The organism is Mycobacterium sp. NGS16 (assembly GCF_059813225.1).
This window is the reverse complement of sequence record NZ_JCALEE010000001.1, coordinates 338215-394093: the sequence shown is the minus strand read 5'-3', so window position 1 is coordinate 394093 and position 55879 is coordinate 338215. Positions and strand designations below refer to the sequence as shown.

The following is a 55879-nucleotide window of genomic DNA, read 5'->3' as shown; positions in this document are numbered from 1 at the left end:
GGCCACGCTGAAAGCCCTCGAAACCGATGTCGACGGCAGCGATCCGCTGGCCATCGTCTACACCTCCGGGTCGTCCGGCGCGCCCAAGGGGGTGATACATACCCATGCCGGTCTGCTCGGCCACCAACGCAACCTCAACGAGCTCCGCCGGCTCACCGCATCCGACATCTTGTTCTGCAATTCACCGTTCTTCTGGATCGGGGGCTTCGCCTTCGCACTGCTGGCCACCATGCTGGCCGGATCGACGCTGCTGTGCTCCAACGCCACCGACCCCGGCGCCACGCTGGATCTGCTGGAGGTTGAAAAGCCCACCGTGACCAATGGTTTCGTCAGCGGGATTTCTGCGTTGGCGCAGCATCCCAGTATGGCCCGTCGGGACCTGTCGTCACTGCGCCGCGGCAACCTGTACCCGCTCATGGCACCCGAGACCCGTCCCACCGACCCGGAGCTGCGGCACAACATGCTGGGGTCGACCGAGACCGGCGGCCCGGTGCTGCTCAGCGAGGACGACACCGACCAGCCCGAGCACCGGCGCGGCAGCTACGGCCGACCGGCGCCCGGGTTCGAGTGCCGCGTCGAGGCCGGTGAGTTGTTGGTGCGCGGGCGCTACCTGATGCAGCGCTACCACAAGCGCAGCCAGGAGGAGTCCTTCGACGCCGACGGCTGGTTACACACCGGGGACCTGGTCCGCGTGGACGCAGACGGCTTCTACTACTACCTGGGCCGGCGGGACGCGCTGATCAAGACCGCCGGTGCCACTGTGTCACCGGCCGAGGTGGAACGCGCCATCGCGAAGGTGACCGGCGGCACCGTCGCCCACGTGGTCGCTATCCCCGACGCCGACCGCGGACAGCTGGTGGCCGCCGTCCTCGAGTGCGACACCGAGATCGACGAACAATCGCTGCGCGAACGGCTGAAAGCGCAGCTGTCGGTGTACAAGATCCCCCGCCTGTTCGCCACGATGCCGGCCGCCGAGGTCCCGCTGTTGTCCAGCGGCAAGGTTGACCGGCACCGGCTGGCGCAGCTGTTTTCGCGGAGCTCCGATGTCTGACACCGTCGACGCCCTGGTCCGCGCCCGCGCGGCCGCCTTCCGGGACAAGCCTGCGGTGATCGATCCCGTCGACCGGATCGGCTACGCCGACCTCGACGCGTCCTCACGCGACCTGGCGGCGGTCTTGGTGGCGGCCGGCGTCGGCAAGGGCACCCGGGTCGGGCTGATCATGCCCAACGGCGTCGACTGGGTGCGGACCGCCATCGCGCTGACCCGCATCGGAGCGGTGCTGGTTCCGCTGAGCACGCTGTTGACCGCACCCGAGCTGACCGCGCAGCTTCGCGTCGCCGCGGTGCAATTCCTGGTCAGTGTGGAGGAATTCCGCCGGCGCCGTTACCTCGACGGCCTCGAGGCAGCGCAAGCCGAACTGCCTGCGCTGCAACGCCTCTGGACCGCTGACCGGTTGGCGTCGACCACGCCCGAGGCCGATCCGGCACGGATCGTCGACGCACTGGCCGCAGCCGTCACGCCCAGCGACCCGCTGGTGATCATGTTCACCTCCGGCAGCAGCGGCCCGCCGAAGGGCGTACTGCATTCGCACGGCAGCGCCTTGGGCGCCGTCCGCGCCGGGCTGGCGGCCCGTTGCATCAACGCCGACACCCGGCTGTATCTGCCGATGCCGTTCTTCTGGGTCGGCGGTTTCGGCGGCGGTGTGCTGTCGGCGCTGCTGGCCGGGGCGACGCTGGTCACCGAACCGATCCCAAAACCGGACACCACGTTGCGGCTGCTGGAAACCGAACGGGTGACGCTGTTTCGGGGCTGGCCCGATCAGGCTGAGGCACTGGCCCGCCACCGCGGCGGCGCCGATCTGTCGGCGCTGCGGCCCGGAAGCCTGGAGGCACTGCTTGCTCCGGAGTTGCGCTCCGCACCCGGGGCGCGGGCCAACCTGTTCGGGATGACCGAGTCGTTCGGCCCGTACTGCGGCTACCCGGCCGACACCGACATGCCACCATCGGCCTGGGGTAGCTGCGGAAAGCCGTTCGCCGGCATGGAGGTTCGGATTGTCGACCCCGAGACCGGTGTGCCGGTGCCGCCCGGGGCGATCGGGACGATCCAACTGCGCGGACCGCACATCCTGCGCGGCATCTGCCGCCGCAGCCGCGAAGACACCTTCACCGTCGACGGCTTCTACCCCACCGGCGATCTGGGCCGCCTCGACGACGACGGATTCCTGTTCTACCACGGCCGATCCGACGACATGTTCAAGGTCAGCGGCGCCACCGTGTACCCGAGTGAGGTGGAGAAGGCACTACGGGCCATCGACGGTGTCGAGGCCGCCTTCGTGACCAACGTGTCCGACGGCGACCGGGACCGGGTGGGGGCGGCCGTGGCCTGCGATGCGCTGACCGTCGAGCAGTTGCGCGCGAAGGCCAGTGAACTCCTGAGCCCGTTCAAGGTGCCATCGGTGTGGCTGTTGGTCTCGGGTCCCGAGGACGTTCCGCGCGGGCCGACCGGCAAGATCGACAAGGCCCGCCTGCGGGAGATGCTGACCGAATCAACTGCCGAAACGCCCAGGTGAGCGCGAGCCCCCATCGGGCACCGGCCCGGTTCGCGGTTATCCCCAATTGCCGGTCTATCCACAATTGACCCGCGGATGGAGGTCCTATCGCTCATCTGTTCGATAGCGTGACGTCATGTCGATCAGCGATGAGGTCTTGCTCCCGCAGGAGGCCGCGCGTGCCGCTGTCCGCGCTGATCTGGACCTCGTCGATGCCGCTTACGCGCGGATGCGGGCCGCCGACACCGACATGGTGGGCAATGCGTTTCGTATCGAGGTCGCCGAACGGCTGGAAACCCAGCACCGGGTCAACCGCGGCTTGTCCTACCGCATGTTCGGAGAGATCGAGCAACCTATCGACAGCTTGGGCGAAGCCGAACTGCCACCGCACACCAGCGCCCGTGATGCCCTTCGGCAGCGGTTACGGATCACGCGCGGCGAAGTCCGGCGCCGCTTCGCCCTCGCCGCGCGCATTCGGCGCCGCCGCAGCCTCACCGGCCCCACTCTGCCACCCGCCCTACCCGAACTGGCCGCCGCCATCGAGAACGGTGAGCTCGGTGAAGACCACATCACCACCATCACCAAAGCCCTCGACCACCTACCTGCCAAGGCCACCAGCGCGGACCACGAACAGGCCGAACACCTCTTGGTCGCCAACGCCCGCCGCCAGGACTCCCCGTTCGTGGCCGCCGTCGGGCGCAGCATCGCCGACACCATCGCCGAACGCCTCGGCCACTACAGCGACGTCGACCGCGCACGGCGGCGCACCCTGAGTCTGGGTCCCCAACAGCACGATGGCATGAGTCGCGTTTCGGGCTGCATCGACCCCGAAACCCGGGCCTACCTCGAAGCCGTCATTGCCGCTGTGCGGCCGGGGCACCACCTACCCGACGCCGACACACCGGACCTGCGCAACGAAGGCCAGCGCGCTCACGACGCCCTCAAGATCGCACTGCGCCACGCCATCGAATCCGAAAAGCTGGGCACCCACCGCGGTACCCCCGTCACCGTCATCGTCTCCACCACCCTGACCGAACTCGACCAAGCGGTCCACGCCACCAAGGACCTCTCCGTCGCCATGCCGGCGGCGGCACGTACCGGCGGCGGCTCTCGGCTGCCCATGCGTGACCTCATCCGTATGGCCGCCAACTCGATTCACTACCTTGCGGTGTTCGATGACCACTCCAACCGCCCGCTGTACCTGGGACGCAGCAAACGTATCGCCACCGCCGACCACCGCATCATCTGCCACGCACGAGATCGGGGCTGCACGAGACCGAACTGCACCCAACCGGGGTACCGCTGCGAGGTACACCATTGTCCCGGCTGGGCCGGTGGTGGACGCACCGATGCCGACGCCCTCTGGTTCGCGTGCCCTCACGATCACGCCGGCGAAACCAACGGCCGCTATACCACCACGCCCCATAACGGACGCCTCGCATGGAGCGACGGTAGTGGCCCACCTGAGATCAACCACGCCCACCACCCCGAGGAACTCCTCAACGACCCCGACGGAGTTCCCTAGCGGCGCCGAGATGGTCAGCCGTTCCGCGGATCTCGCGTACGGACTGTCACTGCGAGGCTACGGTGCGGTGCATTGTGCGTCGGCCGCCCGACTGGCCGATGACACCGTCGTCGCCGCATCCGGTCACCAATACCTACTGTCGGCATGACCGAGCTGGGCATAGCAACTTACGACACCGGGCGGTCTTGATCCACCACACCGCGTTCGACGAGGTGATCGATCATCGGCGCCGCCCCGGCGGCCAGGTGGTCAGCCATCGCGGCGCGCGCCAGCTGCTCATCCCGCTTGGCCAGTGCCGCCAACACCGCGCGGTGGTGCCGGATCGACTTCGCCGGCCACCCCGCGACCGTGGGAAACACCGATTCTGGTGCGTAGCGGGTGATCTGGTACATCAGCTGAGCGAGTTTGGGTGAGTCGGCCGCGACGTTGATGGCGCGATGGAACTCGTGGTTGAGCCGGACCGCGGCCGCTTCGTCATCACCGGCGTAGGCGGACTCGAGTTGGTCCTGGATCTCTTCGAGCTCGCGCAACTGGTCATCGGTGATATTGGCCGCCGCCCGCGCCGCGAGCTCACCGCCGATGTGCGCCTGGACATCGGAGACATCGGTGATATCGCGCCGGGTCACCGGAAGCACCACGAAGCCGCGGTGCGGCTGCTGGTCGAGCAACCCTTCGGCGCGCAGCCCGAACAGCGCCTCACGCACCGGCGTCACGCTGACACCCAGCTCGGCCGCCAGTTGGTCCAGCCGCACGTACTCCCCGGCGGCATAGTCCCCGTTGAAGATCCGCTTGCGGACGAAACGGGCCACCTCCTCGGAGAGCTGTGACCGCGCCGGGAAGTCGGGGGCACTCACTTGTCAGACCCGGTAGTCGGCAAGCAGCCGCTTGCTGATGATCTGCTTCTGGATCTCACTGGTGCCCTCACCGATGAGCAGGAACGGGGCGTCGCGCATCAGCCGTTCGATCTCGTACTCCTTGGAGTAGCCGTAGCCGCCGTGAATCCGGAAACTCTGCTGGGTGACCTCCGCGCAGAATTCGCTGGCGAGGTACTTGGCCATCCCGGCGGCGACGTCGTTGCGCTCCCCGGAATCCTTGAGCCGGGCCGCATTGACCATCATCAGGTGTGCCGCTTCGACTTTGGTGGCCATCTCGGCGAGCTCGAAGGCGATCGCCTGGTGCTCGGCGATCGGCTTACCGAAGGTCTCGCGCTGCTGGGCGTAGCGCACCGCAAGCTCGAACGCCCGGATGCCCACCCCGCACGCCCGCGCCGACACATTGACCCGGCCGACTTCGATGCCATCCATCATCTGGAAAAAACCCTGCCCCGGCACCCCACCCAGGACGTCGTCGGCGGCGGCAGCGTACCCGTCGAAGATCAGCTCGGTGGTGTCGATGCCCTTGTAGCCGAGTTTGTCGATCTTTCCCGGGATCACAAGTCCCGGCAGGACTTCGCCGAAGCCGACCGGCTTTTCCACCAGGAAGGCGGTCAGGTTCCGATGTGCTCGCTCGGCTCCCTCTTCGGTGCGCACCAGCACCGCGATCAGGGTGGAGCTACCGCCGTTGGTCAGCCACATCTTCTGGCCGTTGATGGTGTATCCGCCGTCGGCCTCCCGGGTGGCACGGGTGCGGATCGCCGCGACATCCGAACCCAATTCGGGCTCGGACATGGAGAACGCGCCCCGGGTCTCGCCGGTGGCCATCCGCGGCAGGAAGCGCTGTTTCTGCTCGACGGTGCCGTGCTGGCGCAGCATGTAGGCGACGATGAAATGGGTGTTCAGCACGCCGGAGACACTCATCCAGCCGCGAGCCAGCTCCTCGACGCAGAGCGCGTAGGTGAGCAGTGATTCGCCGAGTCCGCCGTATTCCTCGGGGATCATCAGCCCGAACAGGCCCATCTCGCGCATCGCGTCGACGATGGCCTGCGGATAGGTGTCGGTGCGCTCCAACTCGGCCGCCGCCGGAATGACTTCCTTGTCGACGAATCGGCGGACAGTGGCCAGGATTTCGGTCTGGAACTCGGTGAGGCCCAGGGTTTGGGCGAGTCGTGTCATGGGCCGACCCTTTCGAAGATTGCGGCCAGCCCCTGACCGCCGCCGATGCACATCGTTTCCAGCCCGTAGCGGGCACCGCGCCGGTTGAGCTCGCGGGCCAGCGTGGCCAGCATCCGCCCGCCGGTGGCGCCGACCGGATGCCCCAGCGAGATCCCGGAACCATGCACGTTGGTCCGGTCCCGGTCGGCGTCGCCGAATTTCCACTCGGCCATCACGGCCAGCGCCTGGGCGGCGAACGCCTCGTTGAGTTCGATGAGGTCGATGTCGGCCAGACGAAGCCCGGCCTTCTGTAGAGCGACGTCGGTGGCCGGCACCGGACCGATACCCATGATGTTCGGCGGGACTCCGGCAACGCCCCACGACACCAGCCGCACCAACGGTGTCAGGCCCAGCTGCTCGGCCTTCTCCCGCGTGGTCACCACGCACATCGACGCGGCGTCGTTCTGGCCGCTGGAGTTGCCGGCCGTGACAGTGGCCTCTGGATCCTCCTTGCCGAGAACGGGTTTGAGCTTGCTCAGCGACTCCACCGAGGTGTCGGCCCGCGGGTGCTCATCGGTGTCGATGCGTTCCTGGCCGGCGCGGGTGCGCACGGTGACAGCGATGATCTCCTCGGCGAGCACGCCGGCCCGCTGAGCGGCCACGGCGCGCCGGTGCGAGGTCACCGCCAACTCGTCTTGGTCCTCGCGAGAGATGCCGTACTCCCGGCGCAGGTTCTCGGCGGTCTCGAGCATGCCGCCCGGCACCGGGTGGTGCCGGCCGCCCGCGGTCGTGCGGCCGCGAGCAAGCCCGTCGTGCACCCGGATACCGCCGCGGGCCCCGCCCCAGCGCATGTCGGTGGAGTAGAACGGCACGTTGCTCATGCTCTCGGCGCCGCCGGCAATCACCACCTCGCAGTCGCCGCTGCGGACCTGGAGGCAAGCCTGCAGCACCGCTTGCAATCCCGAACCGCAGCGGCGGTCGACCTGCATACCCGGAACCGTTACCGGCAGACCGGAATCCAACGCGACGACCCGTCCGATGGCCGGCGCCTCACTGCTGGGATAGCAGTGCCCCAGCACTACGTCGTCGATGTCGTCGGCGGGCAGCCCGGTACGGTCCAGGAGACCCTTCAGCGCGGCGACCCCGAGCTCGACGGCGGTCAGCGAGGCGAACATCCCGCCGTAGCGACCGATCGGAGTACGGACCGGTTCGCAGATCACCGCTTCCCGGGCACTCACAGGTGCCTGCCGCCGGTCACTTCCAGCACCGTTCCGGTCATATACGACGACAGGTCCGAGGCCAAAAACAGCGCGACGCTGGCGACCTCCTCGGGCTCACCGGCCCGGCCCAAGGGCACCTCGGCCACCTTGGAATCCCAGATGCGTTGCGGCATCGCCTCGGTCATCGCCGAGCGGATCAGGCCGGGCTGGATCGCGTTCACCCGCACGCCCAGGTACGCCAGCTCCTTGCTGGCGGCCTTGGTCATGCCGACGATGCCGGCTTTGGCCGCCGAGTAATTCGTCTGGCCCACCATGCCGACCTTGCCGGAGATCGAGGACATGTTGACGATCGCGCCGCGCTTCTGCTCGCGCATGATCGCCGCCGCCGCACGCAGCCCGTTCCAGGCGCCCTTGAGGTGTACGGAGATGACCTGATCGAACTGCTCTTCGGTCATTTTGCGCATGGTGGCGTCGCGGGTGATGCCCGCGTTGTTCACCATGATGTCCAACCCGCCGAACGTCTCCACCGCGGCGGCCACCAACGCGTCGACCTCGGCGGAGCTGGTGACATCGCAGCGCACCGCCCGGGCCACATCGGATCCACCCAACTGGGCGACGGCCTCCTCGGTGGCCGCCAGGTTCACGTCACCGAGCACCACCCGGGCGCCTTCGGCGATGAATCGCTGCGCGATGGCGAAACCCAGCCCCTGGGCGCCGCCGGTGACGACCGCCGTTTGACCGGTCAGCAAGGACACTGACATCACCCGCCTTCTCTGAGATGTTTCGAGCATCATATTTCATATATGATCGTCGGCGGCAACCGGTCGTTCCGTGTCGGAGGTAGAGGAGAAGCGGCGTCGATGAGTGAAGTCAGCGACGAGGATTTCGCCGAAATCCTGGCCCAGACCCGCCATTTCGTCCGCACGTCCGTGGTACCGCGCGAGGCCGAGATCCTCGCCGACGACCGGGTCCCCGACGACCTGCGCGAGCGGGCCAAGACCATGGGCCTGTTCGGCTACGCCATCCCGCAGCAGTGGGGCGGGCTGGGGCTGGATCTGCGTCAGGACGTCGAGCTGGCCATGGAGTTGGGCTACACCTCGCTGGCGGTGCGCTCGATGTTCGGCACCAATAACGGCATCGCCGGTCAGGTCTTGGTCGGGTTCGGCACCGAGGAACAGAAATCGCGGTGGCTGGCACCGATCGCCACCGGTGACGTCGTCGCCTCCTTCGCGCTCACCGAGCCCGGTGCCGGCTCCAACCCGGCCGGGCTGCTCACCAAGGCGGTCCGCGACGGTTCGCACTGGGTGATCACCGGCCAGAAGCGGTTCATCACCAACGCGCCGACAGCCAATCTGTTCATCGTCTTCGCGCGCACCCGGCCGGCCGACGACCAGGGCGCCGGTATCGCGGTCTTCCTGGTTCCCGCCGACGCCGCCGGCGTCGAAGTCGGGGCCAAGGACGCCAAGATGGGTCAAGAGGGCGCCTGGACTGCCGATGTCGGTTTCACCGGGGTGCGCGTTTCCGACGCGGCGCTGGTCGGGGGCAGTGAAGACCTCGGCTACCGGGCGGCACTGACCTCGCTGGCGCGTGGCCGGGTACATATCGCCGCCCTGGCGGTGGGCGCCGCGCAGCGTGCCCTCGACGAGTCGGTGGCCTACGCCGCCGCGGCCACCCAGGGCGGTACCCCGATCGGGAATTTTCAACTGGTGCAAGCAATGCTTGCCGATCAGCAGACCGGGGTGCTGGCCGGCCGGGCCATGGTGCGCGACGCGGCGCGCATGTGGGTCACCGAAGAGGATCGGCGGATCGCCCCGTCGGCGGCCAAACTGTTCTGCACCGAGATGGCCGGCAAGGTCGCCGATCTGGCGGTGCAGATCCACGGCGGCACCGGCTATATGCGCGGGGTGCCGGTCGAGCGCATCTACCGCGATGTCCGGCTGCTGCGCCTGTATGAGGGCACCAGCGAGATCCAGCGGCTGATCATCGGCTCGGGGCTGGTCAAAGCGGCGCAACGCCAAGCGTGAAACATCTACGGAGGGAACAGGAATGACGGGACGACTGACCGGCAAGGTCGCGTTCATCACCGGCGCGGCGCGTGGCCAGGGTCGCGCGCACGCGGTGCGGATGGCTGCCGAGGGCGCCGACATCATCGCGATCGACGTCGCCGGCAAACTCCCGGGCTGCGTGCCGTACAACCCGGCGACGCCTGAGGACCTGGCCGAAACGGTGCGGCTGGTCCAGGGCAGCGGCCGGCGCATCGTGTCCGCCGTCGTCGACACCCGCGACTATGACGGCTTGCGGGAGGCCGTCGCCGACGCGGTGAACACGCTGGGGCGGCTGGACATCATCGTCGCCAACGCCGGGGTCGCTGCCCCGCAGGCCTGGGATGCGATCACCCCGGCGGACTTTCGCGATGTCCTGGACATCAATGTGACAGGCACCTGGAACACCGTGATGGCCGGCGCGCAGCAGATCATCGACGGGGGCCGCGGCGGCTCGATCATCTTGATCAGCTCCGCGGCCGGCATCAAGATGCAGCCGTTCATGGTGCACTACACGGCCAGCAAGCATGCCGTCACCGGGATGGCCCGCGCGTTCGCCGCCGAACTGGGCAAGCACGGGATCCGGGTCAACAGCGTGCATCCCGGCCCGGTCAACACCGACATGGGCACCGGCGACATGGTCAGCGCGCTGGGTCAGGCCATGGAGACCAATCCGCAGTTGTCAAACATGCTCACGCCGTTCCTGCCCATCTGGGTGGCCGAACCCGAGGACATCGCCGGGACGGTGTGCTGGCTGGCCAGCGATGACTCGCGCAATGTCACCGCCGCCGCGGTTCCGGTCGATCAGGGCTGCACCCAGTACTGAGGCCTATTTCGCGTCGCGGGCAAGCCGCTCGTCGTGAATGCGCACCAGTTCACGGAAACCCAGCCGGTGGTACTTGGGCACCGGCTGAATCCCCCACTCGTCCTGCGCGGTGTCCTTGCCCTCGGCGCCTTCGGGCGGACCCAACGGCGGGTAGGGGAACTTGCACTCCAGGGTGTCATCGGAGAAGCGGGTCTTGAGCAGTTCACTGCAGATCTGGGTGAGGCTCAACGTCGGGTAGCCGTAGTAGACCGCCATGAACGGCAGGGTGAAGGCCCCCTCGATGACCAATGCCACCAGGCACACCAGCGTGGCGCGCTTGATCCACTTGTGCATCCGCGCGTAGTACGGCGTGGTGCCCGGGGGCAGCTGATCGGTGACGGCACTGTCCATCGTTGTGCTCCTTAGTCAGTCGGAGAAGATTTCGCGGTTGACGGTGTGCAGATACGGGATGGCCAAAAACGGTGTGATGTAGAAGATGTCGTAGATCCACCAGCCGATCACCGGGAACACCACGCCGGCATAGCGCACATCGGCGTACATCGTCATGTTGAACACGTAGCCGATCCAGATCACCACGCCCATCCAGCAGGTCACCACCATCCACTGATGACCCCACCGCTTCATCTGCAAAAAGCCGATCGCCGCGGCGCAGCGCATCGCGAACACGGTCAGGATCAGGCCGGCCACCCAGGCCTTCTCGCCGGGGCCCGCGGAGCCGCCGATCCACAGTTCGTTGTAGTGCCAGAAGTATCCGGCGTCGAACATCGCGCCCCAGCCGACCATCAACACCCGGTTGATCAGGGTGTGGTTGGCAACCAGATCCAGTGCCCAGCCGAGGCTGTTGAGCGCACCGTCGATGAGCACCAGGTAGCCGATCAAGGTGACGATCATCGGCCGGACGGCCAAGCCGGCGTGCAGTGCGTGCCGCTGTAGCCAGACGCCACGCAGGAAGATCGGCAGCCCGATGATGCCGGGCACCCACATGCCCATCAGCGCGGCACCGGCGATCATCCAGCGGTCGGCGCGCCACTGGGCGGCCCGGGATTGCTCCTGATGCTCCTCGAGGCCGAGGAACTCCGCGGTGGAACCGCTCGCAGTCACAACAGCCACCAACCGCGAGCGAAGGACATGTACAGCTGAATGCCGAACATGATGAGCAGATAGCCGTAGATGAAGACCTGGAAGGCGATCAGCGCTCTCTTGCGTTTCTGCTCTTGTGAGTCCATGGACGACTTCCCTTCCTAGAGCGGATTTTTCGGCGGAGCGAACAGGCTGGCCGCGACCTCACGCAGCCCGTCGTGGATCCCGCCGTCGGTGCTCAGCGGCGCCAGGATGCACGCTTCGGCGGCCTCCATCTCGCCGGCTCCGTCGGCGACCAGCTGCGCCGCAGTGACCAGCGCGCGGGTGGACGGCGGCTCGAAGTGGAAAGCGTGGTCGGCGGTGCGCAGTGATGTGGCGCAAGCGACGAGCCGGTCGGCGACCGCTGCGTCGACGCCGGTCTCGGCGACGATCACCTGAGCTTCGCGCTGAGCCGGCAAGTAGTCCATCGCGAGCGTGACGAAGCGCTGCCGAAAGGACGGCTTGAGGTCCTTGAGCGAACTCCGGTAGGCCGGGTTGTAGGAACAGACCAGCATGAAGCTGTCGGGGGCGGTGACCACTTCGCCCGCGCGGTCCAGGTACAGACAGCGCCGGTGATCGGTCAGCGAATGCAGGATGGCCAACGAGTCGTGCCGCGCCTCGACGACTTCGTCGAGGTAGCAGATCGCGCCCGTCTTGACCGCTTTGGTCAGCGGTCCATCGGTCCACACCACGTCACCGCCGGCGACCATGAAACGGCCGACCAGGTCCGAGCTGGTCAGGTCGTCGTGGCAGCTGATGGTGACCACCGGACGCCCCAACAACACACCCATGTGCTCGACCAGCCGGGTCTTGCCGCACCCCGTCGGCCCGGTGAGCATCACCGGCATGCGCCTGCGGTAGGCCCGCTCGAACAGCTGCACTTCGTTGCCGTTGGCCAGATAGATATCGCTTGTCATCGGTGCCTCCGTCCGGTCATGCGGCGACCAGCTCGCGGTGTACGTGGGCCAGCACTCGGGGAAGGTCCTCGATGCGCCGGATGCGCTGGGAGCAGCGCGCTCCGAACACCTCCGGCAGGGGATCGACGCGGACCGGCCCGACGCCGACGTAGTAGACGTGGACGCCGGCCTCGTTGGCCTCTTCGACCGCGTGCGCCACATCCGCCCAGGCGTAGCGGCCTTCGTAGCCTTCGTCGGACATCAGTCCGTCGCCGATCACGATCAGCAGCCGCCGCCCGGACGGTTGCGCGACCAGCCGGCTGGTCAGGTGACGCAGCGGCGCGCCCAGGCGGGTGTAGCCGCCGGTCGGCAGACCGAGGTCGCTGGGGGCCACGAACCGTCGGTCGGGGAAGTCCTTGAGGCAGTGCACGGCCACGTGGTGGCGGGTGTTGCCGGTGAACGCGAAGACCCCGTGCCGCTGACGTGCGCGCGTCATCGCCGCCGACAAAGCGTCCGCGCAGGCCAGTTCCAGGCGGAAGAGCCGACCACCGTGCACGCCCAGCGATGAGCTCGCGTCGAGCAGCAGCGCGGTCGTGACGTCGCGGCCCGCGGGAAGCAATTCGCGGAAGATCCGCGGTTCGTCGGCTTCGCCGGTCAGCGCGTCGAGGTGATAGCTGACGTAGGCGTCGACGTCGAGGGCGGATCCGTCCGGCAGGCCGTTGGTCATCGCCCGAAGGGTGTGCTGTTCGAACCACTTCCGCAGATCCGGCCGGGCGGCGGCGGGTTCGCGGCGGCGCGCGACCCAGGCGTGCTCGACGACGGCGACGTGCCCGGGCAGGAAGCTGCCGCTGTGCATATTCCATTCCGGGTACGGGATGCCCGGCCGCCGCTCGGCGCTGGTGTGGCGATCGTCGTCGTCCGGTCGGCTCGGCGGCGGCAGATTGGGGTTGCGCACCCCGCCGTCACCGCCGACCGGAACGGAATAGGCTCGCGGCCGGCGCTTCTGGGTGCTCGACCACGGCATCCGCCCCAGTCGGCGCACCGAGTCGGCGAGAGTTTCCGGCGCCGTCCAACCCCGCGGCAACGTTCCCACCAAGGGGTGCCAGTCCAGCTTCCGCCGGGACCGCGCCAATTCGATAGCGCGATCGAACATCTCGGACGCCGCCAGGTCGGGGTCCGCCGGATCAAGATCCCCCAGCACCCGCTGCATCTCGGTCATCAGACCGGGCCACCGGTCGGCCACCCACCCCAGTGCCACCTGGGCCTCTACGTAGGTCAGGGCCCGCAGTTCGCGGGCCGACAGGTCGGCCAGCCGGTAGCCGGCGAGGCGCTCCTTGGAGGGTGAGCATTGCAGTGCCACACCGCAAGTCAGCGTCCGGCGGGTCCAGCCCGCTTCTCCCGGGTGCGGCACCTCGACGGTGGACAACGTCGCGCTCACGCCGAATCCGCGTTCGGCCCCGGTGATCAGCCGTGCGCCCTCGCGGCGCCGATCGCTCAATGCGATCGCCGTCAGTGCGCAGCTGCTCTCCAGCTCCAACGGGTGCATGGCGCCTTGAGCCCGCTCAGAACGTTCCGATGCTGGAGAACATCCAGTACCAGAACGCGATGATCAAACAGGTGCCGCCCCACGCGGCGACGTAGCGCAGAATCTCCCAGAGCCAAGTCATCCGATCGTCCTATCGTTGGTCAATCCGAGAAGATTTCGCGGTTGACGGTGTGCAGATACGGGATGGCCAAAAACGGTGTGATGTAGAAGATGTCGTAGATCCACCAGCCGATCACCGGGAACACCACGCCGGCATAGCGCACATCGGCGTACATCGTCATGTTGAACACGTAGCCGATCCAGATCACCACGCCCATCCAGCAGGTCACCACCATCCACTGATGACCCCACCGCTTCATCTGCAAGAAACCGATCGCCGCCGCGATCCGCATGGTGAACACGGTGAAGATGAGGCCCACCTCCCAGCCCTTCTCACCGGGGCCGGCCGCACCGCCGACCCATAGCTCGTTGAAGTGCCAGAAGTATCCGGCGTCGAACATCGCGCCCCACCCGTTGAGCAGCACTCGCGCCAGCAGGGTGTGATGGCCCACCAGATCCAGCGCCCAGCCCACGGCATTGATCGCGGCATCGATGATGACCAGATAGCCCAGCAGGGTGACCAGCATCGGCCGTACCGTCAGCCCGTCATGCTGTGCCCGCCGCAGCAGCCAGATCCCGCGCAGGAATAGCGGCAGGCCGAACACCCCGGCGGCCGCCGTGCCGATGAGCATGCCGCCGGAGATGAGCCACCGGTCGGCGCGACGCTGGGCGGCCCGAGACAGTTCCAGATGCTCGTCGAGGCCGAGCCCGTCGTGCGGATGCTGCGCTGCGATAGCCAATCGCCATCTCCCTTATCGTGCCGAGAACCGCCTATGACGGTAGGCACCTCACTGACTGAAGTCAATGACTTTTTGGGATCAGCGTGCGGCCCGCAAGCCCCGCATCGTCCGGGTCAGGTAGTCGTTGACCAGCTCCGGCCGGGTCGGCCAGTCGTGGGTGGTGATCAACAGTGCGTACAGGCCGAGCAGGAAGAACACCGCACTGTTCATGGCGACGACGTCGTCGTCGACCTCGCCGCGCTCCCGCGCGCCCTCGATCCGCTCGGCGACCAGCACGATCAGCGGGTGGTGTTCCCCGCCCTCCGCTGAGGGTCGGGTCGGCGAGAAATGCAAGGCCAGAAAATCCCGGAACAACGCCTCACCCAGGCGGGTTTCCAAGTCCATCACCATGCGCGCCGCTTCGGCCAGATCCTCCGAGAGCTCGTGACGCGTGGTGAGATACCTGCGGAACTGCTTGGCTATCCGTTCTTCTTCACGGCGCTCGAGCTCGAGCAGCACATGCTCCTTGGTGGGAAAGTGGAAGAAGAATGTGCCGTGCGCCACGCCGGCGGCGGCGACGATCGCACCGACGTCGGCCTGAGCCATCCCGGTTCGCTTGAACTCAGCGGTTGCCGCGCCCAACAGGCGCTCGCGCGTCTGCAGGCGCTTGGCTTCGCGCGCCGTCATCTTGCCCGACTTGCTCGCTACCGCCATGCCTGATCCCTCTTGCTGCCTGCCGTGACCATCCGCCGGCCATGACAGTACCGCCTGTGCGCAGGCATCCGGACTGCGATGACTTAAGTCAGTAACGAGGACCGGTCGGTGTCCGCGTGATCAGCGCGCGAATGTTGTTCTTGCAGCGTCCGCAGACGGTGCCCGCACCGGTGCGTTCGCCGACCAGCTTGGTGCTCGAGGCGCCGTCCTCGACGGCGTCGATCACCTGCTGACTGGTCACCCCGGCACACAGGCAGACGTACATGACGCCTCACGCCCCGGGCGCGGTCCCCAGTCGGGCCTTGTCCACCTTGCCGGTGGCGTTCAGCGGCAAGCGGTCCACGAACGACACGAACCGCGGGGCCTTGAAGCCGGCCATCCGGTCTCGGCACCAAGCGATCAGCTCCGATTCGGACGTGTGCGCGTGGGCGGGGTCTTTGACCACGAACGCCTTGCCCACCTGGCCGAGGCGCTCATCGGGCACGCCGATCACCGCGACCTGTGCCACGGCGGGATGTTCCAGCAAGAAGCCCTCGATCTCGGCGGGATAGGCGTTGAAGCCGCCGACGATGAACATGTCCTTCTTGCGTCCGACGATCCGCAGCCGACCGGCGCAGTCCAGTGTGCCGACGTCCCCGGTGTGCAGCCATCCCTGCGCGTCGATCGCCTCGGCGGTCGCCTGCGGGTCATCGAGGTAGCCGGCCATCACGTTGTAACCGCGCACCAAGACCTCGCCATCATCGGCGATTTGCAACTCGATGTCCTGGCAGGCCAGACCGGCCGTGGTCGCGATGTCCTCGAATGAGTCACCGCGGCGCGAGGCCGTCACCGTGCCGGCTTCGGTGAGCCCGTAGCCGGTCATGATGGACTGGAACGGCAATTCGCTGCGGATCCGGCGCACCAGATCCACCGGGATGTCCGCGGCGCCGGTGACCGCCGCGCGCAACGATGACAGGTCACGCTCCGACGGCGCGTCCAACAGCGACTGATACAGCGTCGGCGGTCCCGGAAGCATGGTGATGCGTTCGGTTTCAATGAGTTCCAGCACGGCATCGACGTCGAAGACGCGGACCGGAAACATCGTGGCTCCCCGGATGCACGCGGCGATGCAGCCGGCCTTGTAGCCGAAGGTGTGGAAGAACGGATTGACCATGAGATAGCGGTCGCCCTCCCGCAGATCGGCTAGGTCGCACCATTCGGCGTAGAGCCGCAGATTCTGCCGATGGCTCATCATCACGCCCTTGGGCCGGCCGGTCGTACCCGAGGTGAAGATGATGTCGGCGATATCATCACCGTCGACCGTGCGCTGCATGGGCGAACCGGAACCCAGGAAGCCTGATTTGAGGTCGATCACCGGAATGCCGGGCGGCGCAGTGAAATCCAGTCCCAGGAAACCCTTTTCGACCAGCACTAGCTTGGCTCCACTGCGCCGGATGACGTCGTCTGCCTCGGCCGCCTTGAATCGGGTGTTGACCGGGACCAGTACTCCCCCGGCGGTCAGCAGCCCGAAAGCCGCGATGATCCACTCCGCCGAGTTGGGCGCCCAGATCGCCGCCCGGTCACCTCTGCCGATACCGGCATCGGCGAAGGCTCCTGCGGCGCACAAGATCCGGTCAGCCAGCTGCGCGAAGGTGAGCCGTAACGGACCGTCGGCGATCGCTTCGGCATCTCCGAAGCGATCGCCGACGCTCAAGACCATCTCGGGAATGGTCTGCCAGCGGGTCACCCTAAACGGTGACGAGGCGACCGAGGTTGCCGCCCATGATCTTGGCCTGGTCTTCGACCGGAAGGTGCTGCAGCGCCGTCACATAGTGGGTCGGTTCGGCAAGACCCTCCGGGTGCGGCCAGTCGGAGCCGTAGAGCACCTGGTCCACACCGATCAGGTTGATCAGGTCGTCGATGCCCTCTTCGTAGAACGGGCTGACGTAGATGCGGTTCTTGATCTCCTCCATGGGGTTGCCCACGAAGGCTTCCGGCGCCTTCTTGTACACCTCGGCCATGGAGTCCAACAGCGGGAACATCCACTTCGAGCCGGCCTCGACGATGCCCACCTTGAGCTTCGGGTGCCGGAACAGCGCACCGTGAATCACCCAGGAGGCCACCGCGTCCTGGATCGGGCGCCACTCGTTGAGGATCGCCATGGCGTTGGTCTGGAACGGCAGCATCTCCTGGGCGGCACCGTCCCACTCGGAGGTGTAACGCGAGTAGCCGCTGTCGGACGAGTGCATGCCCACGAAGACGTCGTACTCGACGCACTTCTCCCAGAACGGGTCGAACTCGGGCAGCGCGAAGGACCGCGGCCCACGGAAACCGGGCACCGGCGCCGGGCGGATCAAGATCGCGCGAGCGCCGCGCTTGACCACCCAGTCCAGCTCCTCGATGGCCTTCTCGACGATGGGCAGGGTGATCACCGGCGTGGTGAAGATCCGGTTCTTGTAGTTGAAGCCCCAGACCTCGTCCAGCCACTGGTTGAGCGAGTGGATGATGACGTGGATCGCGACCGGGTCGTCGCGCAACCGCTCCTCGATCAGGCTGGCCAGGGTCGGGAACATCAGCGAGCGGTCGACGCCGAGCTCATCCATCAGCTCCAGGCGCGGCCCCGGCTCGAAGAACGCCGGAATCGACTTCATCGGCTCGCCGAACAGCTCACGCTTGCTCTTGCCCTCGGGGTTGCCGAATTTGAAGTACTCCTCCCAGGCGCCCGGCTTGGCCACCACCGAGAAGGTGGGATTGGGGATGTACTCGCTGATCTGGCCGCGGATGGCGATTTTGGTGCGCCCGTTGATCTCCACGTACTGGACGATGTCCTTGTACTCCTTGGGCAAGTACTTGGTCATCGCCTCCGGCGGCTCATACAGGTGGTTGTCGGCGTCGAACAACGGGAAAGGAATCTCGACGCGGTGTGACAGTTGACCCATGAAATGCTCCTTTTCAGCTTGTGAGAATCATATTCTCACAAGCGTGTCGGTGCAACCTTGTCGGCCAGGTGCTGGCGCACCACGTACTTCTGCACCTTGCCGCTGGCGGTGCGCGGGAAATCGCCGACCTCGTGCAGCTCCTCGGGCCATTTCTGCGGCGCCACGCCGGTGCGCTCGAAATGGGCCCGCAGCTCCGGCATGGTCGGCAATGCGCACCCGGGTCTGAGGCGAACGACCGCCGCAGCCCGCTCTCCCAGTCGGGCGTCGGGCACCGCGACCACTACCGCCTCGGCGACGGCCGGCAGTGCCAACAGCACCTCTTCGACCTCGACGGCGCTGATGTTCTCGCCGCCGCGGATGATCACGTCGGCCTTGCGGTCGGTGATGGTCAGATAGCCGTCGGCATCGAGCACACCGACGTCGCCGGTGTGATACCAGCCGTCGGCGTCGAACGCCGCCTCGGTCAAGGCGTCGTCGGTGTAGCCAAGGCACAGGTCCGGGCCGCGGCTCAGGATCTCGCCGTCGGCGGCCAACCGGATCTCCACACCGGGCCGCGCGTCGCCGTCGGTGAACAGTCGCTTGTCCTCCGGGGCGTCCGGCCGTGAACCGGTGATCGACGGGTGTTCGGTGCTGCCGTAGGACCGGAAGACGAAGATCCCCAGATCCGCCAACCGGCGGGTGACCGCGGCGGGCACCGTCGATCCGCCCAAGCCGACGTGGCGGATATGGCGCAGGTGTTCGGCGGTGAAATCCGGATGGTCGAGCAGGCTGGTGACGAAATACGGTGGCCCGCCGCCGATCGACACGCCCTCATCGGCCATCAAGGCCAGCACCGCCGCAGGATCCCACGTATCGGCGAGGTCGATCGGCGCGCCCTCCAGTACCGGGATCAGAAACGCTCCCAGCATGCCGATGAAGTGCCCGACCGGGGTTGCGGTCAGCTGCCGGCCCCGGTCTTTGGGGTAATTGGCGAGCAGCTGGCGCGTCTCGAAGCACAGCGTCTGGTGAGAATGGATGACTCCCTTGGGGTTTCGCGTCGTTCCGGAGGTGTAGGCGATCAGCGCCGGTGCGCCCGGATCGGTGGCGAGCGTCCCGGCCATCGGCTCGGCGGCCAGCAGATCCTCGAAGTTCGGTCCGGTGACGGGCGCGCCCACTATCCCCACTATCGGAACATCGCCCACGAGTTCGGGCGCAAACCTCATCCGCCCGAACTCATCGGCGCTGATGAACACCTGCGGCTTGCTGGCAGCCAGGATGTAGCCCACTTCCTTGGGCCCGTAGAAGTGCACGATCGGCACCACCACCGCCCCCAGGAAAGCCGCCGCCCAGAAGGTCGCGGCGGCCTCCATCCAGTTGGGCAGCTGAAACGCCACCACGTCACCGGGGCCGACGCCGCGGGCAGATAGCCCGGCCGCCAAGCGGCGCGCGGTGCGCTCCACCTCACCGAAGGTGCCGAGCCATGGGCGGACCGCCGAGTGCACCTCGAATCGGCCGTCCGGCGTTGCGGCGAGACACGAAGTGAGCAGGTCACCGAGGGTCTCTTGGGTCCACCAGCCGTTGGCCTCGTAGCGCCGCGCCAAGTCGTCCGGAATCTTTCGCATGACGCCCGTGATGTTATTCTCCTAATCCGAGAATGCCAATATCTTCATTGGAGAGTCATGGTTGATGTCGAGCTGGATGAAGGATTGGCGGTCATCACGATCGATCGTCCCCAGGCACGCAACGCGATCGCGCCGGAGACGATGGATCAGCTGGATCGTGCGCTTGACGCAGTAGCCGCGGCACGGGCGCTGGTCATCACCGGCGGCGGCGACCGCGCCTTCGTCTCCGGCGGTGATCTCAAGCAACTCGCGGCCATCCGAACCGAGCCCGAGGCGCAAGTCATGGCGTGGCGGATGCGCTTGTTGTGCGACCGGATCGCGGCTTTCCCGGCACCGGTGATCGCGGCGCTGAACGGCCACGCACTCGGCGGCGGGGCCGAGGTGGCGGTTGCCGCCGATATCCGGATCGCCGCCGCCGACGTCAAGATCGCCTTCAACCAGGTTTCGCTGGCGATCATGCCGGCCTGGGGCGGCGCCGAGCGGCTTGCCGCACTGGTCGGCCACAGTCAGGCGCTGTTGCTGGCCGGCACCGGAACCATGCTCGACGCCGCAGCGGCCGAACGGATCGGGCTGGTGAACCGGGTGGTGCCCCGGGAGTCGTTTGAGGCCGAATGGCGCGGGCTGGCACGGTCGTTGGCCAATCCGTCGGCCGGTGAGATCAAGCGGGTGCTCGCCGGAGCGTCGGCCGACGAGGCGGTGGCGGCGTTCGCTCGGCTGTGGGTCGCCGACGAGCACTGGGCGGCCGCCGATCGGCTGCAGCAGAACCGGGCGCAACGCTAGTGCGGCGCGTGCCCCGACGACACCGCGACGCCGGTCCGCGGGGCTCCCGGTTCGCCCTCGAGACGGTGCAGCCAGCGCTCGACGAACTCCACCGTCTCGGCGTGGCCGAGGGTCATGCCCAGCGCCTCGTGCTCGATGATCAGCATCCGCGACGCGCTGGTCATCAGCACCATCAGCACCGTCGCGGGAAACTCCTCGGCGTCGATGCCGTAGCGCGCCAGCAGCCCGGCCACCGCGTCGATCTGTTCGGCGCGAAGCCGCTCGGCGTAGGTCGCGATCTCCGCCCGCAGGGCCTCACGCTGGTTGGCCAGCGCGATGAACTGCATCGTCAGCGCCGTCCATGCCGAGTCGGTGTTGAATCGCCACAGCGCCCACAACGGCTGCGGCGACGCGAGTGCCGCGGCCTGTTCGATCAGCCCCTGGTCGCCACGTCGGCGGAACATCGACAGGAACAGGTCGTCCATGGTCCGGAAGTAGTAGTGCACGAGTTGGTGTTTGAGGCCGGCCTGCTCGGCCACCCGGCGGGAGCTCACCGCGCCGTGACCGGCGGTCAGCAACAGCTGTTCTGCGGCATCGAGCAGCAGGGTCCGGTTCTTCGCATCCGGGGCGCCAATTCTGCGCTGCCCCTTAGCCGATTCGGCCATACCGTGCGCTCCGCATCGTCGTCATCCACCTTTACATGTCCGGCGGCCATAGTAATGCCGCGCCAACCCTTGACCCCCGGTCCCACCCATGCTAAGCAGATGCTCAGCACCTGTCAGCCCATTCTGCAGAGAGGTCCACGTTGACCGACTTCGACACCATCGACTTCTTCACCGACCAGTCTTTGATTCCCGACCCGCACCCGTACTTCGATTACTTGCGGGCCCAGAGCCCGGTCACCCCGCTGAACGTCTACGGCGTGGTCGCGGTGACCGGTCATGAAGAAGCGAACGAGATCTACCGCGACTCCGACACCTACTCCAACCTGGTCGCGGTCGGCGGACCGTTCCCGCCGCTGCCGTTCACCCCCGAGGGCGACGACATCAGCGAGCAGATCGAGGCGCACCGCCACCTGATGCCGATGTGCGAGCACATGGTCACCATGGACCCGCCGACGCACACCAAGGCCCGGTCGTTGCTGAGCCGGCTGCTCACCCCCAAGCGGCTCAAGGAGAACCAGGACTTCATGTGGCAGTTGGCCGATCGCCAGCTGGACTACTTCATCGACAGCGGCAGCTGCGAATTCCTGACCTCCTACGCCAGGCCTTTTGCGCTGCTGGTGATCGCCGACCTGCTCGGTGTCCCCGACGAAGATCGGCCGGTGTTCCAAGAGGTGCTGGGCGCGCCGCAGCCTGGTGCGCGCATCGGCGCGCTCGATCACGAAGAACTGGCCCACGACCCGCTGGCTTGGCTGGACGACAAGTTCAGCCGTTACCTGTCCGACCGCCGCGAGACGCCGCGCGGTGACGTGCTGACCGACCTGGCCACCGCCACCTACGAGGACGGGTCGATCCCCGAGATCGCCGACGTGGTCAAAAGCGCCACCTTCCTGTTCGCCGCCGGGCAGGAGACCACCACCAAGCTCCTCAGCGCGGCGTTGCGGTTCCTGGCCGAGGACCCCGCCCTGGTGGACCAGTTGCGCGCGGACCGCAGCAAGATCCCGAACTTCCTCGAAGAGACCCTGCGGATGGAAAGCCCGGTCAAGACCGACCCCCGACTGGTGCGCAAGACCACCACCCTGGGCGGGGTCGAGCTGAAGGCCGGCACCGTCGTGGTGGTGTTCCCCGGGGCGATCAACCGCGATCCCCGCAAGTTCGACAACCCGCACGAGTTCCGCATCGACCGGCCCAATGTGCGTGAGCACCTGGCGTTCGCCCGCGGCAGCCACACCTGTCCGGGCTCTCCCCTGGCCCGCGCCGAGAGCCGGATCTCGCTGGAACGCATCTTGGACCGGATGACTGACATCCGGCTCGACGAGTCGCAGCACGGCCCGGCCGGTGATCGCCGATTCACCTTCGAGCCGACGTTCATCCTGCGCGGCCTGACCGAACTGCACCTGGAATTCACCCCGGTAACGGCTCCCGTCCCCGCCGGCCTCTGACCGCAGCGACCAAGGACGGATAACCATGACGGTGACAACCACCAGCGCAGCGCACTACGACCCGTACAACGTCGAACTCAACAACGATCCGTACCCGATGTTTCGCCGGCTGCGCGAAGAGGCGCCGCTGTACTACAACGAAGAGCACGACTTCTACGCGTTGAGCCGGTTCGATGACGTGCACGCCGCGTTCGCCGACTACCAGACGTTCAGCTCGGCCAAGGGCGCCGTTCTGGAGATCATCAAGTCCGGCATGCAGATTCCGCCGGGGATCCTGATATTCGAGGACCCGCCGATCCACGACATCCACCGCAACCTGATGTCGGGGATGTTCAGCCCACGCCGGATGAACGCGCTGGAATCGCAGATCCGGGAGTACTGTGCGCGCTGCCTGGACCCGCTGGTGGGCACCGGGCGGTTCGACTTCGTCAACGACCTCGGGGCCCAGATGCCGATGCGGGTGATCGGGATGCTGCTGGGTATCCCCGAAGACGACCAGAAGCGCGTCACCGAGCACGGCGATGCCACCATTCGCACCGCGCCCGGTCAGAAGATGACCGACAACCCCGACGGGCCGATCGCCACCGGCGACGTGTTCGCCGACTACATCGACTGGCGGGCGAAGCATCCCTCCGACGACCTGATCACCGAGCTGATGAACGCTGAGTTCGAGGACGAGACCGGCACCCGGCGGAAGATGGGTCGGGAGGAACTGCACCTGTTTCTCACCGTGCTGGCGACCGCGGGCAGTGAGACCACCACCCGGTTGATCGGCTGGAGCGGCAAGGTGCTGGCCGAGCACCCCGACCAGCGGGCGGAGATGGCGGCCAACCCGGCCCTGATCCCGCGGGCGGTCGAGGAGCTGGTCCGCTTCGAGCCGCCGGCACCACACGCAGCCCGTTACGTCACCCGCGACGTGGAGTACTACGGCCAGACCGTGCCGGAAGGCTCGGCGATGCTGCTGCTGATCGGTGCCGCCAATCGGGACCACCGCCGGTTCCCGCCGGACGGCGACGTGTTCGACATCCACCGGGAACGCCGGCCGCACCTGGGCTTCGGCCACGGCACCCATTTCTGTGTCGGCAACGCGCTGGCCCGGTTGGAGGCGCGGATCGCCCTCGAGGAGATCCTGAAGCGCTTCCCCGAGTGGGAGGTCGATCTGTCGGCGACGCAGATCTCCCCGACGTCGACGGTGCGGGGCTGGGTCTCCATGCCGGCGATCATTCCGTGAGTTGATCCCCCTATGTACCCCAAGGTTTTCCGGTAATTGAAAGAAGTGAGGTTTCCATGGCTGGACGTGTTGAAGGCAAGGTCGCATTCATCACCGGGGCGGCTCACGGTCAGGGCCGCAGCCACGCGGTCCGGTTGGCCGAGGAGGGCGCCGACATCATCGCGATCGATGTCTGTAAGCCGATCGTCGAGAACTCGCCCATTCCCCCGGCCACCCCGGAGGAACTGGCCGAGACCGCCGATCTGGTCAAGGCGCGCAACCGCCGGATTTTCACCGCGCAAGTCGACGTGCGCGACTTCGATGGGCTCAAGGCGGCAGTGGACGCCGGAGTCGAGGAGCTGGGCGGCCTGGACATCATCGTCGCCAACGCCGGCATCGGCAACGGTGGCGACACCCTGGACCAGTGCAGCGAACACGACTGGCAGGAGATGATCGACATCAACCTGTCGGGCGTGTGGAAGACGGTCAAAGCCGGTGTGCCGCACCTGATTTCTGGAGGCAAGGGTGGTTCGATCATCCTGACCAGCTCGGTCGGCGGGTTGAAGGCCTATCCGCACTGCGGCAACTACGTCGCCGCCAAGCACGGCGTGGTGGGCCTGATGCGCTCGTTCGCCGTCGAGTTGGGCCAGCACATGATCCGGGTCAACACGGTGCACCCCACCCATGTCAGCACCGGAATGATCATGAACGAGGGCACCTGGAAGATGTTCCGCCCCGACCTGGAGAACCCGGGTCCCGACGACATGGCCCCGATCTGCCAGATGTTCCACACCCTGCCGATTCCGTGGGTGGATGCGGTGGACATCAGCAACGCTGTGCTGTTCCTGGCCTCTGACGAGGCGCGGTACGTCACCGGCGTCACGCTGCCGGTCGATGCCGGAAGCTGCCTGAAGTAGCGCGAGCAGGCCCGCCCTGGGCGCTGACTCAACGAGTAGGTGCGCTGCCGATCACGCCGTGCGCCTCCAGCGCCGCGATCTCGGCGTCGGACAGGCCCAGCTCGCACAGCAATTCGTGGTTGTGCTCGCCGAGCAACGGAGCCGGCCGGCGATGGAATCGATTGGGCCCGTGTGTCGACCGCACTGGCAGGGTGCTGTGCCGCACCGCCGGGTTGACCGGATGAGTGACCACTTCGAAGAAACCCCGGTAGCACAGCTGCGGCAACTCGGCCTGCCGGTGCGGCTGCACCGCCTTGGCCACCGGGACCCCTAGGGGCCACAGCAGTTCGACGATCTCGTCACCCCCGCGTTCGGCGCACCAGGCACCGAGGTGGACGTCGATGAGGTCGTGCTGGGCGCGGCGCCCGGCGACACTCGCCAGCTCCGGCTGCATCGCCCAGCCCGGTCGGCCCAGCGCGTCGCGGAGCGCCTCCCACTGTCCGTCGGTCGCGATCGCAATCGCCACCCAGCAGTCCAGCCGGCCGAATTCGTCGATATCGGCGGTGCGGTAGAGGTTTTGCGGGGCGGCAGTCGGCCCGCGGTTGCCGTCGCGTTGCAGCAGCGCTCCGTAGGCCGAATATTCGATCACCTGCTCGGCGGCGATGTTGAGTGCGGCATCGACCATCGCCGCTTCCACCAACACACCCTGCCCGGTGCGGTTGCGGTGTTCCAGGGCCAGCAGCAGCGCGTTGAGCGCGTGGACTCCGGCGTTCGGGTCACCGATCGAGTACGGCTCGTAGGGGTTGCGTTCGGGGAAACCGGTCAGCCAGCTCACCCCGGATGCGGCCTCGATGACATAGGCGAACGCCGGGTTGTCTCGCCAGGGACCGTCCAGCCCGAAACCGGGCATTCGCAGCATGATTGCAGTGGGTTGCACCGCACGGACGGTGTCGAAGTCCAACCCGATCTGCTCGAGGACCCGCGGGGTGAAGTTCTCCACGATCACGTCGGCGGTCGCGATCAGCTTCCGCAGCACCTCGCGGCCCGCCTCGTGCTGCAGGTCGACGGTGAGGCCCCTTTTGTTGGTGTTCAGCGCCGAAAAGATCGGCGAGCGTTCCCACCATTGCGGTTCGCTGACCGGGATCCCGGCGATCAAGCGGGTTCCATCCGGTCTGCGGGTCGACTCCACATGGATGACGTCGGCGCCGAGCATCCCCAGCGGATGCGTGCAGCTCGGGCCGGCCCAGAACGTGGTCAGGTCGAGCACCCGTAGGCCGCTGAACGGCAGGACTTCCGGCCGGTCCTGAGCCGGCGCCGGGCGGGCCGGCATCACCGACATCTGGTAGGCCTCGGTGTGTTCACCGAGACGTGGTGCGGGCTGCGGCGGGCGAAGCGAGGCGGGGGTCAGCCGGTAGGGATGGCCCGGCTGGGTGAAGCCGTCGCGGGGGTTGGTGACGAAAGAGCTGCGGTACTGGAAGTGGTCGAGCTCGGTGACATTGGCGCCGTTGGCAACCGGGGCGTTCGGGATCCGGAACGCAGTGGCCAGGTCGCGGATCTCCTCGACCGTCTGCTCTTTCACCCAGGCGTAGATCGCCTCGGCCTTCTCGTTGGCCTGCTGGGTGATCGACAGCGGCGAGTCCTCGTCGATCCACTCTGGGTGTCCGGTCATCGCGCACAGATCGAACCACTGCTGAGCGGTGCCGCACCCGACGTCGACAAGACCGTCTTTGGCGCTGGCGATTCCGGGGACCGTGACCTTGCGGGCGTCGCGCCAAGGCCGGCCGAGCATCTCGAAGTAGCTGACCGGGTAGTAGGTCAGACCCAGGATCTGAGTCTCCAGCATCGACAGGTCCAGTAGATCCCCGACCGCGCCGTTGCGTCGCGCGTACCACGAGGCCAGTGTCATCGCGCTCGCGTACGCGCCGGCGAGGTACTCGCCGACTTGTCCGCCGACGAAAGCCGGAGGCAGGTCGGGTGATCCGCGGCCGATCCCGAAGATCCCGCCCGACCAGGCCTGCAGGGTGAACTCGGTGGCGGCACGGTCGCGCCACGGCCCGTCGAGCCCGAACGGGGTGATCGCGGTGACGATCAGGTGCGGGTGGTCGCGGCGCATCCGTTCGGGGGCGAAGCGTTCGGCCACCGCCGAGCCGCGTGACCACACCACCGCATCCGCCCCGGCCAGCAGGGCGCCGACGAAATCGTCGTCGGAGTCGGCTGGATCGGTGACGACACTGTGTTTGCCGCCGGCCAAGAAGCTGAACAATGCGCCATCCGCGCCGGTGGCGGCCCCGGATGCCGACCAGTACCGCAGGGGATCCCCCTGTGGCGGCTCGACTTTGATGACCTCAGCGCCGCCGTCGGACAGCAACTTGGTGCAGTAGGCGCCGGCGATTCCGGTGGACACATCGACGACGGTGAAACCGTCCAGCGGCAGCACGGGCTAGTTGTCCTCGTCGCGGCTGGACTTGCTCAGCCGGAAATCGGGCGGGAACCTCGCATCGTTGTCCTTGACCGCGCCGGACAGCCCGGAATCGATGGCGTCGTCGAGCATCAGGTCGTCGGAGTCCGGTGCCACCCCCGAGCCCATCGACTCGAAGAACGCCGACAACAGGCTGCCCATGTACTCGCCCTGATGCTGCTTGTACACCTCGAAGAACATCTTCTGCATGAACACCGTGTCGACCGGGCGGTTACGCGCGCAGGCCAGCGCGTACTTGTCGACCTCGGCTTCGAGCTCATCGCGGGGCACCACCTTGTTGAGGAAGTTGCACTTCTCCATGTCCGCGGCGGTGAAAGGGCGTCCGGTGAAAACCATTTCGGAGAACTTGCGCAGCCCCATCATCTGCACCCAGGTCCACATCCGTGGCCCCCAGCCGTAGTAGCGGAACGACGGGTGGCCGAACAGCGCATCGTCGGACGAGATCACCAGATCGGCGTCGGCGGCCTGGTAGAAGTGCCAGCCATAGCAGTACCCCTTGGCTTCCACGATGCTGATCTTCTTCAGCTCCTGCAGCGGCCGGTTACCGGCCTGCACGTTGGCATACCAGGCACTGATGGTGGCGCCGTTGCGGAAGGTGCCCTGGGGCGGATAGGTGACATCCATGCCTTCCAAACGCAGTTCCGCCAAGCGCTTTTCGGGCTCGTCAACACCTTCCATGAACTCCGGCAGGTCAGCTCCGCTGCCCAGGTTATCGCCGACACCGCGGATCACCACCACCTTGACGTCGTTGTCGACGCTGGCCCCGCGCAGCAGGTCCGCGTAGCGCAATCGTGCCGCCGACGTGGGCGCGTTGAGGTATTCCGGCCGGTCGAAGGTGATCGTGGCGATCTTGGTGGCCGGGTCCTTGTGGTAGCGGATGATCTCGTCGGCGGAAGGCCGTGGCGATGAACCTGGTGTGCCAGACATTGGCGATCTGCTCCTTCAGCAACCGGTGGCGAACGGGCTGGTGGTCAAGACTTCGTGGCCACCGTCGGTGATCAGCACCGCCTCCCGCCCGAAGACCGCGCCCACGCCGGGCTCGAACACATAACCGGTGACCGATAGCACCATCCCGGGCTCCAGCCGCTCGGCGGCGGCGGTGTTGCGAAGCTGAGGCGACACCACCGGCGGATCGAATCCCAGTCCCAGGCCGTGAGCTACCGGCACCGGCGGCAGGGGTTCGCCGGCGTCGGCGTAGGCGGACAGCAATTCACTGCACGTCGCGCCGGGCCGGCAGGCACCAGCCAGCCTCTCCCACAACGTGTCCCATCGCTGGTACAGCCCAGCGGCGCCGGGAACAGTACCGACCGGGTAGGTGCGTCCCACTTCGGCGACGTAGCCGCCGGCCAGCACGCCCGCCGAGAACGCCACCAGGTCACCGGTGTGCACCCGCCCGTCGCCGACCGCGCGCCGCCACGGGTGTTCCCGCGAGGTCACCCAGGCAACGTCCTGGTTGGCCGGGGTGCTGACCCCACCTGCTGTCATCGCCTCCATCAGCACCCCGGTCAACGTCTGTTCGCTGACGCCGTCTTGCAGGGCGCCCACCGCCGCCGCCAGCGCCGACTCGGCCACCGCGACCGAGGACCGCAGCGCCGCCACTTCCTCAGCGGTCTTGATCGCCCGGGCCGCCCGCATGGCCAGCTCGCCATCGACCAAGTCCGCGTTGGGAAACGCCATCGGCAGCAGCTGGGCGAACAAAGGTGACATGGCGTCGGTTCCGACCCGCCGCGCGGTGCCGGCTCCTTCGATACGCGCCAGCGCCGCAATGGTGTTGGTCGGATTCCAGGAGATCCCGTACAGATTGTCGTGCGGGATGTCCTCCGGAATCCCCTCATCCCAGGTACTGAGCAGATGGATGGCACCGGTTTCGCGCACCAGCACACAGGTGGGGCCGAACGGGCGGGTGCCCGCCACCCATAGCTGCGGCGCCCCGGTGACATAACGGACATTGGCCTGCCGGCCCAGCACCAGTACGTCGAGATCGTGGGCTTCCATCTGCGCCAGCGCCCGCTCACGGCGCCCACCGCGCAGTGCGAGGCGGTCCGGCAGAACCTCAGTCGTCATCGTCATGATCCTTCGCCATAGGGGGCATAGGGGTAGTCGCTCAACGAGATCCAGCCGTCCTCGGTGACGACGACCACCTCTTCACCCCGGTACCCGCCGGTGCCGTCCTCCCACACCACCGGCTCGAGCACCAGGACCATGCCCGGCTCGAACACGAAGTTGTTGTCGAACTCATCGCCCAAGTCGGTGCCGATCATCGGCATCTCGGCGGCGTTCACGCCGATACCGTGGCCGAGGTAGAAGTGCGGCAGCCAGGGCCGGGTGCCATCGCCGTTCGCGGCGATGGCCGCGCGGGCCAGATCGCCGGAGGTCACCCCGGCCCGCAGCACCCCGCGCACGGCGTCGAGGATCTCCCGCCAGCGCCGGTACTGCGCCTGCTGCCGAGGTGTCGGATCGGCGCCGGTGACCCAAGTCCGACCGAAGTCCGAGCAGTATCCCCCGTAGGTTATCGACACGTCGGTCCACAGCACGTCACCGGCCGTCAGCTCGCGCTCGGTGGTCAGCAGCGGTAGCGCCAGGTCACCGTGGGTGGTCCACACCCCAGAGGCCCTGCTGTCGGGCATCACCTGCCAGATCGGCTCCAACATGCTGGCGCTGGCACCTAATTCGAATGCGTGCCGCAGGAATTGGGCCGACAGATCCATCTGGCGGATACCGGGCGCCAGCGCCGCCTGCACGTCGACCATGGCCTCATCGGTGATCCGGCACGCGGTACGGATGCAGGCCAGCTCATCGGGGGTCTTGATCACCTTGGCCGCACTGACCACCTGCGCCGCATCCACCGGCCGGCCGCCGGGAAACAGCAGCTGCTGGGCGCGGCGCATCGCACCGGTGTACTCGTCGATGCCGACCACCGCGTTGCCGGGAATCAACTCGCCGAGCACCCGGGCGAAATGCTCTACGCCTTCGTCGAATTCGAGATAAACCGGACCGTGCACATGATCGGCGGGCAGGTCGGACTCCCCGGATGCACCTTCCCGGAACGGCAGAAACAGATGCGGCCATTCGTCGTCGGCCAGCACGACGGCCACCGGCCGCTCGACGTGGGACAACCCGGCATCACCGAGGCGCCAACTGGTCCCGGTGGCGTAGGTGACGGCATTGTTGCCCAGCAGGACCAGGGCGTCGACGCCCCGGTCCGCCATCGCCGCGCGGAGCCGGGTGCCGGTTTCCCGGCGCAGCCTCGCCCGGTCGACGACGTCGGGGATCGCGATGCTGCCGGCGGCTTGCGACACCGAGGCCAACGCACCCATCACACCCCCAGGAACGCTTTGATATTGCCGCTCACCACTTTCGCCGCATCCTGCGGTCCGAGTGCTTCGACGACATGGGCCAACGACTTCTCCGAATAGCCGAAAGTGCTCTCGTTGTGCGGGTAGTCCGACGACCACATCACCTTGTCCACCCCGATCCGGTCGATCAGCCGCAGACCCAGCGGATCGACCATGAACGATGCGCTCATGTTGGTGTCCCAGTAGTGCTGGATCGGATGCTGTAGCTGGTGGTTGAACATGTGCTGGTAGGAGGCGAGCAGGTGTTCGGCGTCCTGCAGCGCCGACGGCACCCAGGCGATGCCACCTTCGAACCAGCCGACCCGCAGGCCCGGGTTGTGGTCGAGGATGCCGCCGAAGATGTACTTGGAGAACATCTCCCGGAACGAGTCGACATTGATCATCATGCCCACGACGACGCTGTTGACCTCACACGGGGTTTTCGGCGGCGTCTCGCCGATGTGGTGGGTCACCGGCAGCCCGGCGGCCTCGATCTCGTCCCACACCGGGCGCATCGCGGTGCTGGAGTAGTCGATCACCCCGCCGTCGTCGTCTTTGCCGGGGTTGAGCGGCAACAGGAAGGTCTTGAGTCCCAGGGATTTCAGCTCGGCCAGGGTGCGGCGAGTGCCGGCCGGATCCCACCAGTTGATCAGGCCCACCCCGTAGAAGTGGCCATTCGACCGCTCCTGCAGCTCGGCCATGTGCTCGTTGTAGATGCGGAATACTCGCTCGCGCAGCTCTTTGTCGGGGAAATGAAACAATGCCAGTACAGCGTTCGGAAACGCCAATTCCTTGTCGACGCCGTCGGTGGCCAATTCCTGGATGCGGGCCTCGATGTTGCTGCTGGCGGCGCCGGCCAGGTCGTCGTACTGCATCAGCACCGCCGAGAAGTCACCCGGCAAAAAGGTCTGCCCCTTGCGCCCGACCATGTATGCGCCGTCTTCGTACCAGATCCGCGGCGCCTTGTCGCGCAGCTCCTCGGGGAACTTCTGATAAAAGATGTCGTCGGCCAGTGAGATGTGGTTGTCGGCGGAGAACACCTCAGTTCCTGGGGGCAGGCCGACGTCACGGCGGGCTTGGCCGCGACGATCCTTGGGTGCACCGTATCCGCCCGGCGGATAGAACTCAGCGGTTCGCGTTGCGCTCGTTGACATGTCGATCCACTCCAATCGGGCGGGTTACCAGGTGACCGGGAGCTCGTAGACGCCATAGGCGAGTCGGTCGTTTTTGAACGGGATCTCGTCGATGCCCACCGCCAGTTTCAGCGTCGGGATGCGCCGGAACAGGGTGCGGAAGGCGATCACCATCTCGGCGCGGGCCAGCTGCTGCCCGACGCACTGGTGCGGCCCGAATCCGAACGCCATGTGCTGGCGGGCCGGCCGGAACAGGTCCAGCACCTCTGGCTCCGGGAAGACCGACGCGTCCCAGTTGGCCGGCGCCAGGTCGATGATGATGCCCTCGCCGGCCCGGATCGTCTCACCGGCGATCTCGATATCGTCCAGCGCAACCCGGCGCTGGCCGGTGTGGATGATCGACAGGTAGCGCAACAATTCCTCGACGGCGTTGGCGATCGCGGCATCGTCGTCGGCGCGGAACACCGCGGTCTTCTCGGCGATCTTGTCAGGCTCGTGCAGCAGCGCCACGATGCCCAGGCCGATCATGTTCGCGGTGGTCTCGTGGCCGGCGATCAGCATCCCGGTGCCGAGTTGGGTGGCCTCGCGTATCGACAGCTCCCCGTTTTGCACTCGCTGGCCCAGCGCGGAGACCATGTCGTCGGCCGGCTCGGCCATCCTGGTCTCCAGTAGCCGGACCAGGTACTTCGACAGTTCGCTGGCGCCCTCGGCGAGGTCGTCGGAGGTGGCGTTGCGGTCCACGCCCATGGTGGCGTGCTGCTGGAAGAACGCGTGGTCCTCATACGGAACGCCGAGCAGTTCGCTGATCACCAGAGACGGAATCGGCAGCGCGAATCCTTCGATCAGGTCGGCCGGTTGCGGGCCGGCCAGGATCGCGTCGAGGTGTTCGTCGGTGATCCGTTGCGCGACCGGGGTCAGCGCCTCGACACGTTTCATGGTCAGGGCCGGGGACAGGATCCGCCGGTAGCGGATGTGCTCGGCGCCGTCGGTGGTGAACACCGACTTGGGGCGGTGATCGACGCTGGCGCGCATCATCTCGTTCCAGTGCGGGAAGCCGGGCTGGTGATCATCGACGCTGACCCGCGGATCGGAGAACAACGCCCGCACCGCTTCGTATCCGGTGACCAGCCAGGGGGTGCTGCCGTCCCAGATCCGCACCCGGCTCAGCGGCCGCTCGGCGGCCAGCGCCATGGTCTCCGGCGGCGGGGCGAACGGACACCGGCCGTCCCTGCTCATCGGGTACTCCGGCGTTGCGGTGGCCGCCATAGTGGATGCGTCGGTCACGCTTTACTCCTCAACGACTGTGATGGCTCGGGACGGACAGACGGCGGCCGCTTGGCGAACGGCTTCGGCGAGTTCTTCCGGGGGGTTCTCGTCGAGCACGACCACGACGCCGTCTTCGTCGCGCTGGTCGAAAACCCGGGGGGCCAGTCCGACGCACTGGCCCGAGGAGGCGCAGATGTTCTGGTCGGCGGTGACTTTCACGCCGCACCTCCGGTAACCGGGGCCCGCCACAATCCGACGATGGCGTCGATGAGGTTCGAGCTGGCTTGTTGCCAGTTGGTTCGCGCTTTGCCGCCGGCGGCCAACGTGCGTTCCCAGTCGGCGCAGGTGTGCATCAGCAGGTTGCGGGCCATCACGTTGCGGGCGGCCCGGACGTCGGCCGGCAGGTCCGGGAGGCAACGGCTGATCTCGTCGACCACCTTGACCAGCGACGGTGAACTCAGCGCATCCTTGACGACGATGTTGTGGTAGGCCGGATCTGCCATCACCTGTGCGGCGAATCGCGCGTACCAGGTCGGATTGCCCAGCGCGGCAAGGTGATCGGTCAGCGGTCGGACCAGACACGACACCCAGTCCCGCAATTCGGTGGAATCGGCCGCCGCAGCCACCATCTCTTCGCGCAGGCGCTCGACGGGCAAGCGGTGGCGGCGTTCGATCTCGCGGACGAGGTCGGTCTTGGTGCCGAAGTGGTAGCCGACCGCGGCGTTGTTGCCCTGGCCGGCGGCTTCGCTCACCTGGCGGTTGGACACCGCGAACACCCCATGTTCGGCGAACAGCCGTTCGGCGGCGGTCAAGATGGCTTCCCGGGTGGAGTTCGCCCGTTCGGCCCGCACAGCCCTATCAGCGGTGGTCACCGGGTCAGTCAACCGCGAGGCGGCCATTAAGTCAAGCGATTGATTTAATTCGGCTCGGCCGGCTTCGCGCGGCGGCGAATCGCCTTACCGGCGACCGTCCCACCGTCGACCGGCAGCACGACGCCGGTGACATAGCGGGATCGTTCACCAGCGAGATACAGCGCGGCTTCGGCGACATCGTCGGCGGTGCCTTCGCGCTTCAGCGGCCGATCGGCGCGCATCGTCTCGCGGATCGCCGCTTCATAGCGCGCGACGGCCTCGGAGTCCAGATTCGCCGCAGCCGACGACGCCACGAACGGTGTCGGGATGTTGCCGGGGGCGATGGCATTGACCCGGATGTCATAGTGCGCCAATTCGATTGCGGCAGACTTGGTGAACTGGATGACCGCGGCCTTGGAGGCGCGATAGGTCATCACCCCGCCGCCAGCCTGGATGCCGCCGATCGAGGTCAAGTTGATGATCGCCCCGCCGCCGGCTTTGGACATCTGCCGGGCGGCATCGCGGGTACCGGCCATCACGCCGAGCACGTTGACCGCCATGATGCGATGGAAATCGGCCAGGTCGTCGTCGAGGAAGCGGTTGTGCATGGTTCCCGAGACACCGGCGTTGTTGACCATGATGTCCAGCCCGCCGAACGTTTCGACGGCGAACTCGACCAGCGCGCCGACCTGTTGCGGGTCGGCGACATCGGCGGCCCGGAACGTCGCCTCGGCACCGAGCTCCGCCGCGAGCGCCTCGCCGCGCTCGGGATCCAGATCGGCGATGACCACTCGTGCCCCCTCGGCGAGAAAACGTTCCGCGATGCCGCGGCCGAGACCCGATGCTCCCCCGGTGACGATCGCCGTCTTGCCCGCCAGCTCGTTGCCCATCGACCACCCTCCGCCCGGAACATCACAGCGGTTCGACTCAACCCGCTTCAGCCCGCTCAGTCAAGCGACTGAATTAATTCGGGACCCGCCTACGGTTTGAGCGCCGGCGCCATCACCGGACCTTCGGTTTGATCTCCTCGATCACCCACTGGGCATAGTCGAGGTATTCGTCGACGCCGCGCACCGCCGGCAGCGGTACCGAACTCACCGTGACCCCCTGCTCGCCCAGCCAACTCAGCCGGTCGATGATCTCCTGGCCGCTCATGCCAGAGCGGGCGTGCGGGTCGTGGCGGCGGACGTGGCCTTCGCCGACGCGCGTGGTCGCCATTCCGTGCACCACGTCGAAGGCGCGCCCGTCGTACTCCGGCTGGGATTTGATGAAGTCCACCCGCTCGGCGATCTGCTCCGGCGGCGTCAGGAAACTCCACCACCCCGAGGCGAACTTGGCGGCCCGGCGCAACGCCGCATCGGCGTCGCCGCCGATCCAAATCGGAAGATGGGGCCGCTGCACCGGTTTCGGCTCGAACGCCACGTCGCTGAAGGAGACGTAGCGACCCTCGAACCGCGGCGACTCGCAGGTCCACAGCTCGATGATCGCCGCCAGAAACTCATCGGCGATCCGTCCGCGCTCACCGAATGGCACGCCGAGTACCTCGAATTCGCGTTGGAGCCATCCCACCCCGAACGTCACCATCATCCGGCCGCCGCTGAGCCAGTCGGCGGTGGCGAGTGCTTTGGCGAGCACGATCGGCTGGTGCAGCGGCAGCACCGTGACGCAGGAGTTGAGCATGATCCGCTCGGTGGCACCGGCCAGGTAGGCCTGGGCGATCGTCGACTGGAAGTAGTGCGGCCCGGAGAGCTCGACGTGCTCGGCCGGGATGACGATGTGCTCGGGGACCGCGATCATGTCGTAGCCCAACTCATCGGCGCGCTTGGCCATCCGGGTCTGCTCGGCTCCGGTGACCCCGGCCTCCCAGGGCTGCATCATCGCTTTCAACCGCAGCATGTGGGGCAGGCCGAACACCAGCTTCATTCGCGCGACTCTACAACAGTAGAGAAGGCTGCAGACTAGACTCGGTCGAACCATGCGACGAAAGCCCAATCCAGATCAGCGCCGGCGGGAACTCTGCGACGCCGCCATCCGGCTGCTTGCCGATGACGGCGTGAAAGGGGTCAGCCATCTCAAGGTCGACCGCAAGGCCGGTGTTCCGGACGGGACCACCTCGTTCTACTTCCGCACCCGGTCAGCACTGCTGCAGGCGGTCGCGGTCAGGGTTTCCGAGCTGGACCTCAAAGACCTGACCGCGGCGACCCGGTCCCAGCCGTCCGCCGACACCGGCGAACCGTCCGGGTTGGCCACCCTGGTGATGCGCTCGACAACCGGTGCGCGGCTGATCCGCACCAAGGCCCGCTATGAACTCGCGCTGCAGGCCGTGCGTGATCCCTTGCTCGACGAGGCATTCCGCAGCTATGGCGACCAGTTCCACGCTCTGATCCGCGACGTGGTGCTGCGATTGCAGCCCGGCGAGCCGGACGACGCACTGGCCGACCGGCAGGCCTATGTCGTGATGATGTTCATCAGTGGCGTGCTGCAGGCGTTCGCCAGCGGGGATCGCAGGATCGGCAGCGCCGAGGAACTGGACGCGCTCATCTCGGGCATTGTCGCCGGAATCGGCTCTTCCTTCTCTCTACGTTAATAGAGTAGCGTTACCCGGCATACGGAAGGATCTGCTATGACTGCGGTGCAAGGAGATTCGGGGGTGCTGGCCGGCGAGTCCCGCATGCTGGTCGACGGCGAGCTCGCCGGAACCAGCAGCGGAGCGACGTTCGACGTCGTGCATCCGGCCAGCGAAGAGGTGGTCGGAACCGCCGCCGACGGCACGGTCGACGACATGGCGCGCGCAGTCGGCGCGGCCCGCCGCGCGTTCGACACCAGCGACTGGTCCCGCGATGTGGAGTTCCGCCACCACTGCCTGATGCAGCTGCACGCCGCACTCGAGGACGAGAAGGAGCGGCTGCGCCGCATCCTGATCACCGAGGTGGGTTGCCCGATCACCGTCACCGGCAGCCAGATCGAGAGTCCGATCGCCGAGGTGAAACACTGGGCCGATCACGCCCGCGCCTTCGACTACCTGGTGGACACCGGGCTGCACGACACCCCGCTGGGCCCGGCGCGCCGCAAGCTGCACTACGAGCCGCTCGGCGTGGTCGGCGCGATCACCCCGTGGAATGTGCCGCTGTATCTCAACATCGCCGAGACCGTGCCGGCGTTGATGGCCGGTAACACCGTCGTGCTCAAGCCGGCCCAGCTCACCCCGTGGTCGGGCAGCGAATTGGGCCGGATCGTGGCCGAACGTACCGATATTCCCGCCGGGGTGTTCAACGTCGTCACCTCGAACGCCAACGAAGTCGGTGCGGCGTTGTCGGCGGATCCCCGCGTCGACATGATCACCTTCACCGGTTCCACCGCGACCGGCCGGGCCATCCTGGCCGCGAGCGCACCGACGGTGAAGAAGACGCTGTTGGAACTCGGCGGTAAATCCGCACACATCGTGCTCGACGACGCCGACTTCAATTCGGCGCTGCCGATGGCCGCGATGATGGCCTGTGTGATGTCGGGCCAGAGCTGTGTCCTGCCGTCGCGAATCCTGTTGCCCCGCAGTCGCTATGAGGAGGGCCTGGCGGTGCTGAAGGCGTCGATGGAGAACTTCCCGATGGGCGACCCGTGGACGCCCGGCAATATGCAGGGCCCACAGATCAGCCAGACGCAGCGGCGCAAGGTGCTGGGGCTGATCGCCTCCGGCCTGGATTCGGGCGCACGGCTGGTCACCGGCGGCGGCATCCCGGAACAGCTGCCCACCGGTTACTACGTGCAGCCGACCCTGCTGGCCGACGTCGATCCGGACAGCAAGATCGCGCAGGAGGAGATCTTCGGCCCGGTACTGACCGTCACGCCGTATGACACCGACGACGACGCGGTCGCGATCGCCAACAACTCGATCTACGGGCTCTCCGGTGAGGTCAGCAGCGCCGACGTGGACCGGGCGATGGCGGTGGCGACCCGGATGCGCACCGGCAACGTCAGCATCAACGGCAAGAGCCACTTCGGTATCGACAGCCCGTTCGGCGGCACCAAGCAGAGCGGCCTGGGATACCGCAACGGCACAGTCGGTTTCACCGAATACCTGCACATCAAGACCATCGGGATGCCGGCATGACGGTGCCGATCGAGGATCAGCTGGAGATCTCCGCGCTGCTGTATCGCTACGCCCGCGCCGTCGACACCAAGGACTGGGCGCTGTACCGGTCGGTGTTCACCGACGATGCCCTGATCGACTACACCTCGGCCGGCGCCATCTGCGGCACCCGCGACGAAGTGACCGATTGGTTGGCCGTCGGCTTTACCGCGATCCCGATGTCGATGCACTACATCACCAACATCGAGATCCTGGAACACGCCGGTGATTCGGCGACCGTGCGGGCCATGTTCTACAACCCGATGCAGCTGCCGAGCATGGCCGACTTGAGCTGCTGCGGCGGCTATTACCACCACGAGCTGGTGCGCACGGCCGAGGGCTGGCGTAGCCGCAACCTGCGCGAGGAGAACGTCTGGTTCACCAATCCGCCGGGCCGCCAAGCCGTCGGTTGACCAACGGCGCTGAATACCCGACCACCCAAGCGACCCCCACCTGCGGTCGAGCCCTACCCCGGCCCCACCGGCGAACTCACCGAACACCACCGAACACCAACTAAGTGCAATGTTTCGATCGCATTGCCTGCGACAATCGGATCGAGCAAATCTACGGTCCGGCACGCACCGACGGGGGCCGGTCAACCGGCTAGGAAGTCCAGCAGCAATCCGTTGACCTGCTCGGCCTGCTCGATCTGCGGGCAGTGCCCGGCGTCGTCGACGACGACCGCCCGGCCACCCGGAATCCGGTCGGCGATCTGTTTCGCCCAGCCCCGCGGTAGCAGCTTGTCGCAGCCGCCCTCGATCACCAGCGCCGGCACCGAAATCCGGTCGTAGCGCCGGTCGCTCGACGCGGGCGGGGGCGGCTCGGCGCCAGGCCGGCGAAACCTCGCTGCGGCAACCGCCTCCCAGGCGCCGGGCGCGGTGCTGCAGGCATACCGGCGCTGCACATAGTCCTCGTCGGCGGGATAGGCCGGGTCGTGGAACAGCGCCTCGACGATGCGGCGCATCGCGGCCGGCGTGGCGTCATAGTCGTAGAGCGCGGCCATGTGCTGGTTCTGCTGGATCTCGCCGCCGCCGCAGATGGCGACCAGTCGGCGCACCGGCAACAGCGGCGCCGCCGAAGTGGTGTCGACCAGCAGCATGATCGCACCCATGGAATTGCCCACGAAGTCCGCCGATTCGACGCCGAGGGTGGCGCAGAACCGCGCGACGTGGCGGATCCGCATACCTCGGCCGTCGTTGAAGTCGATGACCTTGGCCGACTCCCCGAATCCGAGCAGGTCCGGCGCGAGCACCCGATAGCGCTGCGCCAGTGCGGTGATATTGCGTTCCCAACCGATTTCGGCGCCGGCGCCGAACTCTCCGCCGTGCAGCAGGACCACGGCAGGCCGAGCCGGATCGCCGGCTTCGAGGTAGGAGGTGCTCAGCCCGTCCACCAGGACGGTCTTGCGCGCGACCAGCAACGTCGGCTCCTTTAGTTCGGGATCAGCGGGCCGATCGGGCGGGTGGTGGTGGCGTGCACCAGCAGCTCGGCCAGTTCGGCGGGTCGGCTCAGAAACGGCGAGTGTGACGCGTCGATGGTCAGCGGTTCCACACCGAGCCGCCGGCAGACCAGGTCGGCCAGCCAGCGCGGATAGGCGCGGTCCTGTTCGCAGCGGATGAAGCTGCGGCCGATGTCGGCCGCCCAGAAGTTGCGCACCGACACCGGCGCCACCGTGGTGTCGCCGAACCGTTCCGGCCCCAGCCGTTCGAAGGCCCACCGCACGGTGTCGTCATCGCAGTCGTGGTAGAAGTACTGCCGGGCACCGTCGATGTTCGCGAAGGTCATCGCGCCGTCGTCGGCGAAGTGCAGATGCGACAGCATGTCAGCGGCGGCGGTGTCGAAGAACTCGGCTCCCTCGCTGCCCATCGTCATCGCATCGGTGTAGCTGTGCCCCTCCCGGGGCAGGGCCGCCGCCAGGTAGACGATGTGGCTCGCCAGCTCCGGTGCGCTGTCGGCGCCCAGCGTCGCATCGAAACCACCGCCGGAGTGGCCCACCAGGACGTCGCCGTGCTGCAGCACCGCCGCCACCGCCTCCCTCCGGTTGGCCAGGGTCGATTCCTCGTCGAGCCGGGCGCCATGACCGGGGAGGTCGATCGCGATGCCGGTATGGCCGATCCTCTCCAGCTCGGCGACGGTCCGGCTCCAGCACCAACCGGCGTGAAACCCACCGTGGACAAATACGAATCGCATGATGAGCTCCTCGCCCGTGGCTACTTGATCGCGATCGGGTTCACCGGCGACCCCACCCCACCGGTCACCCGCAACGGTGGCGCCACCAATTGGAATTCGTAGACCCCGTCGGCGGCGCAATCGGCGGCCAGTGCGCCCAGATCCCAGTACTCCCCCAGCATCATTCCCATGTCCCGCAGGCACAGCATGTGCAGCGGCAGGAAGGTGCCCTCGACGCCGGACACCGGGTTCTCGACCATGAGGTTGTCGGCGGCCACCGCGGCGACGTCATGGGAGTGCAGCCACACCGCACACCGCCAATCCAGCCCGGCGCCCGGTTCAGCGCCGTCACCGGTTTGGGTAAACCGTGTCCACCACCCGGTTCGGACCAACACGATGTCGCCGGGGCCGACCGTGACCTGCTGGGCGCGTGCCACCTCGTCGAGCTCGTCGGGGGTGATCGGGGTGCCCAGCGGCAGGAAGGTGTCCACACCGCGGTGGGCGACCACGTCCAGCAGCACCCCGCGAGAGGTGATGCCCTTGCCGTCGACTTTGTCGATACCGCAGTGATAGGCGCCCAGGCTGGTCACCGAATTCGCCGGGAAGCCGTTGTAGAGCTTTTCGTCGTAGTAGACGTGCGACAGCGCGTCCCACTGGGTCGCCGCCTGCAGCGGCATGACGATCATGTCGTCGTTGAAGCGGAACGGGTTGTCAGTGAAGAATTCGCTCAACTGCTGCGCCACCACGTTGCGGTGCCAGTCCGGGCCGTAGCGCGCCAGCGTGCTCACATCGCCGCCATCGACGGTCATCACGTGAATCGGATTGTGCCGGAACTGGAAGGCGCCCTGCGGGCCCGACGAGCCGAAGTCCACCCCAAGCGGGAAGACTTTGCCGTGCCGCACCAGCGCGGCGGCCTCGGCGACCTTCTCCGGCGTGATCAGGTTCAGCGTGCCCAGCTCGTCGTCGTCGCCCCAGCGCCCCCAGTTGCGCACCGCCTCGCCGACGCGGCGGAACTCGGTCAGGCCGGCCACGGACACCCTCCGTTCGCAAACATGGCGGCCGTTCGGCCGGCGAGGTTACCGCCGTCGACCCAGAGCACCTGACCGGTGACGTAGCCGGCTGCCGAGCTGTTGAGAAACACCAGCGGTGCGGCCTGTTCGCCCGGGCTGGCCACCCGCCCCAGCGGTTTGGGAATCTCATCGAGATAGCCCTGACCGTAGCTGCTGCGCAATTGGTCGAGGATCGGTGTTTCGGTGACTCCCGGTGCGGTGCAGTTGATCCGGATACCGCGACTCGCCAGCCGATCGGCGGTGAGCATGACGTAGAGGATCACCGCCTCCTTCGAGAGCCGGTAGCCGCCGTCGGCGAGCGCGTCGGGATGCGCCCGGCACCACTGCAATCCGCCGGCCACGCCTGCGGAGTTCAACAGGCCGGCCGTAGTCTGGGCATTCTCCCGGTAGGCTGCGGCCGCCAGCGACGAGACGTTGGCGATGCCCGATCCTGCCGGCATCGCCGGCAACAGTGCCTCGGTGAGGTGGCGCATGCCGAGAAAGTTGATGGCCACCACGCGTTGCGGATCCCCAATGCCCGACGACACGCCGGCGACGTTGAACAGCGCATCGACGGGCGCCCGAATAGCCTCGACTGCCCGGTCGATCGATGACGGATCAGCCAGATCCAGCGGGTGGAACTCGTCGACGTGCACCGCGGGCTCGGTCTGGTCCAGGCCGGTAACGGTCGCCCCGAGCTCACCGAGCTGTCGCACCAGCTCGGCACCGATTCCCGACGCGCAGCCGGTGACCACGGCCCGTCGACCGTCGTAGCGCCACAGCCCGGGGGATGCGGTCATTGCTGACCGCGGTTCCGCTCTTCCTTCGCGCGCTGCGCGGCCTGGACCCGACCCTCATTGATTTCGGCCATGGCCTCGGGGATCTCGGTGGCGGTGAACTTGTCGCGGCCGGTCGGCAGACCACCGAACGAGTAACCCTCATCGAACTCGGGTGCGGTGGATTTCGGCCGCCGGGCCTCCAGCTTCTCCAGCACGGGCGCAAGCCTCTTGGCCTTGTCGGCCACCGCCTTCTCGTCGCGTTCGATGAACTCCGGCAAGACCTGCCTACCCATCAGTTCGATGGCCTCCATGGTCGCTTCGTGGCTGCGCGGATTCAGCAGCAGGATAATCTCGTCGACGCCACTTTCCTCGTAGCCGCGCAGGAATTCCCGCACCATCTCCGGAGTACCGATCGCGCCGCGGCCGGGGCCGTAAGCCAGCGTCGGGTCCTTCTCGACTTCGTCTAGGTAGCGTTCCCACACCCCGGTCCGGCCGGGCGTGTGCTGACCGGTCATGTAGTAGTGCATGATCCCGAACGAGAAGAAGCCGCCGCCCTTCCCGAGCCGGTCGAGGGCCTGTGCTTCGGTGGGAGCCACCATCATCGACAGGTCACCGCCGATCGCCAGGATGTTGGGGTTCACCTGCGGGGTGACCGGGACACCGTTCTCTTCGAGTTCTTTGTAGTAGCCATTGACCCGCTCGGCCAGCGGGCCGGGCCCGGTGTAGGCGAAACTCAGGGCGCCGATGCACTTCTCGGCGGCCATCTGGATCGATGCCGGCCGGGTGCACGCCACCCAGACCGGCGGGTGCGGCCGCTGCAGCGGTTTGGGGACGACATTGCGGGCCGGCATCTGCACGTGTTCGCCGCGAAATCCGGTGAACGGCTCCTCCGTCATGCAGCGGATCGACACCTCGAGGGCTTCCTCCCATTGGGCGCGTTTGTCGGCGGGGTCGATGCCGAAGCCGCCGAGCTCGCCGACCGAGGACGACTCACCGGTGCCGAACTCGACGCGCCCGTTGGAGAGCAGATCCAGGGTGGCGACGCGCTCGGCCACCCGCGCCGGGTGGTTCACCACCGGCGGCAGGTGCATGATGCCGAAACCGAGTCGGATGTCCTTGGTCCGCTGACTGGCGGCGGCCAGGAAGATCTCCGGCGCAGTGGAGTGGCAGTACTCCTCGAGGAAATGATGCTCGGTCAGCCACACCGTCGAGAACCCGGCCTTGTCGGCCGCCTCCACCTCGTCGAGGCCGTCCTGGAACAGCACATGCTCATCGTCATCGGACCACGGACGCGGCAGCGCGAATTCGTAGAACAGTGAGATCTTCACGGGTTACCTCCTGATTGGTTGGGAGTCTGCGCGCCGAGCGTTCGACGACTGTCTGAAATATGTTGGGCTGCCACATAACCGAAGGTCATCGCCGGGCCGATAGTGGCTCCGGCTCCGGCGTAGCTGCGGCCCATCACCGGCGACGCGGTGTTGCCCACCGCGTAGAGGCCCTCGATCACCGAGTCGTCGGCACGCAGCACCCGGGCGTGCTCATCGGTGCGCAGGCCACCGGAGGTACCGAGGTCGCCGAGGATGATCTGGAACGCGTAGTAGGGCGGCTTGCCCAGCGGATACAGGTTGGGGTTGGGCAGGGTGGGATCGCCGTAGTAGTTGTCATAGACGCTGTCGCCGCGGTTGAAGTCGTCGTCGTGGCCGGCTTCCGCGAACTCGTTGAACCGTTCCGCGGTGCGCCGCAGCCGCTCGGGTGGCACCCCGATCGCAGTGGCCAGCTCCTCGAAGGTGTTCGCCGCCTTGACCACACCGGAGTCCAGCCAGGACTGCGGCACCCGGCGCCCGGTCGGCACCGGCGCGCCGGGTACCTTCGGGATCGGCAGGTGCCCGGCGACGACGTAGCGATGGAAGGATCGTTGGTCGGTGATCAGCCAGCAGGGGATGTGGGTGGTGCCGGATTGCTGGCCGGCGATCATGGCGTGCGCGAAGTCCATGTAGGGCGCCGCCTCGTTGACGAACCGCTCCCCGTTGCCGTTGACGATGAACTGCGACGGCATCATGCGTTCGTTGAGCATGAACTGCAGGCGGCCGTCGGGCCAGCACAGCGCGGGGAACCACCACGCCTCGTCGAGCAGCTCGGTGGCGGCTCCGACACGCTCGCCGGCGCGGATGCCGTCACCGGTAGCCAGCGGGTTGCCGAAGCTCCAATCATGTTCCAGCACCGGTTGATACTGCTTGCGCCAGGCCATGTCATGGTCGAACCCGCCGCTGGCCAGGATGACACCGTGACGGGCGGTGATGCGCTGTGATGCCCTGTGGCGTTGCACCACGGCCCCGGTGACCGCACCCGAGCCGTCGGTGACGAGTTCGGTCATCGGGGTGTCGAGCCACAGTGGGATGTCGCGTTCGAGCATGGCCAGCCGCAGCCGCGCCGCCAGTGATTGTCCGATGGCGGCCATCCGGTCCCCGAACACCCTGGCGCGGAACATCCGCCACAACAGTTTGACCAGCACGCCTTTGCCGCGCCACGACTGGCGCACCTGGTAGAAGAGCCGGAGGTCCTTGGGCCCCAGCCAGATTCCTTTGGGCGCCAACGCCAGCGGGGCCAGCAGGTGCTGCTCCTCGTCGCCGAGTTTGCGCAGGTCGATGGCCGGGACGTTGATGGTGCTACCCAGCTCCGACCCGCCCGGAAGTTCCGGGTAGTAGTCGGCGTAGCCGGGTTTCCAGACGAATTCGAACCAGTTACTGGTCTGCTCCAGGAACTCCATCATCCGCGGTGCGGCATCGACGTATTGACGCAAGCGCGCCTCATCGACCAGGCCGTCGGTGATGGCGCGCAGGTAGGTGACGACACCCTCGGGGTCCGGGGCGTAGCCCTCGCGGCGCTGCGCCGGCGCACCGGGCACCCAGATACCGCCGCCGGACAAGGCGGTTGATCCGCCGAAGTACGCCGACTTCTCCACCACCAGGGTGTCCAGCCCGCGGGCGTCGGCGGCCAGCGCTGCGGTCATACCGCCGCCGCCGGATCCGATCACCAGCACGTCGACGATGTGATCGGTCATCGGCTGACCCCCGCAGGTATTGCGGTGCGGATGGCGAAGCCCGCGATCAGCTCCGGGGCCGGGCGGTAGTAACGGTCGACCGTGCGGTAGCCGCCCTGGGCCGCCAAGGCGGCGAACGCTGCTGTCCAGGTTCGGATTTCGTGCGCCGAGCCCCCGCCCGATTCGGTGATGAACGAGTTCGACCAGCCGCAGAGGTCATCGAGCCGGCCGCTGTCCAGGATCGACAGGAACCGTTGGTCGAAGTCCGGGTTCAGCGGGGCCAGCTCGTTCACGCCGGCCGCGAAGTCGCGCGCCGCCGCGATGACCGTGTCCTGGCGGGCCTGCCGCTGCTCGGCGCTCATCGCAGTGCCGTGCACAAGCCGGTCTCGGATCGCCGGCGGCGCAGTCGCCAGCGTGGGGATCGGCGGATCATGCGACAGCCCACCGGATCCCAACACCAGCACCCGCAGATCCAGGCTGGCCAGGAATTCACCGACCGCGGTCCCCAGGGCGCGGGCACGGTGGATCGGCCCCAGCGGGGCGGCGACGGCGTTGATGAAGATCGGGATCACCGGGCATGCGGTGGCATCACCGAACAGCCGCTCCAGTGGCTGCACCATGGCGTGATCGACCTCCATACCGGCCGACACGGCCACATCCACACCATGATCCAGCACCGCCGCGGCGCAGTCAGCGGCCAGATCCGCGGCGACGTTCAGCGGGCCGGAATACGTGCCGTAGTCCCCGACCCCCCGCGCGGAGGTGCCGATGCAGAACGGCGGCATCAGCCGCAGGAAGAAGCCGTTGTAGTGGTCCGGCGCGAACACCACCGTCAGCTGGGGGTCGAAGCCGGCGACGAACGCCGCGGCCTGAGCGATCGCGGCCTCGACGTCGTCCATCAACTCAGGGGGCGGTCCCGGCAGATTCAGCAGCGGGCTGTGGGACATGCAGCACAGGGCCAGTGCCATCGCGGTGATCACCCCCTTCCGCGATGAGACCCAGAACGTCGAAGAGCCGGGCACTGACCTCCGCTGCGCGCTGGGCGATGCACGCCGCGGCGATGCAGCGGTCTGGGCGCAGGAACAGCACCGACTCGCTGTGTCGGTCGAACCAGGACTTCAGCTCTCCGGTGCGGTCACCGACGATGGTGACCTCGGGGTCGTCTTCGCTGCCGGGCGGGGTCCAGTGCAGCTGGGTCGATGGCCGAACGGCGATGAAGCTGGCGCCCAGCGCTTTCCACCGCCCGAAGGCGGCTTCCCCGAGCAGGACCCGGGGGTTGTTGTTCCAGGCCAGCACGGCGAATCCGGTGCCGATCACGTCGTCGAGGAGCAGCTCGGTCCCGGTGCGGGTGTCGACGCGGGGCTGAATGAACAGCGTTCCCACCGGCGAGTCCGGCCGGCGGGGCTGGTCGTGGACAACCGCGCCGTGGTCGTAGCGCGGCATCGGCTTGAACCGCATTTCCAGCACGTAGCGCTTGAGCGTGGGCACCGCCGAGGCGGCACGGATCGCCCGGTCGCGCATGGCGGCGACGCGGCGATTGGTCGGGGAGATCACCCGGCCCACCATCGTGGACAGGTCGATCATGGCTCGGGCATGCTTGCGCCGTTCGCTGTCATAGCTGTCCAGCAAACTCGGCTGCGCCTGCCCGCCGACCACGGCGGCGAGCTTCCACCCGAGGTTCATCGCATCGCGGATCCCACTGTTGTAGCCCTGCCCCTGCCAGACCGGCATCAGATGTGCGGCGTCGCCGGCCAGCAGCAGCCGGCCGCGGCGAAATGCGCCGGCGATCCGGGAATGGTGGGTGTAGACCCGGTGCCGGATCACATCGACGTCGTGCGGATGCGGCACGAAGGGGGCCAGCATCGCCGCGACGAATTCCGGGTCTTCGGCCTGCTCGTCGGTTTCGTCGGCGTGGATCATGAACTCGAAGCGCCGGATCCCGTGTGCGATCGAGATGGAGGCGTACGGGCGCGCCGGGTCGGCTCCGACCTCGCTGTTGGGGTGCCCGAGCGGATCGTTGGCGACATCGACGACCAGCCAACGGGTCGAGGACGTGGTGCCCTCGAAGGACACGCCCATCAACCGGCGGGTGGCGCTGCGTCCCCCGTCGCACCCGACCAGATAGCGCGCATTCACCTCAGCACTGCCCAGCTGCACTGTGACGCCGTCCGGTTTCTCAGTGCACCCGGTCATCGGACGCCCCCACAGCACCCGAACATGGTCGAAGCGCTCCAGGCCGCGCAGCAGTTCGGCGTCGACCAGCGGTTGCACGAAGCCGTTGCGCTTGGGCCAGCCGAAACAGGCGTCGGCGGGTGCCATCTCGGCCAGCAACCGTCGCCTGCCGTCGAAGAACCGCAGGATCTGATTCGGAACCGTATGCGGCAGGACGGCATCGATCAGGCCGATCGCCTGGAATGTACGCAATGACTCGTCGTCGAGCCCGACCCCCCGGGGATAGTCGATGAGTGTGTCGCGTTCCTCGATGACCAGGGTGCGGATCCCTTGCAGCCCGAGGATATTGGCCAGGGTCAGGCCGACCGGACCGGCCCCGACCACGACGACGTCGACATCATTGAGCGCAGTCACCTCAGCGCCCCAGCAGGAAATCCAGGTGCAGGCGGTTGAAGGTCGCGGGGTCCTCGTACTGGGGCCAGTGGCCGCAGCCGGGCATCAGCTCGAACCGGGCGCCGGGGATCATCGAAGCGATCCGCTTGCCCTCCTCGACGTCGGCCGTCGGGTCGTCACTGGTCCAGACCACCAGCGTCGGCGCGGTGATCTTGCCGTATTCCTCGGGTCCCAGCAGGTTGCGGGCCCGGATCTGCGGATCCTGCAGCGCCATGATGTCGCGCATCGCGTCGACGAATCCGGGCAGGCGGTAGATCCGCTGCCGGCTTGCCACGATGTCGTCGTAGTCCTTGGACTTGTCGGCCATCAGCCACTTGATGCGGGCCTGGACGGTGTCCCAACTGGGGTCCTCCACGGCGGCCATCGACAAGGTGATGATCCGCTTCATCACCTCCGGGTCGGCCTGGGAGCCGCCGGCGGTGTTGAGCACCAGGCGATCGACCCGGTCCGGGTGGTCGATCGCGGCACGCGCGGCCACCCAGCCGCCGAGCGATTCGCCGCTGATGCTGGCCTGATCGGCGCCGATCGTGTCCAGTACGGCGGTCAGGTGCGCGACGTAGTGCGGGATCTCCAGTGGATGGCCGGGCTTGGCGGTGTAGCCGTGACCGAGCATGTCGATCGAGAAGGTCCAGAAGTGCTCGGCGTGCGCGGCCAGATTGCGGACGTAGGCCTCGGCGTGGCCGCCGGAGCCGTGCAGCAGCACCAGCACCGGCTTGGCCGGATCACCGGCCCGGAGGTAGCGGGTGCGGACACCGCCCGCATCGAGATAGCCCTGCTCGAACGCAACGCCCTGGAGATCGCTCCAGATGCTCTCGAACTCCGGCACCGGCCACCTCTTTCCCTACAGCGCGGAAATATGATTCTCATTTTTCAGCATATTTAACGTGCTTTTATCGCACATCGATGTACGTTATATTGAAGAGCATCACTCTCGGATGGGTGGATGTCAAGGAGGCCGTGGGGATGACCAAGCCGAAGCCCGGCGCTGCCGCCGACACCGCGCCCGGGTCGCAAACTCTGGCCCGCGGCCTGGCCGCACTGCAGGCGGTGGCCGCCACGCCCGAGGGCTTGACGATCCAGCAGATCGCCGACCAGATCGGTGTGCACCGGACCATCGCCTACCGCTTGTTGAACACGCTGACCAGCTACCGGCTGGTGGCCAAGGGCGAAGACGGCCGGTTCCGCTCGGCAGCCGCCCTGGCCGTCCTGGGCGCCTCGTTCGACAACAATCTGCGCCAGCTGGCCCTGCCGACCCTGCGGGTGCTCGCCGACGAACTCGGGACCACGGTCTCGCTGCTGGTGGCCGAGGGCGACGAGCAGGTGGCCGTCGCGGTCATCGTGCCCACCCAGGTCGGCTACCAACTGGCGTTCCACGAGGGCAGTCGTCATCCGCTCAGCCTCGGCGCGGCTGGGATCGCACTACTGGCCGCCATGCCGCGACGCCCGGACGAACGCGACATCGTTCCGCAGACCCGAGAGCGCGGCTGGGTGATCACCCACGGCGAGATCGAGCCCGGGACCTTCGGGCTGGCGGTACCGGTCCGCCGCCGCCCGCCTGCACCGCCCACCTGCATCAACTTGATCTCGCACCGCGAGGACGTCGTGCTGCGGGGCCGCGATGCCGTACTGGCGGCGGCCGACCGGCTGTCCGGGATCCTCAGCTGAAATCTCCTGCCCCCGAAAGGAAGACGTCAATGCCGGCCGGTGCGCGAGTCTGGGACGACACTGTCGACGTGGTAGTGCTGGGCACCGGCGCCGCCGGGCTCACCGCGGCGCTCACCGCGGCGGTCAACGGCGCGTCGGTCGCCGTATATGAGAAGGCTGCGACCGTGGGAGGCACCACCGCGGTCTCCGGCGGTATCGCCTGGATCCCCGCGCACAACCGGGTTCCCGGCTTGACCGTCGACGCCGCGCTGGACTATCTGCGGGCGCAGTCGTTCGGCGCGATGGACGACGAACTGGTCGCGACTTTCGTGCGAACCGGCCAGGAGATGGTCGACTTCGTCGAAAAGCACAGCGACGTCCGCTTCGAGGTGGCCTCGGGCTTCCCCGACTACAAGCCGGAGCTGCCCGGTGGGCGGCCGTCCGGGGGACGCTCGCTGAGCCCGCTGCCCTATGACCTGACCGGGCTGGGTGACTGGGCGGACCGGATCACTGCGTTCCCGGCCGACTACAGCAACGTGGGTTTCGACGCCGAGACCCGCGCCCGGCTGCACGCCGACATCGAGGACGCCGCCGACGGCGATCTGTGCGTGGCCGGCACCGCGCTCATCGCCGGGCTGCTCAAGGGGCTGCTGGATGCCGGCGTGACGCCGGCGACGAGCTGTCGCGGCGTCGAACTGCTGGCCGGCGAACACGGCATCGCCGGTGTGCGGGTCGACGGTGGCGGGACCTCGCGCCGGGTGCGTGCCCGGCGGGGCGTGATCCTGGCCAATGGCGGGTTCGAATGGGACACCGCCCTGGTGGAGGCGTTTCTGCGCGGCCCCATGCACGGCGCGGTGTCACCGCCGACCAACACCGGCGACGCCCTGCGCATGGCGATGGCGCACGGCGCCGACCTGGCCAACATGGGCGAAGCGTGGTGGGTACCGATCGTCCGGATCCCCGGTGACACCATCGATGGCGAACAGCGCAGCCGCAGTGTGCGATTGGAGCGCACCCGGCCACGCAGCATCATCGTCAACCGGTCCGGGCGCCGGTTCGTCAACGAGGCCTGTGACTACAACTCGATGGCCGGCGCCTTCCACTACCTGGAGCCGCGCGGCGGCTACGTCAACGATCCCGCGTGGATCGTCTTCGACTCGGTGCACCTCAAGCGCTACGGATTCCTCGGCGTCGAACCCGGCGGCAGCGCACCGGACTGGTTCTGCGAATCGCCCGACCTGCCCAGCCTGGCCGCCAGGACCGGCATCGATGCCGGCGGTCTGCAACGGACGGTTGCGGCCTGGAACCGCGATGTGGCCGCGGGTGCGGACCCGGAGTTCGGGCGGGGCGCCAGCGCCTACGACGGCTACTGGGGCGACGATCACGCCGACACCCCGGCCGGTCGCACCCTCGGCCCGCTCGACGCCGCCCCGTACTACGCCGTGCCGCTGTCGGTGGGGGCGATGGGCACCAAGGGCGGCCCGCGCACCGACCACGACGGCCGCGTTCTGCACGTCAGCGGGGGGCCGATCGCGGGTTTGTTCGCCGCGGGCAATGCGATGGCCGGGGCGACCGGCCGTGCTTACGGCGGGGCGGGCGGCACCATCGGCCCCGCGATGGTCTTCGGGTTTCGCGCCGGACGAGCGGCGGCCACCAGGGCTCCGGAGATCTGAGCAACGGCGCCGGCACGGCTGCGCCCAACGTGCACGCACGGCGATTTTTCCCGCGATTTTTCGCACTGACTACACGCTCGGCGCGGCCCGGAAGGCTGATTCGCCGCCGGCGCTGCGCTCGTCCAGCGCCAAACCGACGGAAATGTTATTCTTCCTGGCAAAGAATTCGGATCTTTGGCAGTGCCGCTCCGGCCGGCGCGCAGCAGTGGAGGAGTCCGTGAGAACCCTGTTGACGCAGTCGTTGCTGGGTGGCGTTGCGCTCGTGGCTGCGCTGGCGACAGCGACGCCGGCGGGCGCCGACGATCCGGCACCGCACCGGGTCCGTTACTTGGTCAGTGCGACACAAACCGCGCAGGCGCTGGTCTACTACCGCGAGGTTCAGCCGCCCAACTTCGGCGAGTACAGCCACAATCCGTACCAGTACAGCCCGCGTGCCGATGTCACCGTCGGACCGAACCAGCCGTGGATATTCGAGACGACGCTGGCCGACCCGCAGGACTGGGCGATGGTGGTGGTGTCGCTGCCCGGGATGCATCCCGAGCTGGCCTCGCCCGGGTTCGTCTGCGAACTGCGCGTCGACGACGTCGTCGTTGCCACCGACGCGGGCACCAAGGGCGCGCTCTGCTCGCTGCGCACCTGGTGAGGGGCCCTGGTGCTACCGTTTCGAAGCGGTCTTGCGAGGGTGCCTGAACTCGTGGGAGCTGGGTGGACATCGGACAGGAGGGCGTATGCCGTCGCGTGATCCGGCGAAACCGGACGGCCGCGGAAAGCACGCCGCCAAGCGCGCATCGAAGGACGCGCTGACGCTGGCCGAAGCGGAGGCGAAGGCCGCCGAGGCGGCGGCGGAGTTGGCCCGCGCCCGCGCGGAGCTGCTCAAGGCTCAGCGGGGGGCCGAGCCCGAATCCACCGACGCGGTTGAGCCGGAGGCCGCACCGGACGTCGAACCCGCGGACACCGAAGCCGGTGAGCCGGCCTCGGGCGCCGATGCGGGTGCCGTCGAGGAACCGGCTGAGCAGCCCGGCAAGGTCGTGGGCATCTGGAGGCGGCTGCGGTGGGTGGCCGCGACGCTGGCCGTGCTCACGATCGGGGCGTTTCTCGCCGTCGATGTGCTGATGCTGTCCCATCATCGCGATGTCGCCCAGCGCCAACGTCAATCCGCCGAGTACGCCGCGGCCGCACGTCAGGGCGTGGTGACGCTGATGACGCTGAATTACGAAACCGTCGATGACAACGTCAAGGCGATCCTGGACAACTCGACCGGCGAGTTCAAGAAGGACTTCGAAGCCCACGCCGGCGACTTCACCAAGGTGGCCCGCGAGTCGAAAACCGTCACCACGGTCGACACCGCGGTCGCGGGGGTGGAGTCGATGTCGGACAACGAGGCGGTGGTGCTGGTCGCGGCCAACACCAAGGTCACCAATACCGCCGGAGCCAAAGAGGAACCGCGTAGCTGGCGCCTAACCGTGCACCTGGCCCGGGAAGGCGACCAGGTCAAGATGTCGAAGGTGGACTTCGCAGCATGAGCGAATCCGACAAGGATGACCCGACACCCGAGGCGGCCCGGGACGAATCGGTGACTGCCGAGACGGACGACGCCCCGGAGCGTGGCGAGCCGTCGGCGGAGCAGTCACCGACCGAGCAACCCCACGCCGGCCCGACGGTCTCAACGGCGCGCTGGGTCGCGGCCACGCTGGGCGGGCTGCTGTTGGCGTCGGCGGCACTGGCCGGCTGGCTGTACTTCGGGGTGCTTCGGGCCGATCAGCAACTCGGGCCCGCGGCCGAGCAGGCCGTGATGGCTGCCGCCGCCGACGGCGCGGTCGCGGTGTTGACGTATGCGCCCAAGACGATGGAGCAGGATTTCGCGGCCGCCGAGAGCCACCTCACCGGCGACTTCCTCTCGCACTACACCGATTTCACCCAGAAGGTCGTTACCCCGGCGGTCAAGGAGAAAGAAGTACAGACGGTGGCCGCGGTGGTTCGCAAGGGCATCGTGTCTTTGCATCCCAGCTCCGCCGAGGTGCTGATCTATCTCAACCAGACCACGATCAGCAAGACCAACCCGGACGGCTCGTTCGCGATGAGCAGCGTCAAGGTCGGCTTGGAGAAGCACGGCGACCGCTGGCTGATCTCTTCATTCGACCCGGTGTAGCCGACCGGGTGCGCAGACCGCGGCGCTACATGCGCACCAGGGCGAAGGTCCAGGTGTTCACCCCGCCCGGGCCATTCATACAGCCCACGTCGAAATGTGATTCGACGACCCCGGTCAGCGTGTTCGCATCCCAGGTGTAGGTGTCGCGCGTCGGCATCGAGGGCCCGAACGGACAGTTCAGGCCGTTAGGGTAATCCGAGGTGAACGAGTACTGGCCGTCGACCAGTCTGGCGGTCCCGCCGTAGTATCCACGGCCGAAGAAATGCGGCCGGTCGATCGCACTCACCGTCACGCAACCGGCCGGCAGGTCATCGAACTTGCCCATCGTCTCGCAGGGGTAGGCCGCCCACACCCAGGTGGCATCCGTCCACCGGTTGCTCAGGACCTCATAGTTGCCGTAGCGCATGTCGGCTGCGGCCACCGGCGCCACGGCTGTGGCAACGGCTGCCGCGGCCAGCGCGCCGAGCGCCACACCGACAGTGGTTCGTATCATGGGTGAACTCCCTCGACCAGAAGCGTTGTCCTGCTACAGATCACCGCGACGCCACAACGTTTCGCCGTCGGCGACGCAGGTCAGGAAAAGCCCATCCGGCGCCTGCGCCACCTCGCCGTCGTAGGAGTCACATTTGCTGCCCTCCTCCTTGATGCCGTGCATCTCCGGCGACCGGAACCAGCGCGGTTCGTAGCGTCGCGGCGACGCGCAGTACACCAGCCGGCCCGGCAGGGTCGACGGCCCTGCGACCGCAGACCCGAAGACGAAATATGTGGTGTTGGAGCATGGCGCACCCAGCACGACATTGGGCATGATTCCGGGAGTGCACGCCGGGACGTCGCACATCGGCACGTACGGGTCGGCAGCCGTCGGCGCAGCCGAGGTCACCGCGGCTGCCGCCCCGGCGGCGACAGCTGCCGCCGCGAACGCCATCATCACCCGGGTGTCCTGCATGGTTTCTTCCCTCACACCTAGAGCCGCTGCACGCTCAGCGGCATCAGGATCACCGTGGGCTGGTTGCGTCCGCACGCCCCGGAGACGCCGATCGTCCGGTCGTAGCCGACCAGCAGGTCGATATTGCGTTTGTCGTACTGGCCGTTGAGGTCGCTGCCCTGGAACTGGTAGCGCTGCCGGCCAGGCGACGTGGTGCCATCCGGGCAGGTCTGCCAGTTCTCGTGGAACCGGTCGACGATCCAACGCGAGGTGCGGAATTCCAGCGGAGCGGTCCAGCCCTGGTCGCTGCTCACCTGTCCGGTACAGACATGCGCATTCTCGCAACTGGAGCTGAACATCCACACCGACGAGACGGTGGCCTCGTTCATGAAGACCTCGTTGGTCTTGGCCCAGTCCCCCTTCGAGATGACCCGGTAGGGGCCGTTGAGCTCGAAGCCCAGGCCCGCCTGCGCCGGCGGTGCGGGTGTCGCCGCTACGACCAGTCCGAAAGCCGCTGTGGCGACAAATAATTCACGTGCGCGCATACGTCCTCCTTCGGCACTCAAGATGGCATCAAGTCGGTCCACGACTTGGGTCCGGAACCGGGCACCAGGTTGGTTTGCTGCTCGTAGCGCCCGTCGGGGGTCATGTACTTGCCGGTGTTCGGGTCGTAGGGCACCACGGCGACCGAGGGCGTCTGGTCAGCACTCCCGTCGTGCCCGGCGAACGGCGGCGGCGGCGCCGGCACCACCGGCCGCGGGGAATCGGGCGGCGTGCCCGACGGGGTGGCCCACGGCGGCAGCGGGGTGCCCACGACGGGAGCGAAGAGCCGGTCACTGAAGTCGACGCGGTCATCGACCGGGATGCCCTGCTTGAGCAGGTTCGGGTCGAACGCCCCGGGGCCGGTGAGGTGCTGCCGCATCGCGATCGGGACGAACCCTTTGGGGTCGTCGCAGAGTTCGACGGTCGGCGCGCGCTTGCCCGGGTGCTCGATACAGGGGAAGTTGCGGGCGCCGCGCACCGATACCGGTGAATCCTGCGGCAGTTTGCAGTACAGACCGTCGGGGGTGTCGATCGTGGTCGTGTCGGCCGGCGAACGCCAGGATGACGGCGGCAGGAACCCGACGGTGCAGGGATTCGGGTCACCGAAGGTGAGCGTGAAGTCGCCCTGCGGCAGCCCGGTCGGGTTGTTCTTGGGCAGACCGAATGACTGCTGGGCCGCAATGTATCCGGGCAGCAGCACCATCAACTGCTCCAGCGATGGGTTGTAGACCATCAGCACCTGCCCGAGAGTGTGCAGGTTGGCCAGCAGGATCGGCAGCGTCGGCTTGAGATCCTGCATCAGGCCCGAGACTTCGTCGGCGAATCCGGGGCCGCGTTGCAGGATCGCGCGCAGCTGTGGGTCGTTGGCGGCTACCTGTTCGGAGATCCCGGCCATACTGCGCGCCCAGGTCCGGATCGCATCAGTGCTTCGTTCCTGGGAGTCCAGCAGTGGCGCACCGTCGTCGACCAGCCTGCGTACCTTGTCCGAGACCCGGTTGGCGTCGCCGCTGATGGTGGTCGCCGAGTCGAGCAGTGACTGGAAGTCGTAGCCGGCACCGTCGAACGCCTGGAAGGTCTCGTCGAGCAGATTGCTGAGCTTGTCCTTCGGGATCGAGTCGACCAGGGCACTGACCTGATCGAGCATCGGACCGACCTGTTGGGGCACTTGGGTGTCGGAGGCCGCGATCACCGAACCGTTCTGCAGGTACGGACCGCCGTCGCTGCGCGGCTGCAGGTCGACATACTGTTCGCCGATCGCCGACACGCTGCGGACCGCGGCCACCAGGTCGGCCGGAATCTTCGGCGACCGATCCAGCGACA

56 protein-coding genes (2 of these 56 running past the window's edge) are annotated in these 55879 nt (G+C 67.3%); 17 read left to right on the top strand and 39 right to left on the bottom strand.

What is annotated here, in order from left to right:
* From AC5Y4Q_RS01925 to AC5Y4Q_RS01915, 3 genes are all read left to right on the top strand, one after another.
* A protein-coding gene (locus AC5Y4Q_RS01925; RefSeq protein ID WP_064922584.1) for a class I adenylate-forming enzyme family protein crosses the window boundary here: on the top strand, positions 1-1051 show its 3' portion. 482 nt of this gene lie to the left of the window's left edge; 1051 of the gene's 1533 nt are visible here — the last part of the coding sequence; its start codon lies off the left edge, out of view; its stop codon occupies positions 1049-1051.
* Positions 1044-2570 carry a class I adenylate-forming enzyme family protein gene (locus AC5Y4Q_RS01920; RefSeq protein WP_064922583.1) on the top strand — a complete coding sequence of 509 codons (1527 nt, stop codon included), beginning with the start codon at positions 1044-1046 and terminating at the stop codon, positions 2568-2570. The genes AC5Y4Q_RS01925 and AC5Y4Q_RS01920 overlap by 8 nt, the downstream gene beginning before the upstream one ends.
* A 115-nt stretch (positions 2571-2685) precedes the next feature.
* Entirely contained in the window at positions 2686-4074 is a 1389-nt protein-coding gene (locus AC5Y4Q_RS01915; protein ID WP_064922582.1) for an HNH endonuclease signature motif containing protein, read from the top strand.
* Between the two features lie 167 nt (positions 4075-4241).
* On the opposite strand, the gene AC5Y4Q_RS01910 is transcribed toward AC5Y4Q_RS01915, so the two are convergent.
* Genes AC5Y4Q_RS01910 through fabG form a run of 4 tightly spaced genes read right to left on the bottom strand, consistent with a single transcriptional unit; the run spans position 4242 to position 8085 of the window.
* Positions 4242-4928 (bottom strand): GntR family transcriptional regulator, encoded by a 687-nt coding sequence (locus AC5Y4Q_RS01910; RefSeq protein ID WP_064922581.1) that lies wholly within the window; start codon positions 4926-4928, stop codon positions 4242-4244.
* Between the two features lie 3 nt (positions 4929-4931).
* On the bottom strand, positions 4932-6125 hold the full coding sequence (locus AC5Y4Q_RS01905) for an acyl-CoA dehydrogenase family protein (RefSeq protein ID WP_064922580.1): 1194 nt from the start codon (positions 6123-6125) through the stop codon (positions 4932-4934).
* Positions 6122-7342: an acetyl-CoA C-acetyltransferase gene (locus tag AC5Y4Q_RS01900; protein WP_499957733.1), complete on the bottom strand. Its 1221-nt coding sequence runs from the start codon at positions 7340-7342 to the stop codon at positions 6122-6124. Before AC5Y4Q_RS01900 ends, AC5Y4Q_RS01905 begins: the two co-directional genes overlap by 4 nt.
* Positions 7339-8085 carry a 3-oxoacyl-ACP reductase FabG gene (gene fabG / locus AC5Y4Q_RS01895; RefSeq protein WP_499957731.1) on the bottom strand — a complete coding sequence of 249 codons (747 nt, stop codon included), beginning with the start codon at positions 8083-8085 and terminating at the stop codon, positions 7339-7341. The genes AC5Y4Q_RS01900 and fabG overlap by 4 nt, the downstream gene beginning before the upstream one ends.
* A gap of 99 nt (positions 8086-8184) precedes the next feature.
* Here fabG and AC5Y4Q_RS01890 point away from each other — a divergent pair, with 99 nt between their 5' ends.
* Both AC5Y4Q_RS01890 and AC5Y4Q_RS01885 read left to right on the top strand, forming a co-directional pair.
* A complete protein-coding gene (locus tag AC5Y4Q_RS01890; RefSeq protein ID WP_064922578.1) occupies positions 8185-9348 on the top strand; it encodes an acyl-CoA dehydrogenase family protein in 1164 nt (387 codons plus the stop codon).
* Between the two features lie 22 nt (positions 9349-9370).
* On the top strand, positions 9371-10192 hold the full coding sequence (locus AC5Y4Q_RS01885) for a mycofactocin-coupled SDR family oxidoreductase (protein ID WP_064922577.1): 822 nt from the start codon (positions 9371-9373) through the stop codon (positions 10190-10192).
* 3 nt (positions 10193-10195) lie between these two features.
* Here the strand turns inward: AC5Y4Q_RS01885 and AC5Y4Q_RS01880 are convergent, their stop codons facing one another.
* From AC5Y4Q_RS01880 to AC5Y4Q_RS01830, 11 genes are all read right to left on the bottom strand, one after another.
* Positions 10196-10582, bottom strand: a complete 387-nt coding sequence (locus AC5Y4Q_RS01880) for a hypothetical protein (protein ID WP_064922576.1) — start codon at positions 10580-10582, stop codon at positions 10196-10198.
* A 15-nt stretch (positions 10583-10597) separates the two neighbouring features.
* A complete protein-coding gene (locus AC5Y4Q_RS01875) occupies positions 10598-11203 on the bottom strand; it encodes a hypothetical protein (protein WP_234786543.1) in 606 nt (201 codons plus the stop codon).
* A gap of 86 nt (positions 11204-11289) precedes the next feature.
* A complete protein-coding gene (locus tag AC5Y4Q_RS01870; RefSeq protein WP_267887754.1) occupies positions 11290-11418 on the bottom strand; it encodes a hypothetical protein in 129 nt (42 codons plus the stop codon).
* A 15-nt stretch (positions 11419-11433) separates the two neighbouring features.
* Complete coding sequence (locus AC5Y4Q_RS01865) at positions 11434-12228, bottom strand: CbbQ/NirQ/NorQ/GpvN family protein (protein WP_064922574.1); 795 nt, start codon at positions 12226-12228, stop codon at positions 11434-11436.
* Between the two features lie 16 nt (positions 12229-12244).
* Positions 12245-13753 (bottom strand): nitric oxide reductase activation protein NorD, encoded by a 1509-nt coding sequence (locus AC5Y4Q_RS01860; protein ID WP_064922573.1) that lies wholly within the window; start codon positions 13751-13753, stop codon positions 12245-12247.
* 140 nt (positions 13754-13893) lie between these two features.
* On the bottom strand, positions 13894-14592 hold the full coding sequence (locus AC5Y4Q_RS01855) for a hypothetical protein (RefSeq protein WP_064922572.1): 699 nt from the start codon (positions 14590-14592) through the stop codon (positions 13894-13896).
* A 78-nt stretch (positions 14593-14670) separates the two neighbouring features.
* Positions 14671-15285 (bottom strand): TetR/AcrR family transcriptional regulator, encoded by a 615-nt coding sequence (locus AC5Y4Q_RS01850; RefSeq protein WP_064922571.1) that lies wholly within the window; start codon positions 15283-15285, stop codon positions 14671-14673.
* Positions 15286-15373: 88 nt separating this feature from the next.
* Positions 15374-15550, bottom strand: a complete 177-nt coding sequence (locus tag AC5Y4Q_RS01845; RefSeq protein WP_064922570.1) for a (2Fe-2S)-binding protein — start codon at positions 15548-15550, stop codon at positions 15374-15376.
* Positions 15551-15556: 6 nt separating this feature from the next.
* A complete protein-coding gene (locus tag AC5Y4Q_RS01840; protein WP_499957727.1) occupies positions 15557-17011 on the bottom strand; it encodes a FadD3 family acyl-CoA ligase in 1455 nt (484 codons plus the stop codon).
* A 1-nt stretch (position 17012) separates the two neighbouring features.
* On the bottom strand, positions 17013-18203 hold the full coding sequence (locus AC5Y4Q_RS01835) for an amidohydrolase family protein (protein WP_064922569.1): 1191 nt from the start codon (positions 18201-18203) through the stop codon (positions 17013-17015).
* Between the two features lie 35 nt (positions 18204-18238).
* Positions 18239-19804: an AMP-binding protein gene (locus AC5Y4Q_RS01830; RefSeq protein ID WP_064922568.1), complete on the bottom strand. Its 1566-nt coding sequence runs from the start codon at positions 19802-19804 to the stop codon at positions 18239-18241.
* Positions 19805-19861: 57 nt separating this feature from the next.
* Here AC5Y4Q_RS01830 and AC5Y4Q_RS01825 point away from each other — a divergent pair, with 57 nt between their 5' ends.
* Positions 19862-20584, top strand: coding sequence for an enoyl-CoA hydratase/isomerase family protein (locus AC5Y4Q_RS01825; protein ID WP_064922567.1), 723 nt, complete (start codon positions 19862-19864; stop codon positions 20582-20584).
* On the opposite strand, the gene AC5Y4Q_RS01820 is transcribed toward AC5Y4Q_RS01825, so the two are convergent.
* Positions 20581-21228: a TetR family transcriptional regulator gene (locus AC5Y4Q_RS01820; protein WP_064922566.1), complete on the bottom strand. Its 648-nt coding sequence runs from the start codon at positions 21226-21228 to the stop codon at positions 20581-20583. The genes AC5Y4Q_RS01825 and AC5Y4Q_RS01820 overlap by 4 nt on opposite strands.
* A gap of 140 nt (positions 21229-21368) precedes the next feature.
* Here AC5Y4Q_RS01820 and AC5Y4Q_RS01815 point away from each other — a divergent pair, with 140 nt between their 5' ends.
* The 3 genes from AC5Y4Q_RS01815 to AC5Y4Q_RS01805 are packed head-to-tail and all read left to right on the top strand — an operon-like array spanning position 21369 to position 24794.
* Entirely contained in the window at positions 21369-22667 is a 1299-nt protein-coding gene (locus AC5Y4Q_RS01815; protein ID WP_064922565.1) for a cytochrome P450, read from the top strand.
* Positions 22668-22692: 25 nt separating this feature from the next.
* Entirely contained in the window at positions 22693-23898 is a 1206-nt protein-coding gene (locus AC5Y4Q_RS01810; RefSeq protein WP_064922564.1) for a cytochrome P450, read from the top strand.
* A 56-nt stretch (positions 23899-23954) separates the two neighbouring features.
* Entirely contained in the window at positions 23955-24794 is an 840-nt protein-coding gene (locus AC5Y4Q_RS01805; protein ID WP_064922563.1) for a mycofactocin-coupled SDR family oxidoreductase, read from the top strand.
* 28 nt (positions 24795-24822) lie between these two features.
* On the opposite strand, the gene AC5Y4Q_RS01800 is transcribed toward AC5Y4Q_RS01805, so the two are convergent.
* The 10 genes from AC5Y4Q_RS01800 to AC5Y4Q_RS01755 all read right to left on the bottom strand — a co-directional run bounded on the left by AC5Y4Q_RS01800 (position 24823) and on the right by AC5Y4Q_RS01755 (position 35760).
* Positions 24823-27210 carry a CaiB/BaiF CoA transferase family protein gene (locus AC5Y4Q_RS01800; protein WP_064922562.1) on the bottom strand — a complete coding sequence of 796 codons (2388 nt, stop codon included), beginning with the start codon at positions 27208-27210 and terminating at the stop codon, positions 24823-24825.
* Positions 27211-27213: 3 nt separating this feature from the next.
* On the bottom strand, positions 27214-28179 hold the full coding sequence (locus AC5Y4Q_RS01795; protein WP_064922561.1) for an enoyl-CoA hydratase/isomerase family protein: 966 nt from the start codon (positions 28177-28179) through the stop codon (positions 27214-27216).
* 15 nt (positions 28180-28194) lie between these two features.
* Positions 28195-29316: a M24 family metallopeptidase gene (locus tag AC5Y4Q_RS01790; RefSeq protein WP_064922620.1), complete on the bottom strand. Its 1122-nt coding sequence runs from the start codon at positions 29314-29316 to the stop codon at positions 28195-28197.
* A 2-nt stretch (positions 29317-29318) separates the two neighbouring features.
* A complete protein-coding gene (locus AC5Y4Q_RS01785; RefSeq protein WP_064922560.1) occupies positions 29319-30569 on the bottom strand; it encodes a M24 family metallopeptidase in 1251 nt (416 codons plus the stop codon).
* Complete coding sequence (locus AC5Y4Q_RS01780) at positions 30569-31741, bottom strand: amidohydrolase family protein (RefSeq protein ID WP_064922559.1); 1173 nt, start codon at positions 31739-31741, stop codon at positions 30569-30571. The genes AC5Y4Q_RS01785 and AC5Y4Q_RS01780 overlap by 1 nt, the downstream gene beginning before the upstream one ends.
* A gap of 24 nt (positions 31742-31765) precedes the next feature.
* Entirely contained in the window at positions 31766-32986 is a 1221-nt protein-coding gene (locus tag AC5Y4Q_RS01775; RefSeq protein WP_064922558.1) for a cytochrome P450, read from the bottom strand.
* A gap of 21 nt (positions 32987-33007) precedes the next feature.
* Positions 33008-33205 carry a ferredoxin gene (locus AC5Y4Q_RS01770; protein ID WP_019736489.1) on the bottom strand — a complete coding sequence of 66 codons (198 nt, stop codon included), beginning with the start codon at positions 33203-33205 and terminating at the stop codon, positions 33008-33010.
* Positions 33202-33885 (bottom strand): TetR/AcrR family transcriptional regulator, encoded by a 684-nt coding sequence (locus AC5Y4Q_RS01765; protein ID WP_019736490.1) that lies wholly within the window; start codon positions 33883-33885, stop codon positions 33202-33204. The genes AC5Y4Q_RS01770 and AC5Y4Q_RS01765 overlap by 4 nt, the downstream gene beginning before the upstream one ends.
* A gap of 17 nt (positions 33886-33902) precedes the next feature.
* Positions 33903-34727 (bottom strand): SDR family NAD(P)-dependent oxidoreductase, encoded by an 825-nt coding sequence (locus tag AC5Y4Q_RS01760; protein WP_064922557.1) that lies wholly within the window; start codon positions 34725-34727, stop codon positions 33903-33905.
* A gap of 112 nt (positions 34728-34839) precedes the next feature.
* Positions 34840-35760: a TIGR03619 family F420-dependent LLM class oxidoreductase gene (locus AC5Y4Q_RS01755; protein WP_064922556.1), complete on the bottom strand. Its 921-nt coding sequence runs from the start codon at positions 35758-35760 to the stop codon at positions 34840-34842.
* Positions 35761-35812: 52 nt separating this feature from the next.
* Between AC5Y4Q_RS01755 and AC5Y4Q_RS01750 the strand changes: the two genes are divergently transcribed.
* From AC5Y4Q_RS01750 to AC5Y4Q_RS01740, 3 genes are read left to right on the top strand one after another with little or no spacing between them, the layout of a single operon-like run.
* Positions 35813-36424 (top strand): TetR/AcrR family transcriptional regulator, encoded by a 612-nt coding sequence (locus AC5Y4Q_RS01750; protein WP_064922555.1) that lies wholly within the window; start codon positions 35813-35815, stop codon positions 36422-36424.
* Between the two features lie 36 nt (positions 36425-36460).
* Positions 36461-37945, top strand: coding sequence for an aldehyde dehydrogenase family protein (locus AC5Y4Q_RS01745; protein WP_064922554.1), 1485 nt, complete (start codon positions 36461-36463; stop codon positions 37943-37945).
* A complete protein-coding gene (locus AC5Y4Q_RS01740) occupies positions 37942-38376 on the top strand; it encodes a nuclear transport factor 2 family protein (protein ID WP_019736495.1) in 435 nt (144 codons plus the stop codon). Before AC5Y4Q_RS01745 ends, AC5Y4Q_RS01740 begins: the two co-directional genes overlap by 4 nt.
* Positions 38377-38558: 182 nt before the next feature.
* Here AC5Y4Q_RS01740 and AC5Y4Q_RS01735 read toward each other — a convergent pair whose 3' ends face one another.
* From AC5Y4Q_RS01735 to AC5Y4Q_RS01695, 9 genes are read right to left on the bottom strand one after another with little or no spacing between them, the layout of a single operon-like run.
* A complete protein-coding gene (locus tag AC5Y4Q_RS01735) occupies positions 38559-39383 on the bottom strand; it encodes an alpha/beta fold hydrolase (protein ID WP_019736496.1) in 825 nt (274 codons plus the stop codon).
* Positions 39384-39394: 11 nt separating this feature from the next.
* Positions 39395-40153: an alpha/beta fold hydrolase gene (locus AC5Y4Q_RS01730; protein WP_019736497.1), complete on the bottom strand. Its 759-nt coding sequence runs from the start codon at positions 40151-40153 to the stop codon at positions 39395-39397.
* Positions 40154-40173: 20 nt separating this feature from the next.
* Entirely contained in the window at positions 40174-41163 is a 990-nt protein-coding gene (locus tag AC5Y4Q_RS01725) for a cyclase family protein (protein WP_064922618.1), read from the bottom strand.
* On the bottom strand, positions 41151-41981 hold the full coding sequence (locus tag AC5Y4Q_RS01720) for a coniferyl-alcohol dehydrogenase (RefSeq protein WP_064922553.1): 831 nt from the start codon (positions 41979-41981) through the stop codon (positions 41151-41153). Before AC5Y4Q_RS01720 ends, AC5Y4Q_RS01725 begins: the two co-directional genes overlap by 13 nt.
* Complete coding sequence (locus tag AC5Y4Q_RS01715) at positions 41978-43288, bottom strand: LLM class flavin-dependent oxidoreductase (RefSeq protein ID WP_064922552.1); 1311 nt, start codon at positions 43286-43288, stop codon at positions 41978-41980. The genes AC5Y4Q_RS01720 and AC5Y4Q_RS01715 overlap by 4 nt, the downstream gene beginning before the upstream one ends.
* Entirely contained in the window at positions 43285-45021 is a 1737-nt protein-coding gene (locus AC5Y4Q_RS01710) for an FAD-binding protein (protein ID WP_064922551.1), read from the bottom strand. Before AC5Y4Q_RS01710 ends, AC5Y4Q_RS01715 begins: the two co-directional genes overlap by 4 nt.
* Positions 45018-45947 (bottom strand): 3-carboxyethylcatechol 2,3-dioxygenase, encoded by a 930-nt coding sequence (locus AC5Y4Q_RS01705; protein WP_234787932.1) that lies wholly within the window; start codon positions 45945-45947, stop codon positions 45018-45020. Before AC5Y4Q_RS01705 ends, AC5Y4Q_RS01710 begins: the two co-directional genes overlap by 4 nt.
* Positions 45904-47586 (bottom strand): bifunctional 3-(3-hydroxy-phenyl)propionate/3-hydroxycinnamic acid hydroxylase, encoded by a 1683-nt coding sequence (locus AC5Y4Q_RS01700; RefSeq protein ID WP_019736503.1) that lies wholly within the window; start codon positions 47584-47586, stop codon positions 45904-45906. Before AC5Y4Q_RS01700 ends, AC5Y4Q_RS01705 begins: the two co-directional genes overlap by 44 nt.
* A gap of 1 nt (position 47587) precedes the next feature.
* A complete protein-coding gene (locus AC5Y4Q_RS01695; protein WP_019736504.1) occupies positions 47588-48451 on the bottom strand; it encodes an alpha/beta fold hydrolase in 864 nt (287 codons plus the stop codon).
* A gap of 137 nt (positions 48452-48588) precedes the next feature.
* Between AC5Y4Q_RS01695 and AC5Y4Q_RS01690 the strand changes: the two genes are divergently transcribed.
* The 5 genes from AC5Y4Q_RS01690 to AC5Y4Q_RS01670 all read left to right on the top strand — a co-directional run bounded on the left by AC5Y4Q_RS01690 (position 48589) and on the right by AC5Y4Q_RS01670 (position 53091).
* A complete protein-coding gene (locus AC5Y4Q_RS01690; RefSeq protein WP_043336171.1) occupies positions 48589-49290 on the top strand; it encodes an IclR family transcriptional regulator in 702 nt (233 codons plus the stop codon).
* 29 nt (positions 49291-49319) lie between these two features.
* A complete protein-coding gene (locus AC5Y4Q_RS01685) occupies positions 49320-50942 on the top strand; it encodes an FAD-dependent oxidoreductase (protein ID WP_064922550.1) in 1623 nt (540 codons plus the stop codon).
* A 217-nt stretch (positions 50943-51159) separates the two neighbouring features.
* Positions 51160-51585, top strand: a complete 426-nt coding sequence (locus tag AC5Y4Q_RS01680; RefSeq protein WP_234786590.1) for an Rv2576c family protein — start codon at positions 51160-51162, stop codon at positions 51583-51585.
* An 85-nt stretch (positions 51586-51670) separates the two neighbouring features.
* Positions 51671-52465: an Rv1363c family protein gene (locus AC5Y4Q_RS01675; protein WP_064922548.1), complete on the top strand. Its 795-nt coding sequence runs from the start codon at positions 51671-51673 to the stop codon at positions 52463-52465.
* On the top strand, positions 52462-53091 hold the full coding sequence (locus AC5Y4Q_RS01670; RefSeq protein ID WP_064922547.1) for a hypothetical protein: 630 nt from the start codon (positions 52462-52464) through the stop codon (positions 53089-53091). Before AC5Y4Q_RS01675 ends, AC5Y4Q_RS01670 begins: the two co-directional genes overlap by 4 nt.
* A 25-nt stretch (positions 53092-53116) precedes the next feature.
* Here AC5Y4Q_RS01670 and AC5Y4Q_RS01665 read toward each other — a convergent pair whose 3' ends face one another.
* The 4 genes in view from AC5Y4Q_RS01665 to AC5Y4Q_RS01650 are tightly spaced (at most 33 nt apart) and all read right to left on the bottom strand, a layout consistent with a single transcriptional unit that may run on beyond the window.
* On the bottom strand, positions 53117-53584 hold the full coding sequence (locus tag AC5Y4Q_RS01665) for a hypothetical protein (RefSeq protein ID WP_064922546.1): 468 nt from the start codon (positions 53582-53584) through the stop codon (positions 53117-53119).
* A gap of 33 nt (positions 53585-53617) precedes the next feature.
* Positions 53618-54037 carry a hypothetical protein gene (locus AC5Y4Q_RS01660; protein ID WP_185746578.1) on the bottom strand — a complete coding sequence of 140 codons (420 nt, stop codon included), beginning with the start codon at positions 54035-54037 and terminating at the stop codon, positions 53618-53620.
* Positions 54038-54054: 17 nt separating this feature from the next.
* On the bottom strand, positions 54055-54561 hold the full coding sequence (locus AC5Y4Q_RS01655; RefSeq protein WP_064922545.1) for an Rv2253/PknI dimerization domain-containing protein: 507 nt from the start codon (positions 54559-54561) through the stop codon (positions 54055-54057).
* A 17-nt stretch (positions 54562-54578) separates the two neighbouring features.
* On the bottom strand, positions 54579-55879 hold the 3' portion of the coding sequence (locus AC5Y4Q_RS01650) for an MCE family protein (protein ID WP_064922544.1). Its footprint extends 244 nt past the window's final position; the window shows 1301 of its 1545 coding nt (coding positions 245-1545); the start codon falls outside the window, past its right edge — the gene reads right to left on this strand; the stop codon is at positions 54579-54581.

Coding starts and splice junctions, on each gene's coding strand:
- AC5Y4Q_RS01920 (WP_064922583.1), top strand. CDS start 1,044: ATGTCTGACACCGTCGACGCCCTGGTCCGCGCCCGCGCGGCCGCCTTC.
- AC5Y4Q_RS01915 (WP_064922582.1), top strand. CDS start 2,686: ATGTCGATCAGCGATGAGGTCTTGCTCCCGCAGGAGGCCGCGCGTGCC.
- AC5Y4Q_RS01905 (WP_064922580.1), bottom strand. CDS start 6,125: ATGACACGACTCGCCCAAACCCTGGGCCTCACCGAGTTCCAGACCGAA.
- fabG (WP_499957731.1), bottom strand. CDS start 8,085: ATGTCAGTGTCCTTGCTGACCGGTCAAACGGCGGTCGTCACCGGCGGC.
- AC5Y4Q_RS01890 (WP_064922578.1), top strand. CDS start 8,185: ATGAGTGAAGTCAGCGACGAGGATTTCGCCGAAATCCTGGCCCAGACC.
- AC5Y4Q_RS01885 (WP_064922577.1), top strand. CDS start 9,371: ATGACGGGACGACTGACCGGCAAGGTCGCGTTCATCACCGGCGCGGCG.
- AC5Y4Q_RS01880 (WP_064922576.1), bottom strand. CDS start 10,582: ATGGACAGTGCCGTCACCGATCAGCTGCCCCCGGGCACCACGCCGTAC.
- AC5Y4Q_RS01875 (WP_234786543.1), bottom strand. CDS start 11,203: ATGATCGCCGGTGCCGCGCTGATGGGCATGTGGGTGCCCGGCATCATC.
- AC5Y4Q_RS01870 (WP_267887754.1), bottom strand. CDS start 11,418: ATGGACTCACAAGAGCAGAAACGCAAGAGAGCGCTGATCGCCTTCCAG.
- AC5Y4Q_RS01865 (WP_064922574.1), bottom strand. CDS start 12,228: ATGACAAGCGATATCTATCTGGCCAACGGCAACGAAGTGCAGCTGTTC.
- AC5Y4Q_RS01860 (WP_064922573.1), bottom strand. CDS start 13,753: ATGCACCCGTTGGAGCTGGAGAGCAGCTGCGCACTGACGGCGATCGCA.
- AC5Y4Q_RS01850 (WP_064922571.1), bottom strand. CDS start 15,285: ATGGCGGTAGCGAGCAAGTCGGGCAAGATGACGGCGCGCGAAGCCAAG.
- AC5Y4Q_RS01845 (WP_064922570.1), bottom strand. CDS start 15,550: ATGTACGTCTGCCTGTGTGCCGGGGTGACCAGTCAGCAGGTGATCGAC.
- AC5Y4Q_RS01835 (WP_064922569.1), bottom strand. CDS start 18,203: ATGGGTCAACTGTCACACCGCGTCGAGATTCCTTTCCCGTTGTTCGAC.
- AC5Y4Q_RS01830 (WP_064922568.1), bottom strand. CDS start 19,804: ATGCGAAAGATTCCGGACGACTTGGCGCGGCGCTACGAGGCCAACGGC.
- AC5Y4Q_RS01825 (WP_064922567.1), top strand. CDS start 19,862: ATGGTTGATGTCGAGCTGGATGAAGGATTGGCGGTCATCACGATCGAT.
- AC5Y4Q_RS01820 (WP_064922566.1), bottom strand. CDS start 21,228: ATGGCCGAATCGGCTAAGGGGCAGCGCAGAATTGGCGCCCCGGATGCG.
- AC5Y4Q_RS01810 (WP_064922564.1), top strand. CDS start 22,693: ATGACGGTGACAACCACCAGCGCAGCGCACTACGACCCGTACAACGTC.
- AC5Y4Q_RS01805 (WP_064922563.1), top strand. CDS start 23,955: ATGGCTGGACGTGTTGAAGGCAAGGTCGCATTCATCACCGGGGCGGCT.
- AC5Y4Q_RS01795 (WP_064922561.1), bottom strand. CDS start 28,179: ATGTCTGGCACACCAGGTTCATCGCCACGGCCTTCCGCCGACGAGATC.
- AC5Y4Q_RS01790 (WP_064922620.1), bottom strand. CDS start 29,316: ATGACGACTGAGGTTCTGCCGGACCGCCTCGCACTGCGCGGTGGGCGC.
- AC5Y4Q_RS01785 (WP_064922560.1), bottom strand. CDS start 30,569: ATGGGTGCGTTGGCCTCGGTGTCGCAAGCCGCCGGCAGCATCGCGATC.
- AC5Y4Q_RS01780 (WP_064922559.1), bottom strand. CDS start 31,741: ATGTCAACGAGCGCAACGCGAACCGCTGAGTTCTATCCGCCGGGCGGA.
- AC5Y4Q_RS01775 (WP_064922558.1), bottom strand. CDS start 32,986: ATGGCGGCCACCGCAACGCCGGAGTACCCGATGAGCAGGGACGGCCGG.
- AC5Y4Q_RS01765 (WP_019736490.1), bottom strand. CDS start 33,885: ATGGCCGCCTCGCGGTTGACTGACCCGGTGACCACCGCTGATAGGGCT.
- AC5Y4Q_RS01760 (WP_064922557.1), bottom strand. CDS start 34,727: ATGGGCAACGAGCTGGCGGGCAAGACGGCGATCGTCACCGGGGGAGCA.
- AC5Y4Q_RS01755 (WP_064922556.1), bottom strand. CDS start 35,760: ATGAAGCTGGTGTTCGGCCTGCCCCACATGCTGCGGTTGAAAGCGATG.
- AC5Y4Q_RS01750 (WP_064922555.1), top strand. CDS start 35,813: ATGCGACGAAAGCCCAATCCAGATCAGCGCCGGCGGGAACTCTGCGAC.
- AC5Y4Q_RS01745 (WP_064922554.1), top strand. CDS start 36,461: ATGACTGCGGTGCAAGGAGATTCGGGGGTGCTGGCCGGCGAGTCCCGC.
- AC5Y4Q_RS01740 (WP_019736495.1), top strand. CDS start 37,942: ATGACGGTGCCGATCGAGGATCAGCTGGAGATCTCCGCGCTGCTGTAT.
- AC5Y4Q_RS01730 (WP_019736497.1), bottom strand. CDS start 40,153: ATGCGATTCGTATTTGTCCACGGTGGGTTTCACGCCGGTTGGTGCTGG.
- AC5Y4Q_RS01720 (WP_064922553.1), bottom strand. CDS start 41,981: ATGACCGCATCCCCCGGGCTGTGGCGCTACGACGGTCGACGGGCCGTG.
- AC5Y4Q_RS01710 (WP_064922551.1), bottom strand. CDS start 45,021: ATGACCGATCACATCGTCGACGTGCTGGTGATCGGATCCGGCGGCGGC.
- AC5Y4Q_RS01705 (WP_234787932.1), bottom strand. CDS start 45,947: ATGTCCCACAGCCCGCTGCTGAATCTGCCGGGACCGCCCCCTGAGTTG.
- AC5Y4Q_RS01690 (WP_043336171.1), top strand. CDS start 48,589: ATGACCAAGCCGAAGCCCGGCGCTGCCGCCGACACCGCGCCCGGGTCG.
- AC5Y4Q_RS01685 (WP_064922550.1), top strand. CDS start 49,320: ATGCCGGCCGGTGCGCGAGTCTGGGACGACACTGTCGACGTGGTAGTG.
- AC5Y4Q_RS01675 (WP_064922548.1), top strand. CDS start 51,671: ATGCCGTCGCGTGATCCGGCGAAACCGGACGGCCGCGGAAAGCACGCC.
- AC5Y4Q_RS01670 (WP_064922547.1), top strand. CDS start 52,462: ATGAGCGAATCCGACAAGGATGACCCGACACCCGAGGCGGCCCGGGAC.
- AC5Y4Q_RS01665 (WP_064922546.1), bottom strand. CDS start 53,584: ATGATACGAACCACTGTCGGTGTGGCGCTCGGCGCGCTGGCCGCGGCA.
- AC5Y4Q_RS01660 (WP_185746578.1), bottom strand. CDS start 54,037: ATGCAGGACACCCGGGTGATGATGGCGTTCGCGGCGGCAGCTGTCGCC.
- AC5Y4Q_RS01655 (WP_064922545.1), bottom strand. CDS start 54,561: ATGCGCGCACGTGAATTATTTGTCGCCACAGCGGCTTTCGGACTGGTC.